Here is a 44,123-nt window from a genome sequence, read left to right on the forward strand (position 1 = left end):
GAGCAGGGCAGCATGATCCGCCGCTACATCATCTGGCGAAACCGCCACGCCGACGACCGGCACCTACGCGCCGTCGTCGACAGGGCAAACGTTGCCTGATGCGGCACTAGCGTCGTGCTGTCCGAGGGCGAGACCATTACCCAGCTTGCTGCATGGCTCGGCCACAGCGATCCGGCGTTCACGCTGCGGACCTACGTGCACTTCATGGCGAAGTCGGGTAACAGGGGTAGGGCGGCGCTCGGAAGGTTCCTGACGGGAGCGTGAGCGCAGCAGGCGAGGTAGGTGAGGCCACTGAGATCCTCGACTTCGAATAGATCTCCCCAGATTCTCCCAGGCGCCCACGATCATGAAGATGGCGGCTGCAAGCGGATCACTTGCAGCCGCCATCCCGTGAATGCCGAAGACTGTCTCTGCGCAGCTCAGGGCAGGGACACGGTCGGCCGCGGCGCCGTCGCCATCCCGTTGCCGATGAAGAAACTCGGGTGCGGTGGCTGGTTGTAAGCAGTGTTCTGCCAGGCCAGGGCCGTGCGGTAGGTGGTGTCCTGGAGCAGCGTGGTGATCTTCGTGCCGGTCTCGTACGGGGTGGAGTAGATACGCAAAGCCTTGTTGTCGGTGGTCGGCCAGACCACTTCCTCGCGCCAGTCGCCGAGGATGTCGCCGGACAGCGAAGGGGTCGCCTTGGTGCCGTTGTTGGAGTGCACCGAGGCGCCGGTGAGCTGGCGGGTGTCGGCAGAGGTGCCGTACTTGTCGATATGGGTCCCGTCGAGGAGTTCACGGGTGGTGTCCCCGTCCCACCAGGCAAGGAAGTTGGTGCTGGAGGGCTTGCGGTCGGCGACCACGGTGCCCTTCGGGCTGCGGATTCCGTCCGCGGCCGAGGACCAGGACTCGGCGCCCGCGCTGCCGGACCAGATGTCGTCGGAAACCCCCCGCCCGTCGTCGCCGTCGGCCGGGGTGGACCAGAGGATCTGGCCGGTCCTCGCGTCCGCCATCCATGACGACGGCTTCGAGCCGTCCTCGTCGACCTTGAACTCCTCCAGGCCCGAGCGGGAGGGGTCCAGATCACCGACGTGCATCGCGTCGCCGTGGCCGTTCTTCGTGGTCCACAGCGCGTTCCCGTTGTCGTCGACGGCCATGGAGCCGTACACGATCTCGTCCTTGCCGTCACCGTCGACGTCGGCGACCGACAACTGGTGGTTGCCCTGTCCGTCGTACCCCTTGCCGGAGTTCGTGGAGCTGTCGGTGTCGAAGGTCCAGCGCCGGGTGAAGGCGCCGCCCCGCCAGTCCCAGGCGGCGATGACGGTACGGGTGTAGTAACCGCGCGCCATGATCAGCGAAGGTCTGGCGCCGTCCAGATACGCCGTTCCTGCGAGGAAGCGGTCGACGCGGTTGCCGTACGAGTCGCCCCACGAGGACACGGTGCCGCGGGCCGGGACGTAGTCGACGGTTCCCATGGCCGCGCCGGTCGCGCCGTTGAACATGGTCAGATACTCGGGCCCGGACAGCACGTAACCGGAGGAGTTGCGGTAGTCGGCCGACGAGCTGCCGATCACCTTGCCGGTTCCGTCGGTGGTGCCGTCGGCGGTCTTCACGGCCACCTCGGCCCGGCCGTCGCCGTCGTAGTCGTACACCTGGAACTGGGTGTAGTGCGCGCCCGAGCGGATGTTGCGGCCGAGGTCGACCCGCCACAGCCGGGTGCCGTCGAGCCTGATCCCGTCGATGATCGTGTCGCCGGTGTAACCGGACTGCGAGTTGTCCTTGGCGTCGGTGGGCTGCCACTTCAGCACGAAGTCGAGGGCGCCGTCCCCGTCGAGGTCGCCGACGGAGGCGTCGTTGGCCTCGTAGGTGTAGGCGACGCCATCGGGGGTGGTACCGCCCGGGGGCGGGCTGAGAGGCACGTCCTTGTACCCGGCACGGAACTGGATCGCGTGCACCGAGTCGCTCTGCTCCACGCCGTCGACGACGGCGCGAACCGTGTAGTCGGCGGAGTCCGGCGCCCCGGTGTGGAAGTAGTTGGTCGAACCGGTGACCGGCGACGCGTTGACCTTCGTTCCGGCCCGGTAGACGTTGAACGCCACGTTGTCGGGGTCGTCGGCGAGCCAGCGCCAGCTGATGAGATTGCCGGTGCTCGTGTGCACGCTGACGACGCCGCGGTCGAGCTGCTCGGCCTGCCGGGCCGTCGCAGCCTGCGAGGTCTGGCCCACGGCGACCAGTCCGGTGACGGCGAGTACGCCGGCCGACAGCGCGGTGACGAGGGTGTGCAGCCGTCCGGCACGGCGTCTGCGTAAGGGTCGGCGATGCGGGTGAGTCATGGGTACGCACCTTCGGGACGGGGGCGGGTGTCATCACGTCAGTCACCGCCGGAAGCCGAAAGGTTGCCGCCCCGCCGGGAGCCGCCGGAGCAGAGGCGTGGGCTCCGGCACCCGGTTCACTCGTCCGGCGCCTCTCGGTGGCAGCGCGAGCGGCGAACGCCGAGGCTTGAACACGCACCTGCCGGTCGCGGAGGCAGGCAGAGCCGGAAGCCGGATGGGGGTGGACCCGTGTCGGACGCAGGCGCACCGGTCCCCTCCTGGACGGCGACGGACGGTGTGGGGGCGGCGCTCCTCGACAGACTGTTCTCGCAGTCCGTGGTGGGCCTGCACGTCCTCGATCCGGAACTGCGGGTGGTGCGGGTCAGCGATCCGACGGATGCCGCCTTCGGCGAGCACCTGCTCGGACGTCACATCACCGAGGCGTATCACCTCGCAAGGCCGGACGAGGTGCGCGATCTGCTGCAGAAGGTGCTCGACACGGGGGTGCCCCTGCGCGACCGGCTGATCCGAGGCGCTCTCAAGGACGTGCCCGGACCGAACCGCGTCTTCAGGGTTTCCGTCTACCGGCTGGAGGGCCAGGGTCGGACACTCGGTCTGCTGTCCGCGGTCGTCGATGTCACCGAGCGCGAGAAGGCACGCTCCCGGGCGGCGTGCCTGGCCGAGGTGCGCAAGGGAGTGGGCCGGTTCCTCGACGTGGCTAGCACCTGCGAAGAGCTCGTCGAAGCGCTCGTGCCGCGTTTCGCCGACTTCGTCGCGGTCGAAGTGGTGGACGACGTGCTGCGCGGAGCGGATCCTCCGGTCGGCCCGTTGGGGCCCGATGTCCCGCTGCGGCGGGCCGCCCAGCGCGGTCTCGACGGCACCAGCAACCAGGACGACCTCGGTGACACCCGGCGGCTGCCCGCCCGTACGCCGTTCGCGCTGGCGGTGTCGGATCTGCGTCCGCGTCGGGTCGCACTCCACGCGGGGACCGAGTGGCTGGGCGCGGACCCCGAGAGTGCTCGGCTGGTCCGGTCCTCCGGGGCCCATTCGCTGATCGTGGTCCCGCTGAAGCTGCGCGGTGCCGTCATCGGCCTGATCAGCCTGTACCGCAAGGGGGAGTCGGAACCGTACGACGTGGACGATGTCACTCTGGCGCTGACCGCGGCCGCGCATGTCGCGCTGAGCATCGACAACGCGCGCCGGTTCGAACGCGACCATGTCATCGCGTCGACGGTGCAGCGCCGGCTGCTTCCCCAGAGCGAGGGTGCCAGGGTCGCCCTCGACACCGCGCATCTCCTGCTTCCCGGGCGCAACAGCGGCTGCTGGTTCGACACGATCAGTCTGTCCGGGGCCCGTACCGCGCTGGTGGTCGGCAATGTCGCGGGGCACGGTCTGCAGACTGCCATCGCCATGGGGCAGTTGCGGACCGTCATCCACGCGCTGGCCGGTCTCGATCTGGAGCCCGACGAGGTGCTGGCCCGGCTGAACGACACGGCGGACCGGCTGGCCGTCGAGCGGGCCGCGCTCCCGCCGGGCGACGCCCTGCACCGCGAGTCACTGACGGCGACCTGCATGTACGCGATCTACGACCCGTTCTCGCGGAGCTGCACCATCGCACTGGCGGGGCACCCCGAGCCGATCGTCATCGCGCCCGACGGCAGCACGCCGCCCTTCGAGGCACCCGAGGGACCCGCCCTCTTCTCCACCGACAGTTCCCCGTTCGCGACCGCCACCCTCGAACTCGAGGAGGGCAGCATCCTCGCGTTCGGCACCAGCGCTCTGCTGCCCGACGCGGAGACCACCGCTCGGGTACGGGACGCGCTGGCCCACCCCGAGCGCACCCTGCAGGAGCTGTGCGACGGCGTCGTCTACAGCCTGCCCGCCGACAGCCATCCGGACGGCGCCGCTCTCCTCCTCGCCCGTACCGGAACCATCCCGGCGGAACGAGTGGCGACGTGGGAACTGGCCCACGACCGGACGACGCCCGCCGTCGCCCGGACGCTCGTACGCGACCGGCTCGACGGTTGGGAGCTCGACGAGGAGACGGTCCAGGCGACCGAACTGATCGTGAGCGAGCTGGTCACCAATGCGGTCCGCTACGGCACCCCGCCGCTGCATCTGCGGCTCATCCTGGACCGTTCGCTGACCTGCGAGGTCCACGACAGCAGTCCGGTGGCACCGCACCTCCGCCATGCCCGGACCGTCGACGAAGGCGGTCGCGGGCTGTTCATCGTCTCCCAGCTCGCCACCGTCTGGGGCACCCGGTACGGCCGGGGGGGCAAGGCGCTGTGGACGGAGCAGGAGGTTCCCGGGCGCGCATGACGCGGCGAACCGCCTCCGCTCGCCCGGATCCGCGTGGGGACGGAGCATAAGGGCATGGGCAGGCAGACGTCCCACGGGGAATCGCAGGTGGCCCGCGCGGTGCCGCACCCGCTGCGCACCGTGGCCTTCGTCGTCGCCGCCCTGTGCACCCTGGTGATGGCCCTGACCGCGACGGCGCGCAGCACCGTGCTGTCCCCGTCGTTCTACCAGTCGGTCCTGGACGGCCAGCGGGCCTACGACCGGCTGTACGACCAGGTGCTGGTCGATCCGGAGGCCTCGGGTCTCACTCGCGACCTCCTGGCGCGGCTGCCGGTCCCGGAGGCGGTGGTGACGTCCAACATCAAGGTCGTGCTGCCGCCTGCCACCGTGCGGGAGTTCACCCACCAGCAGATCGGCGGTGTGACCGGATATCTCCGCGGCGACCGGAACACTCTGCAGCTGACGGCCGACCTGACGCCGGTCGTGAACAACCTGGGCGATCTCACGCAGCTGTACTTCGGCGACCTGGTCGCCTCGGTGCAGAACCGGCCGGAGCCGGACTTCGCCGCGTTCTCGGCCGATCTGAACGCGGCGCTCGGACAGCTCGTCGCGGGGCGGGTGCCACGTGGTCTGCCGTCCCTGCCGCTCTCCACCGAACAGGCCGCCCGGGCCACGGAGGGGCTGCTCGGCGCCGTCCCCGCGGACCGCCGGGCGGCCCTTCGCCCCGAAGTATCGGTCGCGCTGGCCGAGGGGGATGTGGCCACCGCGCTCGCCGCCGTGGCACCGGCGGCGGTCTCGGACCGGACCCGTGCCGCGGCGGCCGGCCTGCGCACCGCGGTCGACGGCGGCCGATGGGACATCACCCAGACGCTCGCCGCCTCCGGTAACGAACTGGACGCAGTCCACCGCGCGCGCATCTACACCCGTCTCGGGCTGCCCCTCGTCGAGGCCATCGCCACCGTGCTGGGCATCGCCGCGCTCGCCGTCCTCTGGTTCGCCGGACCTGCGGGTTCCGCCCGCCGGCTGACGGCACTGGGCGGGGCACTCGCCTCGGGCGCGGTCCTCACCGCGTTGACGGTACTGATCGCCCGGTCGGTCACCGGCGGACGGGTGGTCACACCGCCCGGCTCCTGGCCGCCGAGTCTGATCCGGTTGGTCGACGACCTGCAGCACGCCGCGTTCGACCGGATCGCTGTCACCGCGCTGACCACAGCCGCCGTTCCGCTGGCGATCGGCGCGCTCCTGATGTGCGCGGGCCGGGTGCTCCGGCTCCGCCCGCGTGCCGCGTACACGCTCCGCCGTGTCCGGGCGGTGGCGGCCGGAGCGAGCTGCGCCGCGCTGGCCGGTGTCCTGCTGGTGCCGTTGGGCGTCAATCCGCCGGCCCCACGCATCTGCGAGGGCAGCCCGCACCTGTGCGACCGCGGGTACGACGAGGTCGCCTACCTGACCTCGCACAACGCCATGTCGACCACCGCCGACCGGTTCATCGGTCCGCTTCAGGATCCGGACATCACCGGTCAGCTCAACGACGGTGTGCGGGCCATGCAGCTCGACACGTACTACTGGGAGACGTCGGGGCAGATCGCCCAGCGGCTGAACTCCCCCGACTTCTCCCCGGAACAGCGCAGGCTCATCGCTGCGGCGGTCGACCGCGTCAACCCTCCGCGCGAAGGTCTGTGGCTCTGTCATGCCGTCTGCCGGGCCGGCGCGATCGAGCTGGTACCCGCACTGAAGTCGATCGGCACCTGGATGCGCGCCCATCCGACGGAGGTGCTCACCCTGATCGTCCAGGACGCCATCACGGGCGAGGACACCGAGCGGGCGTTCCGTGAGGCCGGGCTGACCGATCTCGTCCTCACGCCGGACGCCGACCCGGCGAAGCCGTGGCCGACGCTGGGGGCGATGATCGACAGCGGCCGCCGGCTGGTGGTCCTCGCGGAGGAGGCCGACGGGCCGGCGCCGTGGTACCGGAATTTCTACCGGTACGGGATGGAGACGCCGTTCTCCTTCCGGAGCCCCGAGCAGATGAGCTGTGTCCCTCACCGCGGCGGCACCGGCAAGCGGCTCTTCCTCCTCAACCATTTCATCACCGTGGCGGGCGGCAGCCGGCTCGATGCGGGCAAGGTCAACGCCCGGGCCTGGGTGCTGGACCGGGCCCGCCGCTGCGAACGGCAGCGGGGCGGCCCGGTGAACTTCGTCGCCGTGGACTACACGACGATCGGTGACGCCCGGGGAGCGGTCGACACGCTCAACACGGAACGCGTCGCGCACCGGTCCGCCGGCTCCTGACCCGGCGCCCACCGTACGGAGCCCCTGGTCGGTGGTCACGGTCCTCGTGGCCGGGGCCGGCAGCGGCCCGACACGGCGGCGCACCGCGGCCCGGTGGGCCGCGGTGCGCCGCGATCGGAGGAATCGAGGGCCGCTCCCCTCTCAGGGAGCGGACATCAGCGGGTCAGTGGCGACCGCCGTGACCGCGGTCGTCGTGGCCGCGACCGTTGTGGCCGTCGTTGTGGCCGTGCTCGTCGTGGCCGCGGCCGTGACCGCGGTCGTCGTTGTTCCTGCCGTGGCCGCGGTCGTCGTGACCCCGACCGTTGTGGTCGCGGCCGTTGTGGTCGCGGCCGTCACGGCCGTCGTGACGGCGGCCGTCGTGGTCACGGCCGTTGCCCCAGTCGTCGTAGTCACGGCCCCAGGACTTCGAGTCGACCCGGTAACCGCGCTGGTCACGCAGGGTCGCCGTGTCGCTGTTGTCCCAGACGTAGCGACGGAGGTCCTGGTAGACGTCACGGCTGGTGTCGCGGCCGATTCCCGTGTGGACCCGCACCGAGGAGCGGCCGGCCAGGCTCAGGTTGAACCGGTAGGTGCGGCGGCTCTCGTCGCTGAGGGTCCAGCCACGGAGGTTCACCGTGTGACGGCTGGTGTTGCTGACGGTGACCCATTCGTCGTTGAGGCTGCGGTTCGAGCCCGTGTCGCGACCGGGGCTGTCGTACTGGATCGCGCCCAGCACGACGGCCGAGTACTGAGCCGGCCGGACGTGGCTGTCGGCGGCGGCCGGGAGAGCGGCGGCAGCTACCAGGGCGCCGGCGGTGAGAACGGTAGCGGTGAGCCGCCGTGCGGAATGGGACATGAAAACCCCTCAGGTGCAGGCCCGGACCGTCGGTCCGAGCGTTGTTCGGTCCCGGCGTGATGCCGAGAACGCACACTTTGGCCCGGTAGCCCGACTAACGAAAGACGCCCCGATACGTGTTACGAAATACAGACATTTCCGTCACACGCGCCTGTAATCCTCACGCACCGGATCGCTCGGGCACCTGTCAATCCCTGTCCGCTGCATCCACCCGTGCGTGAGCGGTTGACGGAGGTCAACACGCCGCAGCACCCCTTGACCCACACCCGCACGGGCCGAGCCGGAGTCGTTCGGATTTTTGTAACAGCAGCCGCCCATACGTCCCTAAACATCCGTTCCATTACCCGATGGAACGAGAAAGCACGTTCTAGCCTGGTAGAGCCTGTTCGGCTGAGTCACCGCATGCGGACACGCGGCGGCAGTCAGGGGCACGACCTGGATACGCCGGAAACCCGCAACAGGAGGGCCTTGGAGGCCTTCGCGGCCCGCGTCCCACCCGTTCGGCTCGACGCGGTGGGCGGCGACGCCGCACGACAGGGCGCGACGCGGGTGCCCCGACCGTTCGGAGGGACAGCAGCTCACTGCTGCGAGGCGGCGGACGCGCCCGTGCCGGCGCGGAGCCCCACAGCCCTACCAGGGAAGAGGTCCATCGGCGGCGAAGTAGCCGCCGGTCGGACCGTCCGGGCCCACCTGTGCCATGCGGACGATGATCTCGGCACCTTCCTCGACAGTCCGGACGCCGGTGTTCCCGTTGAGGTCCGTCCACCCTGATGCTGGATTGCGACGTGCTCACCGTGGCAGGCAGCGACCTGCGGATCATGATCTACACGACCGAGCCCGGGACCCCGGACGCCGAGCGCCTCGCACTGCTCACCGTGCCGGGCACCCAGTCGCTCGTCGGATGGGCACCGGCTGTCCGGCATGGGATGCGCGCGCGTCCGGCGCCCGCGCCGTGCCTCCGCCGGCCGGACATACCGCGGGAGCCGCGTGCGGCGCCGCCGAACCCTCGGCACCGGAGGCGTTCAACTACAGCCGGAGCCATAGAGGTTGGCGGTAATCAGCCATCGGCGCCGCTGAACGCGCACCCGCCCGCGCCCGCTCTCACCAACTCATTGACCGTCAGTTCCAGTTGACGTACCGTCACCGTTGTTCGCGTACAAGAACTTGGTTCAGCATGCGGAACTTCGTTTCGCGACTGAGGAAATGCCTTTACCACCGCACAGACCACCTCACGGGTGCCTGCGGAGGACGCCGCAGGCGGTGAAAGGAATACCGAGTGCGCACAGAGAATCAGCATGCCAGACGGAGAGGCGGCCGGGCAGCCGCCTCGTTCATCGCGGTCGTCTCACTGATCGCCGCAGCCCTCACCGCGCTGTTCGCCACCGGCTCGGCCACGGCCGCCCCGGCAGCAGGCTCGTACAGCCTGTCGAACGTCGGCAGCGGACTGTGTCTGGAGGTTCCCGGCTCGGGAACCTCCGTCGGGGTCCAGCTCTCCCAGAACACCTGCACCGGCGCCGCCAACCAGACGTGGCGTCTCACCGCTTCCGGAAGCGGCTACACCCTGACCGCCTCGCACAGCGGCAAGTGCGCCGGGGTGCGTGACGCCTCGACCAGCGCGGGCAAGGCGGTGGAACAGCAGACCTGCGGCGGCGCCGCCCAGGTGTGGACGCTCACCCCGGTCAGCGGAAGCATCTACCAGGTCGTCAACAGCAACGGTGGCAAGTGCCTGAACACGAAGGACAGTTCGACCGCCGCAGGCGCGCTGGTCCAGCAGAACTCCTGCGACTCGGTGACCAGCAAGCGCTGGACCTTCACCGCGTCGGGATCGGTCCCCACCGATCCCCCGACCACTCCCCCGACGACTCCGCCCACCACACCACCCGGGTCGCGGCCCGCATGGCCCTCCGCCAACGGCAGCCAGGCCGTGACGGCGACCATCACGGTGTCCGGAAGCTACGACGGCGGCCTCAAGCGCTTCTACGGCAGCGGCGACCTGGGCAGTGACGGCCAGGACGAGGACCAGCCGGCCCTCTTCGAGCTGGCCGACGGCGCCACACTGCAGAACGTCATCCTGGGGTCCCCCGCCGCCGACGGCGTCCACTGCCTGGGCGCCTGCACGCTCAAGAACGTGTGGTGGGAGGACGTGGGTGAGGACGCCGCGACCTTCCTCGGCAGCTCCTCGTCGCTGGTCCGTACGGTCGACGGCGGCGGCGCGAGGCTCGCGGACGACAAGGTGTTCCAGCACAACGGCGCCGGCACCCTGATCATCAAGAATTTCCAGGTCGAGGACTTCGGCAAGCTGTACCGCTCGTGCGGCAACTGCTCCACGATGTACGGCCGGCACGTCCAGTTGCAGAACATCTGGGTCACCTCGCCGGGCGACACCATCGTGGGCATCAACACCAACTACGGTGACACGGCCCAGTTCTCGGGCATCACGATCTACGACGACGCCGACGCCGATATCGACATCTGCACCAAGTACAAGGGTGTGACGAGCGGCGAACCCTCAAAGATCGGCACCGGAGCGGACGGCACGAACTGCCTCTACTCCGCCTCGGACATCACCTACGTCGACTGACCGTCGGTCGCGGATGTCACACAGGGCGCCCACCCCGTCGGACGAGCCCCGGGGGGGGTGGGCGCCCTGTGCCGTCGGCACCGTGGGCCTGGGGACAGCTGCCCGGCCGGTTCTGCCGCCGCTGCTGCACCTGCGGTCAGCGGTACGCCGTCGGCAGATACGTCCTGGCTCGGACACCGGCCGCAAGGTAACCGCCGTGTGGCGTACCCGCGGTGGCCCGGCCAGCCGGCAGAAACTGTCCGGCCCGGTCAGCCGTACATCGCCACGCGGTAAAAGACCGCAAGCGCGTCGTCGATGGGATGAGGCTGCGGCCTGCCCGAGGAGTCGAGCCTGTTCCACCTCTGCAGGTTCACCGCCACGGCCATCTGCCGCTCGCCGTCGGCACGGGTCATGGCCAGCGCTCCAGCGCCCCAGACCGTGCCGCCGTGGCCCCAGAAGGCGCCCCGGCCGGGAGCCTCCATCGGGTGCAGGCCGAGGCCGTAGTCGATCGTCCTGCCCTCTTGGGAGACGACCGGGACGGTGTGTTGCATCTGCGCCAGCGACGACGGGCCGACGATCTCGCCGGCCAGCAGCATGCCGAAGAAGCGGTTGAGGTCCGAGACGGTCGATATCAGCGAGGCCGCCGGCCCCACCCATGACATGTCGTAGACGCTGTAGTCGCACGGCGGGTCGATCATGCCGAACCACGCCTCGTAGATCTGCGAGTGCGGCCCGTCGACGTACGGTCCGGCGGGGAGTTCGGTGTCCCGGAGCCCGGCGCGCTCGATGACGTTCCGGGTGATGTACCGCTCGGCCGTAGTGCCCGTCACCTGTTCCAGGAGTTCGCCGAGGAGCAGGTAATTGGTGTTGGAGTACACCCCCGGAGTGCCACCTGGGGCGCCGACGGCAGGTGCGGTGACCCCCATCTCGATCAGCTCGGTGGGGTGAAACCGCCTGAGCCGGTTGTCGTCCAGGCTCTGGGGCCCGGTGTCCGCGAGGGCGGGAAACGCCCTGAGGGAAGGGTAGGCGTACGGGAGGTACTCGGCGATACCGCTGGTGTGGTTGATCAGCATACGGACCGTGATCGAGTCTCCGCGTTCTCCGGGAACCAGCCTCGGCAGGTACCGGCCGATCGGCGTGTCGAGACCGATTCGACCGCTCTCGACCTGCTGCAGAACCGCGGCAGCGGTGAAGGTCTTGGTGACGCTGCCGACGCGGTGCCGCATGTCGGCGGTGACGGGGCGACCGGTGGCGACATCGGCGACCCCGGCGGCGCCGCGCCAGACCTGGTCACCGTCACGCACCTCGGCGATCAGGCCCGGCATCCCGGCGCGGTGGACGTTCTCCAGGGCGGCGTTCAGCTCCGCGGGATCCAGTGGGTTCCTCACAGCATGCGTCCTTTCGTATTCCCCGGGTTGCACTCCACGTCGGTCGCCGACCCGGGTCACAGGGCAGGGGCAGCACGCCGACCCGCCTCCTGCCGGCTCCTCGGCGCGCTCATGCCCTCATTATGCACGCGGTGCGTGCAACGCCAAGTGCATAAGTTAGGCTGAGAACCGGCGAGAGGAGTCAGATGGCAGGCCGAAGGCGCTGGTCGACCGAGGAGATCCTGGATGCGGCGGCGGAGTTGCTGCGCACGAGCGACGCCGAGTCGTTCAGCGTGCGCAAGCTTGCCGCGGCCCTCGGGACCGATTCCTCCAGCCTTTACCGGCATTTCCGCAGCAAGACGGAACTGCTACGGGCGCTCGCCGACCGGATCCTCGCGGCCGCCATGGACGGCTACCGCCCCGAGGGTGACTGGAAGCAGCGCATCACCGCCGTGGCGCTGCGCGTGAGAGCGGCCTTCGGTCAACAGCCCCAGGTCGCCGCGGTCTGGGGGCGCTACGCGTCCAGCGGCACCGGTTCCCGGCTGATCATGGAAGAGGTGCTGCAGGCCCTGCGGGCCTCGGGGCTGCCCGACGAGGAGATCCCGGCGCGCTACCACCGGATCGCGGTCCTCCTCGCCGCGCTGATCGCCTCCGAGGCCGGGGTCAGCACCATCACCCCCAAGGAACACGAACAGGGCATGGAGCTGTTCCGCGTCGCGGTACTGGGCGCCGACCCCGAACGCTTCCCCGCCCTGGCCCACTTCGCCCGTGACGTCCGTCCCCTCGGGGCGGACCGCCGCGCCGCATTCGAAGAGATCCTCGCCGCCCAACTCGCCCAGATCGAGGCCGCGATCCGCCCGAGCTAGGGCCTTTCGTCTGGATCAGGCTGGATCAGGGAGCGGGGTCTGGTGCCGTGCATCGCAAGGCGGAGGAGGGGGAGTCATGGCGGAGCCCTGACGACCGACGACAACGCGGCGAGGTGCGGTGCCGGACCCCGCGAGCCCAGCATGATCCAAACGAAAGGCCCTAGCCGACCGGCTCACCGGACTCGGGCCGCGGCCGGTGAATCATCCCGGCGGTGTCCGTCAGAGGGATGCCGGTGCCGCCCCAGCGCAGCGCGACGATCTCCGCGGCAATCGAGACGGCCACCTCCTCCGGGGTACGGGCACCGAGGTCGAGGCCGATGGGCGAGCGCAGTCTCCCGAGCTCCGTCTCGTCGAGTCCGTTCTCCCGCAACCGCGCCAGGCGGTCCTCATGGGTGCGGCGGCTGCCCATCACCCCGATGTAGGCGGCCGGGGCGCGCAGCGCCACCTCCAGCAGCGGGACGTCGAACTTCGGATCGTGGGTGAGCACACACATCACGGTGCGTTCGTCGGTTTCCGTGCCGCTCAGGTACCGGTGCGGCCAGTCGACGACCACCTCCGCCCCGGCCGGGAAGCGGCGGGGGTCGGCGAAGACCGGACGCGCGTCGCAGACGGTGACCCGGTAGCCGAGGAAGGCGCCGATCCGGGCCACGGCGGCGGCGAAGTCGATCGCACCGAAGACCAGCATGCGCGGCGGAGGCGCGAACGACTGCAGGAAGACGGCCACGTCGTCCTCACGCCGTTCGCCGCGCGGCCCGTAGTGCCGCAGACCCGTTGCTCCCCGGGCGAGTTCGCCCCGCGCGTCGGCGGTCACGGCCGCGTCGAGGCCGCTCGTGCCGAGGGAACCTGACACACCGTCCGGCCATACGGCGAGTGCGGCGCCGCGCGGGGCAGGGCCGTCGGTCACGGTGGCCACCACCACCGGCCGGTGCGCGGCGACCGACGCGGCGACCTCACCGAAGGCGGGGTCGGTCAGGGCCGAAACGGGCCGTACGAGCACCGTGATCTCGCCTCCGCAGGTGAGTCCGACGGCGAAGGCGTCCTCGTCGCTGTAGCCGAAGGTCCGCAGCTGCGCGCGGCCGCTCTCCACAACCTCCCCGGCCAGTTCGAAGACGGCTCCTTCGACGCAGCCTCCGGAGACGCTGCCCACGACTTCGTCGCCGGGGCCCACCGCCATCGACGCCCCGGGGCCGAGGGGCGCACTGCGGCTGACCGCGACGACGGTGGCGAGACCGAACGGCTCGCCGGAGGCGTACCAGCGGTGCAGCGCCGGAAGGATCTCACGCATGGCCCTCCGGTCCGCACACCCCGGTGCAGGCGGCGGTGGACGGGCCGGGCCTCACCATCGTGTCATCGGACGTTCCTCCAGGAGGCGGGACGGCCTCGGAAGCAAAGGCCCCTCGGATGCCGCTCGGGCCGGCTATCTCGAAACATCCGTCCAGGCGTACGGCTTGCCGAGCGGCCCCTTGGGCGCTCCGGCTCCCACCGCCTCCATCTCACGGTCCGCCTCTCTCATCAGCTGACCCGCGACGTCCTTCATCGCACGGCTCGCCGCGAGCTCGTCACCGATGGCGGGAATGTCGACGTCCGTCGGGTTGCAGCGGGCCACACCATGGCCGGTGAGCTTGTCGCTACCGGTGTCCAGCACCGCTTCCGCCCTGGTCGTCCCGCCGTCCTCGGACAGTTCGAGGTTGACCTTCCATTCCAGCGTCCGGTTCATCACACGCCTCCTCCCCCGCGTCCGGCCACCTCGAGCAGCCACGACACGGTTCTCTGCTCAGCATCTCTCCACCCGCGCCCGTTCGCGCGCCCCGGGCCCCGGCACGTCCCGCCGGCGGCGGCTCGCACTGCGGCGTCCTCGCCCTCCGCATAGGATGCAGAGGGCCACCGTGGAGCGGCCCGCAACGGATCCGTGCCACCCCCGCCGGGGTCTGCGTGCGGTTCGCCGACGAATGCACTGCGGAGCGGCCCATGACCAGGCGTCGTCCTCCCCGTTCAGCAAGTGCCGAAGAGCTTCTCACCACGTTGCAGCGGCTCACCGCCCGGGCACGCCAGGAGGTGCAGCTGCACCAGGCGCGTGTGGAGCTGGCCGAAGCGCTGCAACGCGAGATGCTTCCCGCCACGCTGCCCGCGCTCCCGGGCCTGCAGACCGCCGCTCGCTACCTTCCGGCCCGTAGCGGCCTGGACATCGGCGGTGACTGGTACGACGGCTTTCCGCTGCCGGACGGCACCCTCGCCTTCGCCATCGGGGACGTACAGGGCCATGACGTCGAGGCCACCGCGTTCATGGGGCAGATCAGGTTCGGAATGCGGGCAGTGGCCGCCACCACAGCGGATCCGGGCGAGATCATGGACCGGACCAACGACCTTCTGCTCTCGGTCGACTCGGCTCTCTTCGCGACCTGCACGTTCGTCCGTCTCGACCCGCGCTCCTGGGAACTCGACACCGCTCGCGCCGGACATGTGCCGGCCGTGTGGGCGACGGTCGACGGGCAGTCGGGCATCACCGATGACGTCGGCGGCCTGCCGCTGGGCATTCAGGGGGGCCGGACGTACCCGGTCACCCGGCGCCGGCTGACGACTCCGGGGGCGTTCGTGCTGCTCACCGACGGAGTGGTCGAAGGGCCGTCGTTCCCGATCGAGGAAGGACTGGACGCGGTGGAGAGGCTGGTTGCCTCACGCGCCTCGGCCGGAGCCGAGGAACTGGCCGACGCGGTGCTGCAGGCGGCGGAGCGCACCGGTCACGAGGACGATGCCGCCGTGCTCGTCCTGCGCCACGACGCCTCCCCATGCGGCACGTGACGGCCGGTGACGCCGGGCCCACGCCCTGAGCGGCCCCGGCCGAGCGTGTCACACAGTCCCCGGCCACGGGCCCCGGTGTCTGATGAGAGCTGTGATCCGCAGCGAGGGAACCCGACGTACGGCGGTTGCCGCCCTGACCATCCTCACCGTCGCCGCCGCGTATTACGGGGTGGCACAGATCGGTCTTCTCGTCCAGGTGCACATCCACGGCGCCCGGGTCACACCGCTCTGGCCGACTACGGGTGTCGCTCTCACCAGCCTCCTCTACCTCGGCCTGCGCGTCTGGCCGGGCATCGCCCTCGGTTCCCTGGCCGTGGTCGCCGTGAGTCGAGGCTCGATCGACCTCGCCACCCTGGCCCTCGTCGCCGGCAACACCGTCGCGCCGGTCTGCGCGTACCTCATGCTCCGCAGGGCAGAGTTCCGGCGGGAGATGGACCGGTTGCGAGACGGGGCGGCCCTGGTCTTCCTCGGCGCGATGGCCGCCATGCTGATCAGCGCATCCGTGCGTACAGCGGTGCAGGTCCTCACCGGCAGGGTCCCCACGGGGGATTTCTGGCCGGTCTGGGCAGCCTGGTGGGCAGGCGATGCCATGGGGGTGCTCATCATCACCCCCTTCCTGCTCGTCATGCGCAAGGCGCGGCTGCCCCGGAGGACCGACCGATGGGTGGAGGCGACCGCCCTGGCAGCCGCCTCCGTCGGGCTCGGCTTGGTGGCCACCAGGAGCTCCCTGTCGATGCTCTATGTGGTGTTCCCCCTGCTCATCTGGGCCGCATTGCGTTTCCAGCTGGCGGGAAGCGCACCGTGCGCCCTGCTGCTGTCCGTGCTGGCGATCGTCGCGGGGAGCCAGGGAGTGGGACCGTTCGCCGGGCACACCGTCCTGGATGTCATGCTCAATCTGGCGGTGCTCAACGGCTGCGTGGCACTGACCGCACTGCTGCTGGCAGCGATCGTCACCGAGGACAAGAACATCCGGCGCAGGATCGAACAGGCCTGCGACGAGCTGGCCGACGTGGTGGACCATCTGGCGCCGGGAAGATCGGCGACCGCGTGGCCGTCCCGGCACAAGGACGGACGCGACGGCCGCTGATCCGGATCACGCCGGCCGCAGCAAGGGATCACTGCGGGAAGTGACGCTCCATGAAGTCGTTGCGGAACTTGCCCTCCGGATCGAACCCGGCCATCAGCTTCTCGAAGTCGGCGTACCGCCCGTAGAGCGCGCGCAGTGTGCCGGGCGAGGTCGTGAACACCTTGCCCCAGTGCGGTCGCGCCCCGAACGGCGCCAGTGCCTCTTCGATCGCGCCGAGGACCGGCGTCACGGCAGCGGTGTCCTGGACCCAGGTGAAGTGGAAGGCCACCGAGTCGCGGCCGTTCGCGGGGCTGAGCCACAGCTCGTCGCGGGCCACGGTGCGGATCTCGCAGATCTGCAGGAGCGGGGCGATCCGTTCACGGATCCGGTTCAGGGCCTCGAACGCCGCCGGGGCGTCCCGCCGGGCCACGAAGTACTCCGACTGCAGCTCGTCCCCGTTGCTGGGGGTGAATTCCAGCCGGAAATGCGGCAGCCGCTGGTGCCAGGCGCCGGGGACGCCCTCCTGCCGGGTGCAGTTCCGGGCGGGCATGCCCTGGATCGGGTGGCGGGGACCGTCCGCGAGACGGGCACCGAGCCACTCGGCCGGCGCCTGCCGTACGCCTTCGGAGTCCACCCGCCGCTTGAGCCAGACCTGGCCCACGGGGCCGCCCCGCCAGTCGGTGAAGAGGCTGACGCTGTACGCGGCGGACATCACCTCGTCGAAACCGTCCGTGTCGCCGAGCCGTGACACCGGCAGGTCCTCGTACACCCACTGCTGTACGTCGAAGGCGGGCACCAGGTCCAGGGTCAGCCGGGTGACGACTCCCAGGGCACCCAGCGCGACCACGGCCCCGGGGAAGTCCGCGTCGCCACGCCTCAGCTCCACGGTCCGGCCGTCGGCCGTGACCATCTCCACGGCCCGGACCGCCCCGGCGAGGGAGCTGTTGCCCACGCCCGAGCCGTGCGTTCCGGTGGCGCAGGCCCCGGCCACCGAGATGTGCGGCAACGACCCCAGGTTGTGCAGGGCGTAGCCGTTCTCGTGGAGCACGCCGGCGAACTCCCCGAAACGCATTCCCGCGCTCACGGTCACCGCCGACGCCTCGCGGTCGATCTCGACGACGCGGGGCAGCTCCGCCACCGAGACGAGTTCGCCGGTCGTGTCCGCGACGGTGTTGAAGGAGTGCCGGGTGCCGAGCGCCCGGATCGTCGTCCCTGCCGCCACGATCTCCTGAAGTTCCGCCTCCGAGCGGGGGGTGCGCAAGCGCCGCGCCCCGAAGGTGATGTTTCCGGCCCAGTTCTTCTCCGCGGGAGTCACCGCTCGCCCTCTTTCACGTCAGACGGCGCTCGCCGCCGTACGCTGCATTCTCCCAGATGCGGTGGAGGGGGCACGACTATGTGACATGTCCGCGCATAATCCCAGTGCGGAACCTCCCAAATGCCAACAGCCGACCACAGACCTCTCCATCCAGCGCGGATCGGGACGAGATTCGGGCCGTCGTTGATGTCTGAACTTCACGAGAACTCCAGCGAAATGGCACGTGTGTGGATATCGTGCACCGAGCGAGGGCGCATCCGTCAGTCCATGGGATCGGCGGATGCGTCCCGTTTGTGGAGATGCAACTGTGACTGGGGGGTTCATGGGGCATGTCGAGCTACCCGAATCCGAGATACCGGGATCCGTGGGACTGGCGGGGGCGCCACGACCGCGGAACGCGTCAACCAGGCCTCCGAGCAAGGAACTTGAACAGCTCTGGAGTGCCCCGACCGTACAGCGCGAACGTTCTGACCAGGCACGGCGACCGAGGAGGGGGCCGGGCCGCCACCTGCCGCTCGTCGTCGGCGCCGATCTGCTGGGGCTCGGGGTCCCGGCCTGGCTGGTACTGCGGGCGGACGGGCAGCCGCAGGCCCATCTCGCCGCCGGTGCCGCCTCGTTGGTGTGGTGCGGTGTCAGGGCGGCTCGCCGCCGCTACGCTGCTCGGCGCCCGGGGGATCACGGAGGTGCGCTGACCGCGCCCGGGGACTGGCTGCTGTTCGTCGGGCTGCTGGCCGTACTCGGCACGGTGTCCGCCGAGCCTGTCAGGCCGGTGACCGCGGTCCTGGCACTCCTGCCCGGCCTGCTGGTGACCGTCGCCGTGTCGGTGGGCAGCCGGCTCCCCTGGCCCGGAACACGGCGGCGCGCGAAGCATCGCGTACTGGTGGTCGGCGAGGCTCCGGAGGTGGACCGGGCGGTGCGGCTGCTCGGATCCCGAACGGACCACGCTTACACCGTGGTTGCCGCCATACCCGTCGGGAAGGCGGCACTGGCCGGCGAGACCCCGGTGCCGGGACACCTCGCACCGGCACCGGCCGACGACGACGTGTCGACGGTCCTGGGCGGAGCCTTCGCCCACGACGCCGACCTGGCGCTGGTCATACCCGGGCCGCAGTTGTCCGAGGAGCGGCTGCGGCAGCTGTCCTGGGGGCTGCACGACGGCGGGCTGCCGCTGTCCGTGCTGTCCGGCCTCTCCGGGATCACGGCGGGCAGGGTAAGGCCGGCCTCCGCGGCCGGGCTCACCCTGCTGCACATCGCGCCCCCGCTGCGCCGGGGGCCGCAGATGATCCTCAAGGGCGCGGTCGACCGCACCGGTGCGGTGCTCGGACTCGCGCTGCTGGCACCGCTGTTGGCCCTGATCGCAGCGGCGATAAGGCTCACCTCCGACGGCCCGGTGTTCCACCGGCAGACCCGACAGGGACAGCACAACCTGCCGTTCACCATGTGGAAGTTCCGCACCATGGTGGAAGACGCCGAGGCCCACAAGGCGCAGCTCGCCACGGACAACGAGACCGACGGTCCGATGTTCAAGATCCGTCGTGATCCTCGGGTGACACGGGTCGGCCGGGTGCTGCGCCGGACCTCGCTCGACGAGCTGCCGCAGCTGCTCAATGTGGCCCGGGGCGACATGTCCCTGGTGGGTCCGCGTCCGCCTCTTCCGGAAGAGGTGTCCCGCTACGACGAGCGCGAGCTCCGACGGCTCGCGGTACGGCCCGGACTGACCGGGCTCTGGCAGGTCAGCGGGCGTTCCGACCTGTCCTGGCAGGAGACCGTCTCGCTCGACCTGTGGTACGTCGACAACTGGTCGGTCGCCACCGACCTGGGACTCATGGCCCGTACGCTGCGCGCCGTCACCGACGGCCGCGGGGCGTACTGAGAGCGGCGGGAATCGGATGCGGGAGATGAACCTCGGCCGGCCGTCCGCGGCCGGCCGGGCGGGCCGCCGTCGCTGCGCGGCGCCCCGCCCGGCCCGACGGAGGACCAGGTCTGCGCCGTCAGCCCTGGGCACCCTGGTGATCCAGCCACCAGGCGTAGGTCCGGGCGATGCCGTCACGCAGCGGAACCTGCGGTTTGAAGCCGAGAGAGGAGAGCCGGGAGATGTCGAGCAGCTTGCGCGGGGTGCCGTCGGGCTTCGTCGCGTCCCATGCGACGCGACCTTGATACTCCGTCACGTCCTGCACGGTGGCGGCGAGTTCACGGATGGTCAGGTCGTCACCGCAGCCGATGTTGACGGGGTCGTCGCCGTCGTAGCGTTCCAGCAGCAGGAGGCACGCGGCGGCCAGGTCGTCGACGTGGAGGAATTCGCGCCGGGGGCTGCCGGAGCCCCAGAGGGTGACCTCGGGTGCGCCGGCCGTGCGGGCTTCGTGGAAGCGCCGGATCAGGGCGGGCAGGACGTGCGAGCTCTCGAGGTCGAAGTTGTCGCCGGGCCCGTAGAGATTGGTGGGCATGGCGCTGATGTAGGAGGCGCCGTACTGCCGTCGGTACGACTGGGTCTGGACGATGCCGGCGATCTTGGCCAGTGCATACGCCTCGTTGGTCGGCTCCAGCGCTCCGGTGAGCAGGGCGGACTCGGGGATCGGCTGCGGGGCGCGCTTGGGGTAGATGCAGGACGAGCCGAGGAAGAGCAGCCGCTCGACCCCGGCGGCATGGGCGCCGGCGATCACGCTCAGCTGGATACGCAGGTTGTCCTCGATGAACTGCACCGGGTAGGTGCTGTTGGCCATGATGCCGCCGACCTTGGCGGCAGCCAGGACGACGGCGTCCGGGCGGACATCGCGGAGGAACGCCTCGGTCGGTGCGGCGTCGCGCAGATCGAGCCGGTCACGGCCGCGGGTGATCACCTCGTGGCCTTCGGCGGTGAGGCGGCGCGCCACTGCCGAGCCGACGAGACCCCGGTGGCCCGCGACGAATATGCGGGAGCCGGGTCGTAGGAGGGGGCGGACGGATTCCTGGGGAGGGCCGGGGAGATCAGTCGTCATGGTTCGGATTGTGCCAGCAACCGTACGTCGCGGTGACGTCTTGCCGCAGATCAGTCACATCCCGATATTTCGGTGCACCAACAGCCTCACAGGCGACCACAGAAGGGGGGAGTCGTGGCAAAGACCGCGCTCATCACCGGCGTGACAGGACAGGACGGCTCGTACCTGGCCGAGCTGCTGCTCGACAAGGGGTACACGGTCCATGGCCTGATACGCCGCTCGTCGAGCTTCAACACCGAGCGGATAGACCACATCTACCAGGGACCGGAGGAGGAGGACCGCACCTTCTTCCTGCATCACGCCGATCTCGCCGACGGGGTCGCGCTGGTGAACCTGCTGCGCGACATACAGCCCGACGAGGTCTACAACCTGGGTGCGCAGTCGCACGTCCGGGTCTCCTTCGACGCGCCGCTGTACACCGGTGACGTCACCGGGCTCGGCACCATCCGTCTCCTCGAGGCCGTCCGGGCCAGCGGCATCGAAACCCGCGTCTATCAGGCGTCGTCGTCCGAGATGTTCGGTGCCACCCCGCCGCCGCAGAACGAGCGGACCCCGTTCCATCCACGCAGCCCGTACAGCGTCGCCAAGGTCTACTCGTACTGGGCAACGGTCAACTACCGCGAGGCGTACGGCATGTTCGCGGTCAACGGGATCCTCTTCAACCACGAGTCCCCGCGCCGCGGCGAGACCTTCGTGACCCGCAAGATCACCCGCGGCGTCGCCCGGATCAAGGCCGGACTGCAGCACCACCTCCACCTGGGGAACCTCGACGCGGTACGCGACTGGGGTTACGCCCCCGAGTACGTCGACGCGATGTGGCGGATGCTCCAGTGCGACGAACCGGACGACTACGTGGTGGCCACCGGCGAGGGGGTCAGCGTCCGGCAGTTCCTGGAGTACGCCTTCGAGCATGCGGGGCTGGACTGGCGTGAGCATGTCCGCTACGACGCGAAGTACGAGCGCCCCAGCGAGGTCGACGCCCTGATCGGCGACGCCACCAAGGCGGAGGAACTCCTCGGCTGGAAGCCCGTCGTGAAGTCGCAGGAACTGGCCAGGATCATGGTCGAGGCGGACATCAGGCAGCTCGCCGACCAGCTCACCGGAGCAGCCGTGCGGGTGGACCGATGACGGCCCCAAGACGTCTCAGACGCAGCCGCAGTGGCGTGTTCGCCGCCGCCCTCGCACTCGCCGCAGGTGTACTCACCGCCACCGCGGCCACCGCTCCCCCGGCCGCGGCTCTCACCGCGCCGGTCGGATTCACCGCGGACAACCTGACGACCTATCAGACCAACGGAATCGTCTGGGCGCTCGCCGAGGCGAACGGGGTGGTCTACGCGGGCGGCACCTTCACGGGCGTCCGGCCGGCCGGTACCCCGGCGGGCAGCAGCACGACGCCCGCCGTCAACTTCGCCGCCTTCAACGCGGCCACCGGCGCACCCACCGGATGTTCGCTCTCCTTCACCCGTAGCAGCGGAACCGCCACCGTCCGGGCCTTCGCCCTCTCCCCCGACAGGTCCACGCTCTACGCGGGCGGCTACTTCAACGCGGTCAACGGGACGAGCGCCAATGGTCTGGTGGCCATCAACACCGCCAACTGCACCCTTCGTTCGGGGTTCGCGCCGAGCTTCGGGGCGACCGTGCGGGCACTCGACGTGGCCGCCGACGGCACGGTCTACGCCGGCGGCGACTTCCAGACGGTGGGCGGCCAGGCCCGGCACTTCTTCGGCGCCGTCACCGCGACCGGTGCCGTGACCGCATGGAATCCGGACGCCGACGACCCCGGCCGGACACTCAAGGTGACCCCGGACGGCCGGAACGTCCTGATCGGCGGGGACTTCTTCACCGTCGGCGGCGCCGACTCGCACGCGCTCGCCGTGACCGACTCCGCCTCGGGCGCGCTGACCCGTGCCTACACCGGAAACTTCATTCCCTCGACCGCGGTCATCAAGGACATCGTGACCGACACGGCCTCGGACGGCTGGTACGTGGCGGGCGAGGGAGCCGGCGGCGCCTCGTTCGACGGACGGCTCGCGATGGCGCTGGGCACGTTCGACCAGCGCTGGCGGGACACCTGCCAGGGGGCGACGCAGGCGCTGCGCGTCTACCAGGGGGTGCTGTACGCGGGCAGCCATGTCCACGACTGCTCCACCATGGGCGGCTTCCCCAACCAGGTCCGCAAGCACCTCACCGCGCAGTCCGTGGACAACCCGGCCATGCTCGGCTGGCTCCCGGACACCAACGACGGCATCGGTGAGCCGGTCGGGCCGCGCGCCCTGACCGTGGCATCCCGCGACGGACGCGACTTCCTCTGGGTGGGCGGCGAGTTCACCACGGTCAACGGCGTCGCCCAGCAGTCACTGACCCGGTTCGCCAACACGCCCGACACTGGCGCACCCTCCGTACCGGCCGCCAGTGCGTCCGCTCCCCGGACGGGCGAGGTCAAGGTCAGCTGGCGGTCCAGCCTGGATCTGGACGACAGCCGGCTCACCTACCGGGTCTACCGCGACGGCGGCTCCACGCCCGTGTACACGACACAGGGATCCTCGCTGTTCTTCAGCCGTCCGCAGCTGACCTTCACGGACACCGATGTGGTGGCCGGCCGGACGTACTCGTACCGGATCACGGCGAGCGACGGGACCAACACCAGCGCCCTGTCGGCAGCCGTCTCCGTCACCGCCGCCACCTCGGCGAGACCGTACCCGGAGCGGGTGCTCGCGGACGGCGCCGATCTGTACTGGCGCTACGACGAGGCGGGCGGGGCCTTCGCCGCTGACGCCTCGGCCGGCGACGACGGCGGGGTGTACATGAACACGCCCACCTACCGCGCTGCTCCGTCCGCGGTCGCCGGTTCGACGGCGCTGTCGCTGAACGGTACGGACGAGTACGTGTACAGCGACCGGCTGCACCACTACACCTCGCCCACCCCCTACTCCATCGAGACCTGGTTCCGGACGAACACCACGAGCGGCGGTCGGATCGTCGGCTTCGGCAACAACATCGGCACCGACCAGGGTCACACCAGCAGCATCTCCGACAAGCTCCTCTACATGACCGATGACGGGCGCCTCGCCTTCGGCGTCCAGGTCGGCAGCACCAGCAGCCGCCCGACTCTCACCACGTCGGACTCGTACAACGACAACGTCTGGCACCATGCGGTCGCCACGCAGGGTCCGTCCGGTATGCGGCTCTACGTCGACGGGGTGGCCGTCGGTTCCAACACAACGGCCGGCAACCGCTCGTACAACGGCTACTGGCGGGTGGGCGGCGACGCCATGACGACCGGCTGGCCCAACCGCCCCACCAGCACGTACTTCGCCGGCCAGGTCGACGAGACCGCGATCTACCCGTCGGCGCTGACGGCCGCGCAGGTAGCCGCGCACCACGATCTCGCGGACGCGCCGCCCGGCCCCGGTGACACCACGACCACCGTCACTCTCGCCCCGGACGACGACGCGTACGTCAACAGCGTCGCCGCGAACACGAACTACAACGACAACCAGCTCGCCTCGCGCGGCACCACGGCGTATCTGAGCTATCTGCGCTTCACCGTGCCCGCGGCCCCGGCCGGACAGGTCCTCAAGAGCGCGCGCCTGGCGTTCCGTACCTCCTCCGATTCGACGGCGGGCTCAACCGACAGTCACACCGTGGTGCCCGTCACCGGCACCTGGACCGAGTCGGCGGTCACCTACAACACCCGGCCGTCGCTCTCCTCGACCGTGCTGGGGACCATCACCGGCGCAACCTCGGTCTCCACCGACTACTCGGTGGGACTGAACGCGTCGGCACTGGGCGGGGCCCTGGGCTCCGTCTACTCACTCGCTGTGGCCAGCAACGGGACGGACAGTCTCCGTATCTGGTCGAGCGAGGTATCAACCGCGGCCTACCGGCCGCAGCTCGTTCTCACCTTCGGAGCTGAATGATGAACGGAAGTACGGGGCGCAGACCCGTGGGACGTGGCCGGGTGCGTGCCGCGGCCGCCGCGCTCTGCCTGCTCGCCGGAGCTCTGGCCGCGACCGCGGCCGGGGCCTCCCCGGTGGCGGCTCTCACGCCACCGGTCTCTCTCACCGCGGACGATCTCTCCACCTGGCAGACGAACGGCATCGTCTGGTCGATGGCGGCGACGGACGGGGTCGTGTACGCCGGCGGCACCTTCTCCACCATCCGTCCGCCCGACGCGGCGGCGGGAACGTCCGAACAGCCCGCAGTCAACTTCGCCGCGTTCAACGCCTCGACGGGCGCGCCGACCGGCTGCAGTCTGTCGTTCACCCTCTCCTCCGGAACGGCGACCGTTCGCGCGCTCGCGCTCTCCCCCGACAACAAGACGCTGTACGCGGGTGGGCAGTTCGGTTCGGTGAACGGTGTCGGCGTCAGCAACATCGCCGCGATCGACACGGCGACCTGCACGCCCCGCCAGGATTTCAAGGTCTCCGTCTCCGCGACCGTGCGCGCGCTGTCGGTCACCGAGGACACCGTCTATCTGGGCGGTGACTTCAACACGGTGGCCGGCCAGACCCGGAACAAGTTCGCCGCTGTCACCACCGGTGCCCAGCTGAAGCCGTGGACTGCCAACACGGACGAGGTGGGCCGGGCCGTCCAGGTGACGCCCGACGGGCAGCACGTGCTGATCGGCGGTGACTTCTTCACCGTCAACGGCACCACCTCGCATGCCCTCGCGGTCGTGGACTCCACCACGGGTGCGGTCGCCAAGAGCTACCCGGGGTTCATCCCCGACACCTCGACGGTGCAGGACCTCACCACCGACGCCACCGGCTTCTACACAGCCAACGAAGGCACCGGGGGCGGCGTCTTCGACGGCCGGATCGCGCTGAACCTGAGCAACTTCGAGCAGCGGTGGCGCGACACCTGCCTGGGCGCCACCCAGGCGGTGCTCGTCCATGACGGGGTGCTGTACAGCGGCAGCCACGCCCATGACTGCTCCAGCATGGGCGAGTTCCCCGATCAGCCGCGCAAGCATCTCCTGGCGCAGTCGGTGGACGACCCGAAGCTGCTCCCCTGGTTCCCGGACACCAACGACGGTATCGGGGAGCCCGTCGGACCGCGTGTGATGGCCCAGACCGACGCGGGAGGACACCACTACCTCTGGGTCGGTGGCGAGTTCACCACGGTCAACGGCGCCGCCCAGCAGGGCCTGACCCGGTTCGCCGACGGCCCGGACACCGGTGCGCCGTGGGTGCCCAACGTCAGTGTCTCCACGGTCGCGGCGGGCAAGGTCGAGGTCAACTGGCAGACCAGCTTCGACACCGACGACGGTGAACTCACCTACCGGATCTACAAGGACGGTGCGAGCACCCCCGTGTACACGACCACGGGCAGCTCGGTGTTCTGGGACCGGCCGCAGCTGAGGTGGACCGACACCGACGTCGCTCCGGGCGAGACGCACACCTACCGGATCAGTGCGAGCGACGGCACCAACACGAGTGCCAAGTCCCCCGCCCAGACCGCCACCGTGGCCTCCGCCGCCGAGAGCTACCCGGCCAGGGTGCTCGCCGACGGCGCGTCGCTCTACTGGCGCTACGACGAGGGCACGTCGACGTTCGCCGCCGACACCGGGGCCGGTCTGGACAGCGGCTTCCTGCGCAACACCCCGTCCTACCGGCAGACTCCGGCCGCGGTCTCCGGGCCGTCGACCGCGATCGGCTTCAACGGCACCACTCAGTACGCGTACAGCAACCAGCGGCACGCGCAGCCGACCAAGTTCTCGGTGGAGACCTGGATCAAGACGACCACCACCAAGGGAGGGAAGATCATCGGCTTCGGCAACCTGACCATGCAGAACAGCAACCAGTACGACAAGCATGTGTACATGCTCAACGACGGCCGGCTGACCTTCGGCGTCTACAGCGGCGGCACCCGGACCATCACCACCTCCGGGTCCTACAACAACGGTGCCTGGCACCATGTCGTCGCCACGCAGGGCAGCGCCGGCATGGCGCTGTACGTGGACGGGCAACTGCGCGCGTCCAACCTTCTGTACACGACGAACGAGAGCTACAACGGTTACTGGCGGGTCGGCGGGGACAACCTGGCCAGCTGGCCGAACCGTCCGACGAGCGACTTCTTCGCAGGGCAGATCGACGAGACCGCCGTCTACCCGACAGCGCTCAGCAGCTCCACGATCAGCGCCCACTACGCCCTGAGGACAGGTGGATGAGGAATCCGTTCCTGGCCGGCGCCGCCGTCGTTCTCCTGACGGCGGCGCTGGCCGCCTGCGGCTCGTCCTCCGACGGGGACCACCGGGAGGCAGGCGGCACGAACCCGTCGGCCGCCGGATCCCCCGCCGGGGGGCCGGCGGCCGTACCGGACGCCGCCGCGTCCGCCGGCCCGTCGGCGAAGAAGACGAGCGAGCCACCGAAACTGCCCACCGACGAACTGACCCCGGCCACGGGCTCGTTCACCAAGAAGCAGAAGGAGTACCTGGTCGACCGGGTCCCCAAGGGCATGGACCCGGCAGCGGTGCTCCAGACAGGTCAGGAGACCTGCGACAAGCTGTCGTATCTGGTCAAGGTCGACAAGGACACCGCCGTCGCGGCGGTCGTCACCGGCGAGGTCGCCGGTGCGAAGCCCGCCGTCGCCCACCTGTGCACCGAGCACCGGGACCTGGTGGCACGGGCCGCGCTGGGCTACGCCGACGGCACGTACAAGAACCCGAAGATCCGGCCGGGCCGCTACTACGCCGTCACTCCCACCAAGAGCTGCACCTGGCAGGTCACCGGGGCAGGCGGAAAGAACCTGGCATCGGGGATCTCCGGCACCGGCAAGCGGGTGACGATCACCGTCGCGAAGACGGCCCGCGCCTTCACCTCCACAGGCTGCTACGCCTGGCTGCCCGAAGGAGACAAGGGATGAGCAAACTGCCGATAGCCGTGGCGATCCCCACGAAGAACGAGGGCCTCAACATCGCCGAAGCGGTGAAATCGGTGCTCGGCCACTTCGAGGCGGTCGTCGTCGTCGACTCGCACAGCACCGACGACACGGCGAAGATCGCCGAGAGCTGCGGCGCCGAGGTGGTCACCTACACCTGGGACGGGGGCCATCCGCGGAAGAAGCAGTGGTGCCTGGAGAATGTCCGCACGGACCTGGACTGGATCCTGCTGCTCGACGGCGACGAGCGGCTCAGCCCCGGTCTCCTCGCCGAACTGCGGCAGATCTTCGCGGACCCGGACACGCCGAAGCCCGCGGCGTACGACATCCCGCTGGGCTACTGGTTCTCGGGCCGGCGGCTGCGTCATGGGTACACCATCCGCAAGCGGTCCCTGACCGACCGCACCCGGTGCCACTATCCGGAAGTCGGGGATCTCGCGGCGCCCGGCATCGGCGAGGTGGAGGGGCACTACCAGCCGGTCGCGGCGACCTCGGGCACGCTCCGCAATCCGATCGAGCACCAGGACCTCGACCCGGTGACGGCTTGGTTCGAGCGGCACAACCGCTACTCGGACTGGGAGGCGTGGCTGGAACACCACCCGGACGTCAAGGAGCAGGTCCGAAAGGTGAAGTCGCGCCAGGGGCAGCTGTTCCACAAGGCACCGTTCAAACCGCTGGTGTCCTTCGCGTACATGTACGTCTACCGGCGGGGCTTCCTCGACGGGCGGGCAGGCCTCGACTTCGCGCTGGCGATGAGTTTCTACCGGTGGCAGATCGCCCTCAAGTCCCGTGAGGGCAAGACGGGGTGAGCCGCGCGCACCGCGTGCGGTGTCAGCGGGCGACAGCCTTCCGGCGGACCACGTCCTCGTAGGTCCGCCGGAGGGTCTGCGTCACGACCTCGATGGTGAAGTGCTCATTGACCAGCTGCCAGGCGGCCTGTCCCGCCTCCTCGTTCGCCGCGGGCTCCAGGAGCTCGAGGATCGCCTGCGCGACCTTCTGCGCGTTGGCCTCGTCCTCGCCGACCCGGCTGTCGATCACCCGGCCCGCCCCCGCCTCCGCGACATCGGGCCCGAGACCACAGGTACGGGTGATGACCACGGGCGTACCGACCGACATCGCCTCGAGCACCGAGACCCCCAGGGGTTCCTCGATCGACGGCAGCACGTACACGTCGGCGCCGCGGCCGGCGGCGAGGACCTCTTCGTGATCCAGTGGTCCCACATGGTCCAGTGCGTCCAGCACCCCGAGTTGCGCCGCCAGTTCGAGGGTGCCGGGCAGCGCCCCGGTGTCGGGTCCTGCCAGCACGAACCGGGCGTCCGGATACTTCGCCAGGACGGCCGGGATCGCGGCGACGAAGTCCTGCGGGCGCTTGCGTTCCTGGATCCGGGCCAGGAAGAGCACCGTGGGCGGCCGCCCGGGGTCCCGGGGCGGCTTGTGCTCCTGCGGACGTACGCCGTTGACCAGCCGCACGGTACGGGTGAGCGGCACCGGGGCGGCTACGGCGTTCACATCGCGGCGCTCCGTCTCGGTCAGGTGCAGCACCGCGTCCGCGCCACGCAGGACCCTCCGCACGCCGAGCAGGTCGGTCAGTTGCGCGACGCGCTTCTCGGTCGGGTCCACCATGCCGTGCGTCTGGACGACCAACGGCCGGCCCAGGGCCAGCGCCAGCAGCGCGGCGGGCAGGGTGACCAGATCTCGCATCAGATGCACATGGACCAGATCGGCGCCGCGCATCATCCGCCGGGCGGCGAGCAGCAGCGTGCCCGAGGTGATGCCGCTGACCTCGAACATCGGCAGCAGGTGCCGGGCCTGGAAGAGGTGGGCGGGCACGCCCTCGACCTCGCGCGGCAGCTCGCCGTCGAAACCGTCGCCGAGCGCCATGATCCGCGCGTCGTCTCCGTGGGCGCGCTGGACCTTCGACAGATTGAGCGCCACCCGGGTCGGACCACCGAACGCGTGGTCCGGAGTGTGCAATGTGACGACGTGCAGAATCTTCACCAGGGTTCCCCTCGACCTCGGCCCATTCTTCACAGAGTAGTCATCCCGATCACCCCAAGTGGGTTGATTCGTTAAGGTGTTCCCCGGAACACGGAACGGGGGGCGTATGACGTCCGTGCACGAGAAATTGCCGCCCGTCCTCGCGCGGCGGGTCGGCCGGGGCGAGCGGGTCCAGCCGCCGGCGAAGCCGATGTCCTGGGCGATGCTCTCGCGGGCGCTGGCCGTACCGCTCATTCTCGGGTTGGTCTGCTTCCTTCCCGCGGTGATCGCCGCCCAGCCGGGCACCGGCGCGCGCGACACGGCGTACTGGCTGCAGCTCGTGCTGACCTGCTACGCCGGGGCGCGGCTCGCCACGATGATCCTGTCGACCCGGCGGCGGCTTCTCCAGGGTGTCTTCTGGATGTTCGTGTACATCGCGATGGGGGTGGCACCGTTCGCCCAGCTGGTGATCGGCCAGACCCCGACACCGATGGTGGGTCCCCGGTCCGATCTGGTGACGGCGATCTCGCTGATCCTGGTGGGGTGCGCCGCGTTCGATCTCGGTGCGCTGCTCGCCTCCCGGCGCCCGCTGCGCCGTCGTGCGTCGGCGCGCAGCGGGGGCGGGCCCGCCACCGCGCATCGGGTCCGGCTGCGGCTGCTGGTCCTGATCGCGTTCGCGGCGAGCGGCTACTACATCCTCAAGCTCGGCGGACCGGCCATCTTCTTCACCAGCCGCCAGGAGATCAGCGCTTCGGTCGCGGTCAGTTCCGTCGCGTCCTCCGAGTCGAACGTGGGCTCGGCATTCCTCAAGGGGTTCGGTACGGTCCCCGCCCTGCTGGCGCTGCTGTTCTACACCCGGCGGTTGGTGACTTCGCGCCTGGCCCGGCGATCCCCCTCGACGGTGCTGGTCTGGCTGGCGCTTGCACTCGTCAACATCATCGTCAACAACCCCATCTCCAACGCCCGTTACTGGTTCCTGACGGTGCTGGTGTCGCTGCTGTTCACCGCCTTCCCGAGCAGCGCCGCGATGTACCGGTCGGTACTCGCCATGGGAGTGGTGGGGGCTCTGGTGCTGTTCCCGTACGCGGACCGGTTCCGGTACGACGACTCGGGTTACCGACCTGTGCAGTCGTCGTCCGTCTTCGAGCCGCTGGCCACCAAGGACTACGACCAGACGGTCATGTTCGCGAACACCATTTCCTGGGTCGACACCCGCGACCACACGTACGGCCGTCAACTGGCCGGGTCCGCACTGTTCTTCGTGCCCCGGGCGGTGTGGAGCGGCAAGCCGGAGGACACCGGGGTCAGGGTCGGCCAGTGGATGGGGATGAACATGACCAACCTCTCGGCACCGCTGTGGACCGAACTCTGGGTCGACTTCGGGGCACCGGGGATGGTCGGCGGTCTCGCTCTGATCGGGTACGCCGCCACGCGCACCGACCGCCGTTACGCCCCGGCTGTCTCCCGGCACGGCGCCGGGCCCGGGAGCGTGCTGGCGATCGCGGTGCCGCTGATCGCCGGGTACACGTTCATCCTGCTGCGCGGACCGCTGTTGCAGTCCGTCGGAAAGCTCGCCATCGGGGCGCTGTGTCTGGTGCTGATCACGAGCTTCAGAGGCCGGAGCGGACCGCGGGCTCGCTGACCGTCTCCTGCTCGGGAGCCTCGCGGCGGCGCAGCCGGGCCACCCGGGCCCAGGTCGCGACCGCCTTGCAGACGGATCCCAGGCACAGTCCCCAGGCTGCGCCCGGCACGCCCGCACACGCGTAACCGCCCGCCAGGAACGCGACGGCGGCGAGCGAGAACACCACCTGGATCGAGAGCGTGGTGCGCGGGTCGAGCATCCGCAGCGCCAGCAGCCCGCAGGTGCCGACGGCCATCGCCGTGTACTGGCTGCCGGTCGCGGGCAGCAGCGCGGACGCCGCGGGCCAGGTGTCGCCGAGCAGATGCCGGCCCACCGCGTCGGGCAGCAGGGCGAGCGCGGTCGCCCAGGCGGCGGCGGTCGCCGCCAGGACCGCCGCCAGTCCCGCGGTGGCGCGTACCCGGCGCTGTTCCGATCCGAGCCGTCCGAGCAGTGGCGGGCCGAAGCTGGTGGCAGAGGTGAACAGTACGTTCAGCGGTCCGAACAACGTGGTGGCGCCGCGCAGCGCGCCCACCACCAGCGGGTTGCCGAACACACCGAGCCCGAGGACGGAGAGCTGGCTGGTCGCGTTCCCCACGCCGAATTCGACGACGAACCGCCGGCCGAGGTGTCCCCGCCGCACGAGGACCTTCAGCCTCACGGGCCGGCCAGCCACCCGACGGTGCAGCAGCGCGGCGGAGAGCAGCAGCGCGGGCAGCGCCGACATCCCCCACACGGCGACGAGCCGGGCCGCCGAGACGCCGTGCGGCTGCGTGGCGAGCGCGCCGAGCACACACCCCAGCCGCAGCGCGTCGGCGGCCAGCGCCAGGTGCGGCAGATGCAGGGTGGAGAAGGCGTACCGCATGGCGTCCTGTCCGAGGACGACGGGCAGGACCAGCCCCAGCATCATCAGGGCACGCGCGGTGTCCCCCGGCACGAGCAGACAGGCGGCGGCGAGCAGTCCGCCGAGCAGTGCGGCGACGAGCAGGGTGAAGGCGACCGCCGACCGGCAGGCGCCGCGTACCTCGTCGTCGTCACCGCGGCGCAGCACCAGCGGCTGCCCGGTGTAGGCGCCGGAGACCCCCAGCAGCACGGTGAAGACCAGGTAGACCGAGGAGAAGCGGGCGAAGTCGGCCACGGTCGAGAGCCGGGCGGCCGCCACCAGCACCAGGATGTTGGTGAGGGCCGCCACCCCCTGGTCAGCGACGGAGCTGACGACCGCGGTGCGTGCTCTCACCTGTGTCCTGCGGAGGCGTCGAAGGTGCGCAGCCCCAGCGTCTCGGTGGGGTCGCCGGTGAGTTCGGGACTGTCGGGTGCGCCGTGACCGTCCTGCCCGTCGTTGCCCGACCGCCCGCCGCCGCTGCGGCGCCTTCCGGACTTCCGGCGCGCTCTGCGTTCGAGGCGTCCCCGGCCGGGGTGCAGCAGCGTGCCGAGTACGGTGCCGCCGGCCGCGCCGATGATCTCGCGGATCCGTTCCAGGTCGCTGCGGTGCACTTCGCGCGGGTCGCAGACGACTACGACGCCCTCGACGCGGTCGAGCAGCGCCACCGCGTCGGCGTACGACAGCACGGGCGGGGCCAGCACGATGACGACCGCCCCGGGCCGGTCCCCCTCGGCGACGATCCGGCTCACGGGTGCCGAGGTGAGTGCCCGCGGCACGTTGTCGACCCGGCGTCCGGCGATCAGGGTGAAGGCGCCCGAGCCGGGCACGTCCACGTTGGTGCGGCTGTCCGACGGCCAGGTGCGGTCGTCGCCCTCCGCGGCCCAGCGGGGCCTGCCCTGCACGGCCGGGCCGAGGTCACGGGCCAGCGACGGGGTACGCAGGTCGGCCTCGACGAGGAGCACGTCGCGGCCCATCTCGGCGAAGGCCGCTGCCAGGTTGACCGCCGCGGCAGCCGCGGCGTCGTTGTCCCCGCGCGGGGATGTGACCAGCACGCGCCGGCTCCCCTCGAAGGACGGATCGTAGGCCAGCCGGAACGCCACGGCCCGGTACTCCTCCGCGAGCCTGCTTCCGCTGCGCCCGATGGCGAGCAGTGCCGCCGCGGAGCCGCGCTCCCTGGGCAGCGTGCCGAGCAGCGGGGCGCCGAGCGAGCGGACCAGCTCGCGGGTGGAGCGGACCGCCGGGTCGAAGACGAGACGTACCCAGGACAGCAGCAGACCGAGTGCGAGTCCGACGACGGCGCCCAGTCCGAGCAGCAGCGGAAGTCCCGCCCCGGTGGGCCGCTCCGGGGCGACGGGCTTCTTGTTGAGATAGCCGGGCGTGGTGTCGAGGGCGCGCAGCTCCGATATTTTCCGGCTGAGTTCGGAGATCGAGACGACCAGGTTGGCCCGGGCGCTGGTCACGTCGTCGGCGCTGGTCCCTGCCGACTCGCCGGCCAGCTTGTCGCGCTGTTCGGTGAGCGGTTTGAGCTGGGCCCGGTATCCGTCGACCATGTTGTCGATGCTGTTCTCGGTGCGCTCCTTGCGTATCTCCAGATAGGCGTTGGCGAGCGCCTCGGCACGCCGTTTGGCCAGGGCCGGGGTGCGGCCGGTGTACGAGAAGCGCAGCACGAGCGTGTTCGGCGGGTTGGTGACCTGAAGGCCGGAGAGCAGTTTGCCGACCTCCACCCGGTCGTCCTGACGGTCGAGCGACTTGGCGGCGATGGTGCCCACCGCGTCGCTGACGGCGGTCTGCCGCTCGGAGCCGATGTTGATCCCCTTGTCGGCGGAGGCTCCGGCTGCGAAGGGGTCCGAGGTGGCGTTGCGGACGAACACCTCGCCGGTGGCCGTGTAGCTCGCCTCACCGCTCAGGGCGAGCCAGCCGCCGCCGAGCAGCCCGACGACCACCCCCGAGGCGAGGAGCGCGCGATAGCGCAGGAGCTGCCGGAACTGGTCGCGCAGCAGGGCGGGCTCGTCCTGCTCCTCCAGCGCGCGGATCGGATGTGTCATCGGCGTGGTCTCCCTTGTGGGCCATCGAGGACCTCGGTGAGCAGTGCGTCGAACCGGGCGAGGCCCGCTTCGCGGCTGAGGTGGCGTGCGACGTATTCCGGTCCGCGGGCGCCCAGTGCGTCCGCCTCGGCCGGTCCCTCGACGAGCTTGCGTACGGCTGCCAGCAGCGCGCCGGGGTCTTCGGGTGCTACCAGGACGCCGGCGCCGGAGCGGCGCACCTCCTGGGCGGTGCCTCCTTCTTCGGCGACCGAGGCGACGACGGGCCGGCCGGAGACGAAGTACGAGGTGAGTTTGGACGGCACGCTCATGTCGAGCACGGACGCCCGCTGGGTGACGGCGAGGACGTCGGCAGCGGCGAGGACGTCGGTGAACTCGTCCGCGGCGGCGGGCGGCAGGAAGTCGAGGTTGGTCAGGCCGGCCGCGCGCCTGCGCAGTTCCTCGCTCTGGTTGCCGTCTCCCATCAGCACGATGCGCACCTCCGGGGCCAGCCGGGCCGCGTCCACGAGGACGTCGAGCCCCTGTTTGAGCCCCATGTTCCCGGAGTGCAGGACCACCGGGGTCCCTTCGCGCCAGCCGAGCCGGGCCCTGGTGGTGGCGCGGTCGGCCGAAGGTCTCCGCACATGGCTCCAGTTGGGGACCAGACGGATGCGTCCCGGGTCGATGCCGTAGTCGGTGACGCGGGGGACGAAGCTCTCGTGGATGACACCGACCAGGTCGGCGGTGCGGAGCGCGTACCGCTCGGCCCTCGCGGCGACGGCCGCCGCCCTGTCCCCGCCGCGTATGCCGCTCTGCGCGGCGGCGGCGCCCATCAGGTCCTGGACGACGGGTATGTACGGCACCCGGTGGCGGCGGGCCAGCCGGGCGCCGATGACGCCGCCGGCCAGGCTCGGCATCTGCGATATCACCGCGTCCGGACGTCCTCCGGGCGGCGCGAGCAGTCCGTGTGCGAGGACGGTGGCCTCGAAAGCGCCTCTGCGCAGGGCCGTCTGATGGGTCGGCACATAGTGTCTTCGCCGGTGCACCGTGACACCCGCGCGGGCCTCCGCGGTCCGCCACACACCCCGGTATCCCTCGTCGGTGCGCCAGGACGGGTAATGCGGCATGCCGGTCAGCACATGGGTCTCGGCCCCGGACGCGGCCCAGTGTTCGGCGAGCTGGGCGGCGTACGGGCCGATTCCGGTCAGCTCGGGCGCGTAGTTGGTCGAGACCACGAGCAGCCTGCGGTGTTCGAACGGCTTGTGATGATCAGCATCGGACATCGGACGATCGCCTTCCCCCCGGTACACCCTCTGTTCCCTCCAAGGAACAGCCCCAAAAGTGAGCTTATCCGTTCACGTGATGCGCAAGTGGTCTTCACAGTAAGGTCATTGCACCATCAACACCGATACCGATATCCAGCAGGACCGGACAGCTTGTCCGGATACCTGCGACCGGAACACGGACATCACGTTCACCGTGGGGGGAGAGAACGGATGGTGCACAGGGTCGGCTACGCGCCGGGGGTCTACGACCTGTTCCATGTAGGACACCTGAACATCCTGCGGCATGCCCGCAGCCAGTGCGACTACCTGGTGGCGGGGGTCGTCTCGGACGAGATGGCCGCGCTCGCGAAGGGCCATCGGCCGGTGATCCCGCTGCCGGAGCGGCTGGAGATCGTCCGCAGCGTGCGCCACGTGGACGCGGCCTTCGTGGAGACGGTGCCCGACAAGGTCGAGACATGGCAGCAGGTCAGGTTCGACGTGATCTTCAAGGGGGACGACTGGCGGGGCACGGAGAAGGGGAAGCGGCTGGAGCGCGACTTCGCCGAGGTCGGTGTGGAGGTGGTCTACTTCCCGTACACCGTGCACACGTCCAGCACCCAGCTGCGCCGGGCACTGGACACCCTCGTCAGCCCACCGCCCGGAGCGCTTTCAGCTCCCTGAACCACTTGACGAGGAAAGCCACCAGGAACAGCGCGTGGACGGCGGCGAGCACCGCATAGCCCGTCCGGAACGCGGTTCCGTCACCGAACAGCAGGAACACCAGGCAGAACACCCCGTAGTCGGCGGGGAGCAGTGCCACGGCCCGCGCCCGGGACACCTGGGCCGTGGCGCTGCCGGCCGGTGCGGGGAAAGGGGCGGCCTTGCCCAGCTGTTCACGCAGCAGTCCGGCGCAGAAGGTGAGCACCGCGACGAACAGGAAGCCCAGGGGCAGCAGCAGCCAGCCCTCGCCGGGCAGTTCGAAGAACCGGTGGAACGAGATCAGCACAGCGGTGTGCACGAGGATCAGCTTGGCGCAGTCCACCACATGGTCCAGCCACTCGCCGTCGGGTCCGCCACGACCGGTCAGCCGGGCGAGCTGGCCGTCGGCGGAGTCGAAGGCGAAGCCCACGGCGAGTCCCGCGTACACGAGGACGGCCAGTCCCCACGAGGGCCGGACCAGCGCCACCGACGCAAGCGCCGTGAAGGTGAAAGCCGCGCTGATCAAGGTGACTTGATTGGGTGTGAGCCCGGCCCGGAAGGCCAACGCCGCGAGCACCCTGCCGGCCGGCCGGTTCACGTACCGCGAGTAGAGCGACACGCCTTTGGCGGTCTTCTGCGCGCCGCGCAATTCGCGCAGCGCCGTGCCTGTGGATCCCATCCGCCCCCCAGCGTCCAGCCGTTCCCGCAGCGCCGGCGGGGTTCCGCGGGCGCTGCGTCCGGAGCCGCATCATGGCACGGGGGACGGCTGCCACGTGGCCGTTCTCCTCGGTCCGGCCCGTGCCGCCGGGATCTCAGGCCGAAGCGGACCGGCACTCGGGGTGTCCCCAGCCGTTCGGATTCTTCGCGATCATGTCCTTCGCCGCATAGGGCTTTCCGCAATGGCAACGCCCGGCGAACCTGGCCCGGATGGTGCCGCCGGTACGCGCGGAGCGAGCCGTCCCGGCCGCATTGCTCTTCGCCGCCGCCGCGGCGCCGCGTCCCTCGGTGGCCCGGGCGGGTGCGGGCTCGGGCAGCGGGGATCCGTGGGCGGTCCCGGCCGCACGCTGTGCCACAGCCGCCTCGCTGGCCGCCTGGTCGGCGAGGGCGTTGAGCGGGTCCCCGTCCACCTGGTGGGCAGGCACGTAGACGAACGCGACGGTCCGGCCGCTCAGCAACGCGTCGATGCGGACGACCAGTTCCTGGTTGGCGACGGGCTTGCCGGCCGAGGTCTTCCATCCGTTGCGCTTCCACCCCGGCAGCCACTTGGTCACCGCGTTCATCGCGTACTGAGAATCCATCCGCACCTCGGTCTCCACGCCCGGATCCGTGGATTCCAGCAGCTCCTGGAGTGCGGTGAGCTCGGCGACGTTGTTGGTCGCGGTGCCCAGGGGGCCCGCTTCCCAACGCTGCGGCCGCCCCTGCGCATCGGCCACGACCCATGCCCAGGCCGCAGGCCCCGGATTCCCCTTCGATGCCCCGTCGCACGCGGCAATGATGCGCTCGTTCATGCCCCTGATCATGCCAGCGCCCGTGCGACCCCTGAGCACCTGGGGAGGCGGTCACCGTACGTGACGGTTCGGAATGCGGAGACACCGGGACGCTGGTTCTCTGATGGAGCCCGCTCTTCCCTAGCGTCCAAGGAGTGACGATGAGCGTTGCAGGCGAAACCAGTGGCCGTGCCCAGCAGATGCGCGACAAGGCCCGACAGCTGAACGAGGCCGCGGAGCGTGCGACCGACCCGGAGCAGCGTCAGCGGCTCCAGGAGAAGGCACGGAAGCTGCAGGAGCAGAGCGAGCAGCTCGGCGGCATGGCCGGCGGCGACATGCGCGGGTCCAAGTAGCAGCCGCACCAAGCGAACACAGCCGATGGTCTGCCGCTCTTCCATGAGTGAGTGGCAGGCCATCGGCCTGTTCCGGGTGCGGCGCGACCGTCCGCCGGACCGGCACGGCCCTCAGGGCGTCGTGATCCGCACCGCCCGGTCCTCCACCTTGTCGTCGGTGGCCTCCGGTTCGGGCCGCCGGCTCAGGGCTCCGGGCCACCATGCGGTGCGCCCGATGTCACGGACCAGGGCGGGTACCAGCAGGGATCGGACGACAAGGGTGTCCAGCAGGACCCCGAAGGAGACGATGAACGCGATCTGGACCATGAAGGCCAGCGGGATCACCCCGAGGGCGGCGAAGGTCGCGGCCAGCACCACACCGGCCGAGGTGATGACCCCACCGGTGGTGACGAGTCCACGCAGTACGCCCTGCCGGGTCCCGTGGATCAGCGACTCCTCCCGCACCCGGGACATCAGGAAGATGTTGTAGTCGACGCCCAGGGCCACCAGGAAGACGAATCCGTACAGCGGGACGGAGGCGTCGGTGCCGGTGAAGCCGAACACGTGCTGGAACACGAGCGAGGAAACACCGAGCGTGGCGACGAAGTTGAGTGCCACGGTCGCGACCAGCAGCACCGGCATCAGCAGGGAGCGCAGCAGGGCGATCAGGATGACGAGGATGATCGCGAGGACGACGGGGACGATGATGTTGCGGTCGTGCTCCGCGGTCCGCCGGGTGTCGTACCGCTGCGCGGTGTAGCCGCCGACGAGCGCGTCGGCCCCGGGCACCTCGTGCACGGCGTCGCGCAGTCGGGTGACGGTCTCCTTCGCGGCGTCGCTGTCGGCCGCGTCCCGCAGTGTGGCGTCGATCCGGACCCGCCCGTCGACGACGAGCGGAGGGCCGTCCCCGGGCCGGCCGGAGCGGGTCACGGCGGACACGTCGGCGACGCCTTCGGTGCGTTCCGCCGCCGTGGTCACCTGTTCCAGGCGGTCCGCGTCCGCGATCACGACGGCGGGGTTCCCGGACCCGCCCGGAAAGTGCCTGCCCAGCGTCTGCTGGGCGGCGACCGAAGGCGCGTCGTTGACGAAGAGCTCGTCCAGCGGCACACCCTTCGAATTCAGCGTGGGCGCGAAGGCCGCGCACGCCAGCAGGCCGATCAGCGTCACGGCCCACACCTTGCGCGGCGCCCGGTCCACGAGGGCGGCGATCCGTGACCAGATGCCCGGTCCCCCGGTCCGGTCTCCTGTCTGCTTCGGCCTGGCCGGCCAGTACGCGGACCTGCCGAGCAGCACCAGCATGGCGGGCAGGAAGGTCAGCGCGCTGAGCACCGCACAGACGATGCCGATCGCGCCGACCGGTCCGAGCGCACGGTTGTTGGTCAGATCGCTGATGAGCAGGGCGAGCAGCCCGAGCGCGACCGTGGCGGCGCTGGCGAGGACCGGCCCGGCCGAACGGTGGAGTGCCGCTCGCATGGCGGTCCACCGGTCCGCGTGCAGCGTCAGCTCCTCGCGGAAGCGCGCGGTGACCAGGAGGGCGTAGTCGGTGGCCGCACCGATCACGAGAATCGACAGGATGCCCTGGACCTGGCCGTCCACCCGGACGACGCCGTGATCGGCGAGGACGTACACCACCGCGCAGGCCGCACCCAGGGAGAAGACCGCCCCGACGATGATGACCAGCGGCAGCAGCACGCTGCGGTAGACCAGCAGCAGAATCACCAGCACGGTCGCCAGGGCGACGCCGAGCAGCAGACCGTCGATTCCGGCGAAGGCGTGCCCCAGGTCGGCCTGGCTGGCCGCCACCCCCGCCACCTGCACCTTCGTCCCCTGGACGCCGCCCGCGGCCTTCTCGATCCGCGCGAGCGCGTCGGCCAGGCCGTCGCCGAGGTCGGGCCGGAGCCGGACGACCCCTTCCAGTGCCTGGCCGTCCTCGGAGCGCAGAGCCGGGGAAACTTCGCCGACCACTCCCGGGCTGCCCTTGAGCGAGGCGAGGGCGCGCGTGGCGGCCTGCTGCTGTGTCGGGCCGAGCCCCGCACCCGGCTGCTCCGCGGCCGTCCACACGACGACGGCGGGCAGTGTCGCCTGCCCCCGGAACGCCTGTTGCGCGGCGGCCACCTTGGTGGATTCGGCGCTCTGCGGCAGGAAGGCGGCCTGGTCGTTCGTGGCGACCTCGCCGAGCTTCCCCGCGTACGGGCCGAGTACGCCCCCGACGCCGAGCCACACGATGACGAGAAACACGGGGATCAGCCAGCGAACGGGCCTCGATCCAGTGGTCATGGCACTCCCGAGCCTATGCGGTACATCTCAACGATTAACTATCTCGATGATTGAACTACCTTGGCCGCACGGGTCCGGTGACCCGGTGGCCCGGCGACTGCTACAGACAGCTCTTCCACCGCGGCACGGGAATGGCCGGGAGGCGCGCCGGTGAGGCCCGGCAGCGGCTGTTCAACGACGGGGCGCGGATGCTCCGAGCCGGGAGAGTTCCTCGTTCATCAGCGTGAGGAACCGCAGAGCCGCGCTCAGCTCCCCCTCGTCCGAGGTGGCGCGGGCACGCGCGGCGGCCTCCGCCAGCGGCCTGAAGAACGTACGGGCGGCCGGCTTCGCCGACGGCGCGTAGTGCAGGTGCACCACCCTGCGGTCCGTGCTCTCCCGGGAGCGCCGGATGTGTCCGGCCCGCTCCAGCCGGTCCACACAGGCGGTGACGGCTCCGGAGGTCAGTCCCAGATGTTCGCGCAGCCGTCCGGGCGTCATGGGTTCGTCCGCGTCCAGGATCGCCCCCAGCGCCTGCACGTCCGTCGCGTGGAGCCCCTGGTCGTGGGCGAAGGCGTGGACGAGGCGATTGATCTCACCGGTCATCCGGCGCAGCTGCACGGCGAGTGACTGGAGCTCGGCCGCCCCGTTCTCGTCGGCACGGGAAACATCTCGAGCGTCTGCACTGTCCACGCCCACATAGTAGGTCGGCGCCTTCCTCGGCGATCCGGCCCGTGCCAGGGGCGGAGACGACGTGCTGGGGTCGGCCACGACGTCGAGGACGATCCATGGGGCGAAGGGGAAGGACAGGTTTCCGCCCCGGTTCCCGGGCTTCGCTCGAGTCGCCGGGCACCTCCCCCGTGTCTCCCGGCATGGCTCCGCGCCGCTCATCCATCCTGCGGCCGGCGCCGGGCGGCCGCATCCCGCGCAGCGGGCCGCCCCGGGCCCGCGTGTACCCCCGTTGCAGCGCCCCCACGGCGGCGCTTCAATGAAGGGGCGCCAGGCCGCCATGAGGAGGTCGTCATGACGACATTTGCCGCGCAGTCCTTCGACCCTGCTCGGGTCGCGCATCTGTCCGGGCGGTTCGCCCCGGTCACCGCCGAGGTGGACGAGGCCGACCTGGACGTCGTGGGTGAGCTGCCCGCCGATCTGGACGGGCTGTTCCTGCGCAACGGCCCCAACCCCCGCTTCAGTCCGATCGGTTCGTACCTGTACCCGATCGACGGCGACGGGATGCTGCACGGCGTGTGGATATCGGGCGGCCGGGCCAGGTACCGCAACCGCTTCGTCCGCACACCCGCCGTCGTCGCCGAGGAACAGGCGGGCCGGGCCCTGTGGGGCGGTCTGGAATCGATGATTCTGCCGAAGACACCTGACGTCTCCCCCGAACTCGCCGGCACGTTCCGGGACCTGCCCGACATCAACGTGGTCCGCCACGCCGGACGCCTTCTCGCACTCGCCGAGTCCGACTGCCCGTTCCGGATGGGTCCGGACCTGGACACCATCGGCAGGGAGACCTTCGGCGGAGCCCTTCCCGCGGGCATCACGGCCCATCCGAAGATCGATCCGCTCACCGGCGAGATGCTGGTCTTCTGCTACACCCTGGAGCCCCCGTTCCTCACCTGGTCGGTCATCGGGCCCACCGGGACGGTCATCGGCGGCCCCACTCCGGTCCACGGCGTCGACGAGCCCCTGATGATCCACGACATGGCGCTGACCGCACGATTCCTGGTCCTCGTAATGGCGCCGGTCTTCTTCGACATCGAAGCGGCGACGAGCGGCGGCGCCATGATCACTTGGCGGCCCGAGCGGGGCACCCGTGTGGCGCTGATCCCCCGCGACGGCGGACCGGTGCGGTGGGCGCACGACGAAGCGTTCTGGCTCTGGCACACGGTGAACGCGTACGACACCGTCCCCGGTGACGGCGATGTCGTGCTGGAGTACGTCCAGTGGGCCCATCTCGCTCTGGGCGCCCCCGGCCAGGACGAACGGCCGAATCCCGGCGGCCTGGTGAGGGCGGTCGTCGATCCGTTCGGCGGCACCATGCACCGCACGCAACTGGACGACTCACGCATCGAACTCCCGCGGATCGACGATCGCCTGATCGGCCGTCAGCACCGTTGGATCGCCGTGGCCTCGGGTACCGGTGCGGTCGGCCTGCTCCCCGGCGAGTACGACGCCATCCGCTGGTACGACACCGAGGACGGCACGGGCGCCTCGCTGCTGTGGCGGGCCGGCGACCTGTCGGTCGGCGAACCCGTCTTCGCCCCCGCCCCGGGGGACGGTTCCGGCGGCTACTGGATGACGTACGCCACCGACCGTACCGACGCGAGCAGCTGGCTGCTTGTGATCCCAGCGGACGCGCCGTCCGCAGGTCCGGTCGCGCGGGTCCGTATCCCCGTGAGGGTCCCGTTGGGCCTCCACGGCAACTGGCTCCCCACCGAGGAGCACTCGCTCGTTCCGTGACCGGGAAGGCGGGCCGTCACAGCGCTCGGCCGTAGGCCTCGCGGCCGAGCGGCGCACGCCCGCCGACCTCCGCGCCATCCGTCGGGCACTGACCGGACGGGGCGCGGACGGACAGACCCTCGAAGGTCACGTGGACGCGAGTTGTTCGACGGTTTCGTGCCACGCGTGCGGAAGGCGATGCTCGACATGTTGAAGATCCGCCCGCTCGCCTCGCCGGAAGCCGACCACGCTGCACATGCGGCACTCGTCCAGGCCATCGCGGATCGCGACTCCCGTGCGGCCGGTGAGCTCAGCCGCTCGCATCTGACAGCGCTGAAGGCGGCGTTCGCATGATCGAGGCGCCCCGCACACCGCCGTGTCCAGTGGTCGAACCGAGGGACGTCACGTTCCGGCGCGAGGCCAAGGAGATCCTCCATCAGGCCGGCCTCACCGTACGCGCAGGAGAGCACTGGGCACTGCTGGGCCCCAACGGGGCGGGAAAGAGCACGATCCTCGGGCTCTGCGGTGCGCTCAATCATCCGACGTCGGGCACGGTTCATGTCCTCGGCAAGCAGATCGGCCGAGTGGAGCTGCAGGAACTCCGCCGAGCGATCGGCCATGTCAACCCGCGCCACCCGCTGCGCTCGCCCCTCACCGTCCGCCAGGTGATCCTGACCGGCCTCACCGGATCGATCGAGGCCCCGCCGCGCCGGCGCGCAGGCAGAGAAGACCTCGACCACCCACCACCTCGAAGAACTCCCCGCCACAACCACGCACGCACTGCTGCTCAGAGCGGGACGGATCGTCGCCGCAGGCCCGGCCACAACGGTCGTCACGACCGAGAACGTGTCCGCGGCCTTCGAGCACTCCGTCCACGTGCACCATCACGAGGGACGCTGGGCTGCCCGCGCGGCCCGAGGGACGTGTCCAGCCGAGGTGAGCCCAGAAGGGGCAGGGGCTCCGGGGGCGTTGTCGGCGGTCCGCCCGGCAACTCTCAGTAAACGACGGCTACGCGCGGGGCCGGGCGCAACAAGCCCGGATGGCCGTGTGCCTTCCAGGTCCGTCGCCCGGCCCCGCGCCGGATCAGGACGCTCAGGATTCGGTACGCTCGGTGACCGAGCGTACCTGCGGCGTTCCGAGCACCTGGTGTCCCCCGGTGGCGAGCATCCGGACCTCGCCCAGGTCGCTGATCTCCGCGCGGACGATGCCCGTCTCGTCCTCGTAGATGGGATAGCCGCCGGCCCCCTCTTTCGCGGTACGCCGCACGATCACGGTGTCGTCCGCGACGGCTGCCGCCTGGAATACCAGCTCGTAACTTTCCGGGTAATCCATAGGGTGCTCCGGACCTGATAGGCGGTGGTGAGTGCCGTTCCTACAGTCCTTCATTGTCTCCCACAGCCGCCCACCGTGCCTCGAGAGAGGATTCGGAGCGGTGGAGGCCGTGGCCCCGTCCGCGTCCGCACCGCCGCTCACCCGGGCGGGCAACGCGGCGAATCCGTCCCCTGAGGGCTTGCAGATCATTAACACGTTGTCTTGATCTTGTTGTTGGGTTCGCTGGTCAAGGTGCGGACCCGGGCTTGGAGGATCGTGAGGGCCGCGG

33 protein-coding genes and 4 pseudogenes are annotated in these 44,123 nt (G+C 70.4%); 20 read left to right on the plus strand and 17 right to left on the minus strand.

From position 1 onward, the window contains the following. A pseudogene (locus tag ACFVXE_RS29960) lies at positions 1–99 on the plus strand (transposase); the annotation flags it as partial. A gap of 320 nt (positions 100–419) precedes the next feature. Here ACFVXE_RS29960 and ACFVXE_RS29965 read toward each other — a convergent pair. Continuing rightward, on the minus strand, positions 420–2,309 hold the full coding sequence (locus ACFVXE_RS29965) for a rhamnogalacturonan lyase (protein ID WP_389675863.1): 1,890 nt from the start codon (positions 2,307–2,309) through the stop codon (positions 420–422). 228 nt (positions 2,310–2,537) lie between these two features. Here ACFVXE_RS29965 and ACFVXE_RS29970 point away from each other — a divergent pair, with 228 nt between their 5' ends. Both ACFVXE_RS29970 and ACFVXE_RS29975 read left to right on the plus strand, forming a co-directional pair. Beyond that, positions 2,538–4,610, plus strand: a complete 2,073-nt coding sequence (locus ACFVXE_RS29970) for a SpoIIE family protein phosphatase (protein ID WP_389675865.1) — start codon at positions 2,538–2,540, stop codon at positions 4,608–4,610. Between the two features lie 54 nt (positions 4,611–4,664). Further along, a complete protein-coding gene (locus ACFVXE_RS29975; RefSeq protein ID WP_389675866.1) occupies positions 4,665–6,878 on the plus strand; it encodes a hypothetical protein in 2,214 nt (737 codons plus the stop codon). A 163-nt stretch (positions 6,879–7,041) separates the two neighbouring features. Here the strand turns inward: ACFVXE_RS29975 and ACFVXE_RS29980 are convergent, their stop codons facing one another. Continuing rightward, a complete protein-coding gene (locus ACFVXE_RS29980) occupies positions 7,042–7,713 on the minus strand; it encodes a lamin tail domain-containing protein (protein ID WP_389675867.1) in 672 nt (223 codons plus the stop codon). Between the two features lie 630 nt (positions 7,714–8,343). Next, positions 8,344–8,475, minus strand: a pseudogene (locus ACFVXE_RS29985) (short-chain dehydrogenase); the annotation flags it as partial. Positions 8,476–8,477: 2 nt separating this feature from the next. On the opposite strand from ACFVXE_RS29985, the pseudogene ACFVXE_RS29990 reads away from it, so the two are divergent. Beyond that, a pseudogene (locus ACFVXE_RS29990) lies at positions 8,478–8,612 on the plus strand (transcriptional regulator); the annotation flags it as partial. A gap of 377 nt (positions 8,613–8,989) precedes the next feature. Next, the gene (locus ACFVXE_RS29995) at positions 8,990–10,294 is read left to right on the plus strand and encodes a pectate lyase (protein ID WP_389675868.1); all 1,305 of its coding nucleotides are present in this window, start codon (positions 8,990–8,992) and stop codon (positions 10,292–10,294) included. Positions 10,295–10,542: 248 nt separating this feature from the next. On the opposite strand, the gene ACFVXE_RS30000 is transcribed toward ACFVXE_RS29995, so the two are convergent. Then, the gene (locus ACFVXE_RS30000; protein WP_389675870.1) at positions 10,543–11,661 is read right to left on the minus strand and encodes a serine hydrolase domain-containing protein; all 1,119 of its coding nucleotides are present in this window, start codon (positions 11,659–11,661) and stop codon (positions 10,543–10,545) included. Positions 11,662–11,846: 185 nt separating this feature from the next. On the opposite strand from ACFVXE_RS30000, the gene ACFVXE_RS30005 reads away from it, so the two are divergent. Next, the gene (locus ACFVXE_RS30005) at positions 11,847–12,506 is read left to right on the plus strand and encodes a TetR/AcrR family transcriptional regulator (RefSeq protein ID WP_389675871.1); all 660 of its coding nucleotides are present in this window, start codon (positions 11,847–11,849) and stop codon (positions 12,504–12,506) included. 160 nt (positions 12,507–12,666) lie between these two features. Here the strand turns inward: ACFVXE_RS30005 and ACFVXE_RS30010 are convergent, their stop codons facing one another. Continuing rightward, positions 12,667–13,791: an XdhC family protein gene (locus ACFVXE_RS30010; protein WP_389675873.1), complete on the minus strand. Its 1,125-nt coding sequence runs from the start codon at positions 13,789–13,791 to the stop codon at positions 12,667–12,669. Positions 13,792–13,923: 132 nt separating this feature from the next. Next, positions 13,924–14,223: a DUF1876 domain-containing protein gene (locus tag ACFVXE_RS30015; RefSeq protein ID WP_389675874.1), complete on the minus strand. Its 300-nt coding sequence runs from the start codon at positions 14,221–14,223 to the stop codon at positions 13,924–13,926. A 251-nt stretch (positions 14,224–14,474) separates the two neighbouring features. Between ACFVXE_RS30015 and ACFVXE_RS30020 the strand changes: the two genes are divergently transcribed. Further along, positions 14,475–15,305 (plus strand): PP2C family protein-serine/threonine phosphatase, encoded by an 831-nt coding sequence (locus ACFVXE_RS30020; RefSeq protein ID WP_389675876.1) that lies wholly within the window; start codon positions 14,475–14,477, stop codon positions 15,303–15,305. Between the two features lie 91 nt (positions 15,306–15,396). After that, positions 15,397–16,392: an MASE1 domain-containing protein gene (locus ACFVXE_RS30025; protein WP_389675912.1), complete on the plus strand. Its 996-nt coding sequence runs from the start codon at positions 15,397–15,399 to the stop codon at positions 16,390–16,392. A gap of 28 nt (positions 16,393–16,420) precedes the next feature. Here ACFVXE_RS30025 and ACFVXE_RS30030 read toward each other — a convergent pair whose 3' ends face one another. Further along, a complete protein-coding gene (locus ACFVXE_RS30030) occupies positions 16,421–17,686 on the minus strand; it encodes an FAD-binding protein (protein WP_389675878.1) in 1,266 nt (421 codons plus the stop codon). Positions 17,687–18,050: 364 nt separating this feature from the next. Between ACFVXE_RS30030 and ACFVXE_RS30035 the strand changes: the two genes are divergently transcribed. After that, entirely contained in the window at positions 18,051–19,559 is a 1,509-nt protein-coding gene (locus tag ACFVXE_RS30035) for an exopolysaccharide biosynthesis polyprenyl glycosylphosphotransferase (protein WP_389675880.1), read from the plus strand. Between the two features lie 118 nt (positions 19,560–19,677). On the opposite strand, the gene ACFVXE_RS30040 is transcribed toward ACFVXE_RS30035, so the two are convergent. Beyond that, positions 19,678–20,661 (minus strand): GDP-L-fucose synthase family protein, encoded by a 984-nt coding sequence (locus ACFVXE_RS30040; protein ID WP_389675882.1) that lies wholly within the window; start codon positions 20,659–20,661, stop codon positions 19,678–19,680. A gap of 114 nt (positions 20,662–20,775) precedes the next feature. On the opposite strand from ACFVXE_RS30040, the gene gmd reads away from it, so the two are divergent. Genes gmd through ACFVXE_RS30065 form a run of 5 tightly spaced genes read left to right on the plus strand, consistent with a single transcriptional unit; the run spans position 20,776 to position 28,352 of the window. Then, positions 20,776–21,789 carry a GDP-mannose 4,6-dehydratase gene (gmd, locus tag ACFVXE_RS30045; RefSeq protein WP_389675884.1) on the plus strand — a complete coding sequence of 338 codons (1,014 nt, stop codon included), beginning with the start codon at positions 20,776–20,778 and terminating at the stop codon, positions 21,787–21,789. Beyond that, positions 21,786–24,581, plus strand: a complete 2,796-nt coding sequence (locus ACFVXE_RS30050) for a LamG-like jellyroll fold domain-containing protein (protein ID WP_389675886.1) — start codon at positions 21,786–21,788, stop codon at positions 24,579–24,581. The genes gmd and ACFVXE_RS30050 overlap by 4 nt, the downstream gene beginning before the upstream one ends. Then, entirely contained in the window at positions 24,581–26,833 is a 2,253-nt protein-coding gene (locus ACFVXE_RS30055; protein ID WP_389675887.1) for a LamG-like jellyroll fold domain-containing protein, read from the plus strand. The genes ACFVXE_RS30050 and ACFVXE_RS30055 overlap by 1 nt, the downstream gene beginning before the upstream one ends. Continuing rightward, on the plus strand, positions 26,830–27,528 hold the full coding sequence (locus tag ACFVXE_RS30060; RefSeq protein ID WP_389675888.1) for a hypothetical protein: 699 nt from the start codon (positions 26,830–26,832) through the stop codon (positions 27,526–27,528). Before ACFVXE_RS30055 ends, ACFVXE_RS30060 begins: the two co-directional genes overlap by 4 nt. After that, positions 27,525–28,352 (plus strand): glycosyltransferase family 2 protein, encoded by an 828-nt coding sequence (locus ACFVXE_RS30065; RefSeq protein WP_389675890.1) that lies wholly within the window; start codon positions 27,525–27,527, stop codon positions 28,350–28,352. The genes ACFVXE_RS30060 and ACFVXE_RS30065 overlap by 4 nt, the downstream gene beginning before the upstream one ends. 22 nt (positions 28,353–28,374) lie before the next feature. Here the strand turns inward: ACFVXE_RS30065 and ACFVXE_RS30070 are convergent, their stop codons facing one another. Continuing rightward, positions 28,375–29,541, minus strand: coding sequence for a glycosyltransferase (locus ACFVXE_RS30070; protein WP_389675892.1), 1,167 nt, complete (start codon positions 29,539–29,541; stop codon positions 28,375–28,377). Positions 29,542–29,647: 106 nt separating this feature from the next. On the opposite strand from ACFVXE_RS30070, the gene ACFVXE_RS30075 reads away from it, so the two are divergent. After that, on the plus strand, positions 29,648–31,162 hold the full coding sequence (locus ACFVXE_RS30075) for a hypothetical protein (RefSeq protein WP_389675893.1): 1,515 nt from the start codon (positions 29,648–29,650) through the stop codon (positions 31,160–31,162). Here the strand turns inward: ACFVXE_RS30075 and ACFVXE_RS30080 are convergent. The 3 genes from ACFVXE_RS30080 to ACFVXE_RS30090 are packed head-to-tail and all read right to left on the minus strand — an operon-like array spanning position 31,131 to position 35,325. Then, a complete protein-coding gene (locus tag ACFVXE_RS30080) occupies positions 31,131–32,375 on the minus strand; it encodes a hypothetical protein (protein WP_389675895.1) in 1,245 nt (414 codons plus the stop codon). The genes ACFVXE_RS30075 and ACFVXE_RS30080 overlap by 32 nt on opposite strands. After that, the gene (locus tag ACFVXE_RS30085) at positions 32,372–34,066 is read right to left on the minus strand and encodes a lipopolysaccharide biosynthesis protein (protein WP_389675897.1); all 1,695 of its coding nucleotides are present in this window, start codon (positions 34,064–34,066) and stop codon (positions 32,372–32,374) included. Before ACFVXE_RS30085 ends, ACFVXE_RS30080 begins: the two co-directional genes overlap by 4 nt. After that, positions 34,063–35,325, minus strand: a complete 1,263-nt coding sequence (locus ACFVXE_RS30090; RefSeq protein ID WP_389675899.1) for a glycosyltransferase — start codon at positions 35,323–35,325, stop codon at positions 34,063–34,065. Before ACFVXE_RS30090 ends, ACFVXE_RS30085 begins: the two co-directional genes overlap by 4 nt. A gap of 213 nt (positions 35,326–35,538) precedes the next feature. Here ACFVXE_RS30090 and ACFVXE_RS30095 point away from each other — a divergent pair, with 213 nt between their 5' ends. Next, entirely contained in the window at positions 35,539–35,988 is a 450-nt protein-coding gene (locus ACFVXE_RS30095) for an adenylyltransferase/cytidyltransferase family protein (RefSeq protein ID WP_389675900.1), read from the plus strand. Here the strand turns inward: ACFVXE_RS30095 and ACFVXE_RS30100 are convergent. Both ACFVXE_RS30100 and ACFVXE_RS30105 read right to left on the minus strand, forming a co-directional pair. Then, positions 35,954–36,685 (minus strand): CDP-alcohol phosphatidyltransferase family protein, encoded by a 732-nt coding sequence (locus tag ACFVXE_RS30100; protein ID WP_389675901.1) that lies wholly within the window; start codon positions 36,683–36,685, stop codon positions 35,954–35,956. The genes ACFVXE_RS30095 and ACFVXE_RS30100 overlap by 35 nt on opposite strands. A 133-nt stretch (positions 36,686–36,818) precedes the next feature. Beyond that, the gene (locus ACFVXE_RS30105) at positions 36,819–37,514 is read right to left on the minus strand and encodes a ribonuclease H (RefSeq protein WP_389675902.1); all 696 of its coding nucleotides are present in this window, start codon (positions 37,512–37,514) and stop codon (positions 36,819–36,821) included. 140 nt (positions 37,515–37,654) lie between these two features. Here ACFVXE_RS30105 and ACFVXE_RS30110 point away from each other — a divergent pair, with 140 nt between their 5' ends. Further along, a complete protein-coding gene (locus tag ACFVXE_RS30110) occupies positions 37,655–37,846 on the plus strand; it encodes a DUF6381 family protein (RefSeq protein WP_389675904.1) in 192 nt (63 codons plus the stop codon). Positions 37,847–37,957: 111 nt separating this feature from the next. Here ACFVXE_RS30110 and ACFVXE_RS30115 read toward each other — a convergent pair whose 3' ends face one another. Together ACFVXE_RS30115 and ACFVXE_RS30120 are read right to left on the minus strand one after the other, a co-directional pair. Beyond that, complete coding sequence (locus ACFVXE_RS30115; protein WP_389675906.1) at positions 37,958–40,102, minus strand: MMPL family transporter; 2,145 nt, start codon at positions 40,100–40,102, stop codon at positions 37,958–37,960. Positions 40,103–40,273: 171 nt separating this feature from the next. Beyond that, positions 40,274–40,771 (minus strand): MarR family winged helix-turn-helix transcriptional regulator, encoded by a 498-nt coding sequence (locus ACFVXE_RS30120; protein ID WP_389675908.1) that lies wholly within the window; start codon positions 40,769–40,771, stop codon positions 40,274–40,276. A 330-nt stretch (positions 40,772–41,101) separates the two neighbouring features. Here ACFVXE_RS30120 and ACFVXE_RS30125 point away from each other — a divergent pair, with 330 nt between their 5' ends. From ACFVXE_RS30125 to ACFVXE_RS30135, 3 genes and pseudogenes are all read left to right on the plus strand, one after another. Then, positions 41,102–42,544, plus strand: a complete 1,443-nt coding sequence (locus tag ACFVXE_RS30125) for a carotenoid oxygenase family protein (protein ID WP_389675910.1) — start codon at positions 41,102–41,104, stop codon at positions 42,542–42,544. Positions 42,545–42,730: 186 nt separating this feature from the next. After that, complete coding sequence (locus ACFVXE_RS30130) at positions 42,731–42,877, plus strand: hypothetical protein (protein ID WP_389675911.1); 147 nt, start codon at positions 42,731–42,733, stop codon at positions 42,875–42,877. Next, positions 42,874–43,441, plus strand: a pseudogene (locus ACFVXE_RS30135) (ATP-binding cassette domain-containing protein); the annotation flags it as partial. The gene ACFVXE_RS30130 and the pseudogene ACFVXE_RS30135, both read left to right, overlap by 4 nt. Before the next feature lie 174 nt (positions 43,442–43,615). Here the strand turns inward: ACFVXE_RS30135 and ACFVXE_RS30140 are convergent. Beyond that, complete coding sequence (locus tag ACFVXE_RS30140) at positions 43,616–43,855, minus strand: DUF6296 family protein (RefSeq protein WP_389675914.1); 240 nt, start codon at positions 43,853–43,855, stop codon at positions 43,616–43,618. Between the last annotated feature and the right edge of the window lie 268 nt (positions 43,856–44,123).

This window comes from Streptomyces sp. NPDC058231, assembly GCF_042882275.1.
Taxonomy (GTDB): domain Bacteria; phylum Actinomycetota; class Actinomycetes; order Streptomycetales; family Streptomycetaceae; genus Streptomyces.

Excerpts from the sequence above, each read along its gene's own strand:
- ACFVXE_RS30130 (WP_389675911.1), top strand. The coding sequence starts at position 42,731 with ATGTTGAAGATCCGCCCGCTCGCCTCGCCGGAAGCCGACCACGCTGCA.
- ACFVXE_RS30065 (WP_389675890.1), top strand. The coding sequence starts at position 27,525 with ATGAGCAAACTGCCGATAGCCGTGGCGATCCCCACGAAGAACGAGGGC.
- ACFVXE_RS30115 (WP_389675906.1), bottom strand. The coding sequence starts at position 40,102 with ATGACCACTGGATCGAGGCCCGTTCGCTGGCTGATCCCCGTGTTTCTC.
- ACFVXE_RS30060 (WP_389675888.1), top strand. The coding sequence starts at position 26,830 with ATGAGGAATCCGTTCCTGGCCGGCGCCGCCGTCGTTCTCCTGACGGCG.
- ACFVXE_RS30105 (WP_389675902.1), bottom strand. The coding sequence starts at position 37,514 with ATGAACGAGCGCATCATTGCCGCGTGCGACGGGGCATCGAAGGGGAAT.
- ACFVXE_RS30090 (WP_389675899.1), bottom strand. The coding sequence starts at position 35,325 with ATGTCCGATGCTGATCATCACAAGCCGTTCGAACACCGCAGGCTGCTC.
- ACFVXE_RS30020 (WP_389675876.1), top strand. The coding sequence starts at position 14,475 with ATGACCAGGCGTCGTCCTCCCCGTTCAGCAAGTGCCGAAGAGCTTCTC.
- ACFVXE_RS30095 (WP_389675900.1), top strand. The coding sequence starts at position 35,539 with ATGGTGCACAGGGTCGGCTACGCGCCGGGGGTCTACGACCTGTTCCAT.
- ACFVXE_RS29975 (WP_389675866.1), top strand. The coding sequence starts at position 4,665 with ATGGGCAGGCAGACGTCCCACGGGGAATCGCAGGTGGCCCGCGCGGTG.
- ACFVXE_RS29980 (WP_389675867.1), bottom strand. The coding sequence starts at position 7,713 with ATGTCCCATTCCGCACGGCGGCTCACCGCTACCGTTCTCACCGCCGGC.
- ACFVXE_RS30005 (WP_389675871.1), top strand. The coding sequence starts at position 11,847 with ATGGCAGGCCGAAGGCGCTGGTCGACCGAGGAGATCCTGGATGCGGCG.
- ACFVXE_RS30085 (WP_389675897.1), bottom strand. The coding sequence starts at position 34,066 with ATGACACATCCGATCCGCGCGCTGGAGGAGCAGGACGAGCCCGCCCTG.
- ACFVXE_RS30110 (WP_389675904.1), top strand. The coding sequence starts at position 37,655 with ATGAGCGTTGCAGGCGAAACCAGTGGCCGTGCCCAGCAGATGCGCGAC.
- ACFVXE_RS30100 (WP_389675901.1), bottom strand. The coding sequence starts at position 36,685 with ATGGGATCCACAGGCACGGCGCTGCGCGAATTGCGCGGCGCGCAGAAG.
- ACFVXE_RS30050 (WP_389675886.1), top strand. The coding sequence starts at position 21,786 with ATGACGGCCCCAAGACGTCTCAGACGCAGCCGCAGTGGCGTGTTCGCC.
- ACFVXE_RS30125 (WP_389675910.1), top strand. The coding sequence starts at position 41,102 with ATGACGACATTTGCCGCGCAGTCCTTCGACCCTGCTCGGGTCGCGCAT.
- ACFVXE_RS29965 (WP_389675863.1), bottom strand. The coding sequence starts at position 2,309 with ATGACTCACCCGCATCGCCGACCCTTACGCAGACGCCGTGCCGGACGG.
- ACFVXE_RS30140 (WP_389675914.1), bottom strand. The coding sequence starts at position 43,855 with ATGGATTACCCGGAAAGTTACGAGCTGGTATTCCAGGCGGCAGCCGTC.
- ACFVXE_RS30075 (WP_389675893.1), top strand. The coding sequence starts at position 29,648 with ATGACGTCCGTGCACGAGAAATTGCCGCCCGTCCTCGCGCGGCGGGTC.
- ACFVXE_RS30010 (WP_389675873.1), bottom strand. The coding sequence starts at position 13,791 with ATGCGTGAGATCCTTCCGGCGCTGCACCGCTGGTACGCCTCCGGCGAG.
- ACFVXE_RS30015 (WP_389675874.1), bottom strand. The coding sequence starts at position 14,223 with ATGAACCGGACGCTGGAATGGAAGGTCAACCTCGAACTGTCCGAGGAC.
- ACFVXE_RS30055 (WP_389675887.1), top strand. The coding sequence starts at position 24,581 with ATGAACGGAAGTACGGGGCGCAGACCCGTGGGACGTGGCCGGGTGCGT.
- ACFVXE_RS30040 (WP_389675882.1), bottom strand. The coding sequence starts at position 20,661 with ATGACGACTGATCTCCCCGGCCCTCCCCAGGAATCCGTCCGCCCCCTC.